The following is a 55,694-nucleotide window of genomic DNA, read 5'->3' on the forward strand; positions in this document are numbered from 1 at the left end:
CGCGCTGGACCTGCTGTTCGAGAAGCACCACCCGCACGACCCGCACTGGCACCTCGCGTTCCTGGCCGTCCACCCCGAACACCAGGAGCACGGCCTGGGCAGCGTGCTGATGGCGCACACCCACGAGGAGCTCGACAAGTCCGGCGTCCCGGCGTACCTCGAGGCGACCAACGCCAACAACGTGCGCCTCTACCGCCGGGTCGGATACGCCGACATGGACCCGTTCGAGATGCTGCTGCCCGACGGCACGCCGTTCTTCCGCATGTGGCGCTCCTGACGGTTCCCTGAGACGAGGGGGCGCGGCCACCGTCCGGCCGCGCCCCCTTTGCTCACCAGTTGAACTCGGGACCGCGCGCGGTGCCGCCGGGCAGCAGCGGCCGCTGCGTGTACTCCCACGTCTGCACCAGCCGCAGCCGGCGCCCGTGCGGGGCGTTGAGGTCGACCGGCCCGCACGAGTGCTTCAGCGCGAAGTCCGTGAACATGACACTGTCGCACCGGTGCGGACCGGCGACCACCTCGTCGCTCGAGGCGTCCCGCAGCGTCAGCACGATGTCGACCTGCACGCCGGGCATCGCCTCCATCTGACCCGCGACCCGGATGGCGCCGCCCAGCGAATGACAGGGGCGCGCCAGCACGGGGTGGCCGAGATCCCAGTCGTACTGGTCGCCGCACTGCCACGGGCCGAACGTCGCCTCCGCCCGCGCACCACCCGGTCCGGCCGAGGCGCCGACCCCGGCGCCGACTCCCACGCCGACTCCGACCCCGGCTCCCGGGCCCGCCTTGCGTGAGGGCGCGGCCGGAGGGTTCGTCACCGCCCCGGGCAGGCCGCCGCCGCCCGGGATCGCCGGAGGACTGGGGGCCAGGCCCGCCATCGCGGGCAACCCGTCCGCCGCCCCGGACGGGCCGGCGCTGCCGCTCGGTCCTGGACCACCCTTGGCGCCGAGCCGGCTCTGACCGCTCGGGAACACCGGCGTCTGCGGGGCCGCCGCGGCCGGATCACCACCCGACCGCAGCAGCTGCCAGGCGTTGAAGCCGCTCACCCCCGACATGGTCAGTACCCCGGCGATCAGCGCCACCATCGCCCACGGGCGCCGCCACATCCACGAGCGGGGGCCGTTGCGGGGGCGCTTGCGAGCCGGGGTGCGGCGTACGGACGGGTGGGCCACCGCGCGGATGCCGAGGTGCGGGGTGGCGGTGCTCGTCTCCTCCGGCTCCTCCTGCGGGGCGGCCAGCGCGGGCACGCCGGCCGTCTGGCGGGCCAGCTCACGCAGGGCGGCACCCAGCTCGGCGGCGGACGGGCGGCGGTCCGGGTCCTTGTCCAGGCACCAGGTGATCAGTTCCCACGCCGGGTGCGGCATGCCTTCGGGGCGTTGCGGAACCTCGTCGAGATGGCCTCGGAGCACCGCGAGGGGCTCTCCCGCGTACGGGGGAAGGCCGGTGATCAGCTCGAAGAGAACGATGCCGGCCGAGTAGACGTCGGAGGCCGGCACCGCCTCGCCCTGGATCGCCTCGGGCGCCATGTAGTGCGGCGTGCCTACGATGGCCTGCGGCGTGGTCAGACCGGCGGTGTCGAGCACCCGGGCGATGCCGAAGTCGGTGAGACGCACCTCGAGGCGGCCCGCGTTGTCCTGCAGCAGGATGTTGTCCGGCTTCACGTCCCGGTGCACCACGCCCAGCTCGTGGGCCTGAGCCAGCGCGGCCGCCACCTGGGCCAGCAGATCGGCGGCGTCGGCCGGGGCCAGGGTGCCCTGGGCGCGCAGATGGTTGCGCAGGCTGCCACCGGCGACGTAGTCCATCACCAGGGCCAGGGAGCCGCCCACGCTGAACAGGTCGCGGACGCCGACGATGTTCTCGTGGCGCATCATCATCAGGATCGTGCGCTCCTGCACGAACCGGATGACCAGCTTCGGCTGGCGCAGCAGGCCCTCGTGCAAGAGCTTGACCGCCACGTCGGCACCCGACGACCGGTCGATGCCGCGCCAGACCGTGCCGGTGGCGCCGTGACCGACCGGGCAGACCAGGACGTACGAGTTGCCGACACAGCGGCCGCTGAGATCCGCGGTGGCCGACTCGCCGGGGATACTGCCGGTCATGGAGGGGAATGACTGCACGTGACGTCGAATCCTTCCGATCGGGGGCGTCGCGACGCCAATCGTCCGGATCGATCCCGATAAGGGCAACGTCCCGACGCCCGATCTCTCACACACGGCCAGTCACGTCGCGCGCCCGTCACCTCGCCGTGAGTGACTCGTTCCTCTCTTACCTCATCTGGAGGCAATGGACGGTCGGTGGCGCGCGCGGAAGTCGGGCGGCGGCTACCGTGGCGGCGGAGTCGGGCGGCGGCGGGGGAGTGGCGTGGGCGGAAGCGATGCGATCTGGCCGGCGGTGGAGGCGGCCCGGAAATGGCTCGACCTGTCCAACGGGACCATGCCGCTCGAGCTGACCTGCCGGATCCTCAAGGTCACCGAGGAGGCGGGCGAGGCGGCCGAGGCCTGGATCGGTCTGCTGGGCCAGAACCCGCGCAAGGGCGTGACCCACACGCGCGAAGACGTGGTCGCCGAGCTGGCCGACGTGGCGTTCACGGCCCTGGTCGCGATCGCCAGCCTCGACATGGACGCGCGCGAGGCCCTGACCGCGTGCGCGTCCAAGGTGCAGGACAGGTTCTCGGACACGACGGCCGACATCCCGGTCCTGCCGTTGTCGTGGCCACCGGCGCAACCGGGGTAGCGGAGCGTGGGGGTGTGGCGCGGAGCGCCACGAGGGTGAGCGGTCACGCAGCATGAAGGGAGCGGACGGCCGGGAGCGGAGCGAGTGGCCGGCCGGGCCCGGCCTCCGCGGGAGCGACGGTCCGTACCCACTGCCCACGTGGGACATCCGGCTCCTGATCTTTATCCGGCGCTTAAGTTGATCTCGAAGCTGTAGCGGCTCGCCCGGTAGAGGTGGCTGCCGTATTCCAGGGCCCGCCCGCCCGCGTCCCAGGCCGTGCGGGTCATCGTCAGCAGCGAGGCGCCGCGCTTCTCCTGCAGCACCTTGGCCTCGGCCGGGGTGGCCGAGCGGGCGCCGATCACCTGGGTGGCGATGCGCGGGGTCAGGCCGTTGCGGCGCAACAGCTCGTAGAGGCCGTGGGTGGCCAGGTCGTCGCGGGTGAGGGGCAGCACGTCGACCGGGATGGCGTTGTGCATGAGGGCCAGCGGCTCGGCGCCGGCGTAGCGCAGGCGCTCGATCCAGGTGACGGGGGTGCCGGGGGCGATCTCGAGCGCGGCGGCGACCGGGTCGGAGGCGGGCATCTCCTCCAGGCGCAGCACCTCGGTGCGCGGGGCGCGGTCGCCGGCGACCAGGTCGTCGTACAGGCTGGACAGCTCGACCGGGCGGCGGACCTTGGGGTGCACGACCTGGGTGCCGACGCCGCGCTTGCGGACGAGCATGCCCCGCTCGACCAGATATTGGATGGCACGGCGGGTCGTCGGGCGCGAGACGCCGAGCCGTTCGGCCAGGTCGACCTCGTTCTCGATGCGGGCGCCGACGCCGATCTCGCCCTTCTCGATCAACTCCTGCAAACGCGACGCGACCTGGAAATACAGCGGCACAGGACTGGTCCGGTCGACCTCGACCGGACGAATACGACCATGCAGATCGGACGGCACCGCGACTCCTCGCTCCCCGAGTTTGTCCTGACAAGCTAGCTGAGTTTGTCAGGACAAAGTATTGACGTACGCGGCTCCAAGTTATTACATCGAAGACGGCCAACCTAGAGTTGCCGGTCGGCTACATCGAGTTTCACCGCGCCGTAACGAGCACGGCATCCGGTGCGCTTCAGCGCGCTCTCATCCTCTTGATTTCTCAATGCAGGGCCGAAGGCCCGGAGGCTGCCGCATGCCCGCCGATGAGGTATTGACAATGGGACGCATAGGCGTCGACCTGTACCCGCAACAGATCGGGATGTCGTTGCGGGAGGTTCGCACCTTTGAGAAGTTCCTCGGCGGCAGCGCGTCCAATGTGGCGGTGGCCGCGGCGCGCTACGGCCGGCGCTCGGCGGTGATCACCCGCACCGGCGACGACCCGTTCGGCGAGTTCCTGCACGACGCGCTGCGCGGCTTCGGTGTGGACGACCGGTTCGTCACCCCGGTGTCCTCGCTGCCGACGCCGGTGACGTTCTGCGAGATCTTCCCGCCGGACGACTTCCCGCTGTACTTCTACCGTTTCCCCAAGGCGCCCGACCTCGAGATTCACGCGTCCGAACTGGACTACGACGCGATCCGCGAGGCCGACATCTTTTGGATCACCGGAACCGGTTTGTCGCAGGAGCCTTCCCGTACGGCCACGCTCGACGCGCTGAAGCACCGCGGCAAGTCCGGCATCACCGTCTTCGACCTGGACTACCGGCCGATGTTCTGGCCGTCCCGCGACGAGGCCCGGCAGTGGTACGCGCGGGCGCTTCCGTACGCCACGGTCGCGGTGGGCAACCTGGACGAGGCCGACACCGCGGTCGGGCAGCGGAAGCCGGCCGACGCGGCCGCGGCGCTGCACGACGCGGGCATCGAGCTCGCGGTGATCAAGCAGGGGCCCGCGGGCGTCCTGGCCTCGACCGGCGGGGCGACGGCCGAGGTCCCCCCGGTGCCGGTCGAGGTGGTCAACGGGCTCGGCGCCGGCGACGCCTTCGGGGGTGCCCTCTGCCACGGCCTGCTGGCCGGATGGGAGCTCAAGGCGACGATGCGCTTCGCCAACGCCGCCGGAGCCATCGTCGCCTCGCGACTGTCCTGCGCCGACGCCATGCCCACCGAAGCCGAAGTCCGCGCCCTTCTCGGAGAGGCCACCGATGCCTGATCTCGACGACCTCCTGGACGTCCGCACCCGTCGCCCGGCCGCGATCGCCGCCGCCGCCTCGGCCCGCCGGAGGCCGTCCTCGCTGTTCGGCCCGCACGGCAAGCTGATGATCATCGCGGCCGATCACCCGGCCCGGGGCGCGCTGCGGGCCGGCGACGACCCGCTGGCCATGGCCAACCGGGTGGACCTGCTCGACCGGATCCGCACGGCGCTGTCCCGCCCGGGCGTCAACGGTGTGCTCGGCACCCCCGACATCCTGGAGGACCTGCTGCTGCTGGGCGCGCTCGACGACAAGGTCGTGATCGGCTCGATGAACCGCGGCGGGCTGGCCGGCACGTCGTTCGAGATCGACGACCGGTTCACCGCGTACGACGCCGAGAGCATCGCCGCGGCCGGGTTCGAGGGCGGCAAGATGCTGCTGCGCATCGACCCGGCCGACCCGGGCACCGTGTCGACGCTGGAGGCGTGCGGCGCAGCGGTCCGCGAGCTGGCCGCCCGGCGGCGCATGGCGATGGTCGAGCCGTTCATCTCGCACCGGGTCGACGGGCGGGTCCGCAACGAGCTGACGGCCGAGGCGATGATGCGCGCGATGACCGTGGCCGCCGGACTGGGCCCGACATCGGCCTACACCTGGCTCAAGGTGCCGGTGGTCCGCGACATGGAACGCGTGATGGCGTCGACGACGCTGCCCGCGCTCATCCTGGGCGGGGAGGGCGAGGCCGCGTACGGGGAATGGCGTAAGGCTCTGGATCTGCCGACCGTGCAGGGGCTGGTGATCGGGCGGTCGCTGCTCTACCCGGCGGCCGGTTCGGTCAGCGACGCCGTCGACCGGGCGGTGAGCTTGCTGTGATGGCCCGAGTGAACCCGCTGATGCCCAGCGGCAGCACCGCCGACCGGCCGTTCGACGTCGTCGTGACGCCCGAGAACGCCGGCTGGAACTACAGCGGGCTGCGTGTGCTCGATCTGCCGGTCGGCGCACGGGCCCGGTTCGAGACCGGCGACCACGAGATGCTGGTGCTGCCGCTCTCCGGCAGCTGCGACGTGACTTGCGACGACGAGCGGATGACACTGACCGGCCGGCGTTCGGTCTTCTCGCGGGTGACCGATTTCGCCTACGTGCCGCGCGATTCCACGGTGACCGTGCGGGCGCCCAGCGGCGGCCGGTTCGCGTTGCCGTCGGCCCGGGCCACAAGACGACTTCCTTTCCGGTACGGATCGGCCGACGACGTCGCTGTCGAGTTGCGCGGCGCGGGGCAGGCCAGCCGGCAGGTCAACAATTTCTGCACGCCGGAGCGGTTCGAGGCCGACCGGCTGATCGCGTGCGAGGTGCTCACCCCCGGCGGCAACTGGTCGTCCTATCCGCCGCACAAGCACGACGAGCCGGGCGAGGGCGAGTCGTCGCTCGAGGAGATCTACTACTTCGAGGTCGCCCCGTCGCCGGCCGGCACCCCGGGCAGCGCCTATCAGCGGGTGTACGGGCACCCCGACCGGCCGATCGACGTGTGCGCCGAGGTGCGCAGCGGCGACGTCGTGCTCATCCCGTACGGGTGGCACGGCCCGTCGATGGCCGCGCCCGGTTACGACCTCTACTACCTCAACGTGATGGCCGGTCCCGGCGCACGTGAGTGGCTCGTGCGCGACGACCCGGCGCACGGCTGGGTGCGGGCCTCCTGGGAGGGCGCCGACATCGATCCGCGCCTGCCCATGACCTCCAGCAAGGAAAGGACGCGCTAGTGAGACTCACCGTAGGGCAGGCCGTGGTGCGGTTCCTGGCCAGCCAGTGGACCGAGCGGGACGGTGTCGAGCGCCGGGCGGTCGCGGGCTGCTTCGGGATCTTCGGGCACGGCAACGTCGCCGGTCTGGGCCAGGCCCTGCTGCAGGCGCAGCGCACCGGCGAGGCCGACCTTCCGTACCGGCTGGCCCGCAACGAGCAGGCCATGGTGCACAGCGCGGCCGGGTTCGCCCGGATGACCAACCGGCTGCAGGCGTACGCGTGCACGGCCTCGATCGGTCCCGGCTCGACCAACATGCTGACCGGCGCGGCCCTGGCCACGATCAACCGGCTGCCCGTGCTGCTGCTGCCGTCCGACATCTTCGCCACCCGGGCCGCCTCGCCGGTGCTGCAGGAGCTCGAGGACCCGACCGGTTACGACGTGTCGGTCAACGACGCCTTCCGCCCGCTGTCGCGCTTCTTCGACCGGGTGTGGCGTCCCGAGCAGCTGCCGTCGGCCCTGCTCGGCGCCATGCGCGTGCTCACCGACCCGGCCGAGACGGGCGCGGTCACCATCTGCCTTCCCCAGGACCTTCAGGCCGAGGCGTACGACTTCCCCGACGCGTTGTTCGCCAAGCGCGTCTGGCACGTCGCCCGCCCGCCGGCCGAGGCGTCCTTCGTGTCCCGGGCGGCCGCCGCGCTCAAGGAGGCGCGGCGCCCGCTGCTCATCGCCGGGGGCGGCGTCATCTATTCGGAGGCGTCGGCCGAACTCGACCAGTTCGCCCGCGAGACCGGCATCCCGGTGGCCGACACCCAAGCCGGCAAGGGCGCCCTGAGCTGGGACCACCCCAACGCGGTGGGCGGGGCCGGCTCGACCGGCACCCCGGTGGCCAACCGCCTGGCCCGCGAAGCCGACGTGATCATCGGCGTCGGCACCCGGTACAGCGACTTCACCACGGCCTCGCGGACGGCGTTCCGGAACCCGGACGTCAAGTTCATCAACATCAACGTGGCCGCGTTCGACGCGGCCAAGGAGTCGGCCTTCCCGATCGTCGCCGACGCCCGGACCGGGCTTTCGGCGCTGCTGGCCGCCCTGGACGGGCGGCGGTTCACCGACGACTACGCCGCCGATGTCGTGTCGTGGCAGGCCACCGTCGAGCACGCCTATCACCTGGGACACGGCCCGCTGCCGGCGCAGACCGAGGTGATCGGCGCGGTCAACGAGGCGTGCGGCGAGCGCGACGTCGTCGTCCAGGCGGCCGGAAGCCTGCCCGGCGACCTGCAGATGCTGTGGCGGGCCCGCGACCCCAAGCAGTACCACGTCGAGTACGGCTACTCGTGCATGGGCTTCGAGATCGCCGGCGCGCTCGGCATCAAGCTGGCCGACCCCAGCCGCGAGGTCTTCGCGATGGTCGGCGACGGCTCCTACCTGATGATGGCCCAGGAGATCGTCACCGCCGTCGCCGAGGGCATCAAGCTGGTCGTCGTCCTCGTGCAGAACCACGGGTTCGCCTCGATCGGCTCGCTGTCGGAGTCGCTCGGCTCCCAGCGGTTCGGCACCAGCTACCGCTACCGCGGGGCGAGCGGCGACTACGACGGCGGGCAGCTGCCGGTCGACCTGGCCGCGAACGCCGAGAGCCTGGGCGCGTACGTCATCCGCTGCCGCACGATCGGCGACCTGGCCGACGGGCTCAAGCGCGCACGGGAGGCCGACCGTCTCACCGTCGTGCACATCGAGACCGACCCGCTGGCCCCGGTGCCGTCCTCCGAATCCTGGTGGGACGTGCCGGTTCCGGCCGTTTCTGTTCTGGACAGCACGCGCGAGGCCCGAGCCGTCTACGACGCCGCCAAGCGCCACCAACGCCCCTATCTGTGAGGACTGTGATGGCAACGATCGAGCACTGGATCGGCGGCGAGCTCACCGCCGGATCCGGCAACCGCCGAGGACCGGTCTTCAACCCGGCCACGGGTCAGCAGCAGCACGAGGTCGTGCTGGCCGCCGCGTCCGATGTGGACGCCGCCGTGGCCGCGGCCCGCGGGGCCTTCGAGGAGTGGAGCCAGGCCTCGCTCAGCAAGCGGACCAAGATCCTGTTCAACTTCCGCGAACTGGTCAACGCGCGGATCAAGCCGCTGGCCGAGATCGTTTCGGACGAGCACGGCAAGGTGCTGTCGGACGCGGCCGGTGAGGTGCAGCGCGGCCTCGAGGTGATCGAGTTCGCGTGCGGCCTCCCGCAGCTGCTCAAGGGCGAATACAGCGACCAGGCCTCGACCGGCGTGGACGTGTTCAGCTTCCGCGAGCCGCTCGGGGTGTGTGCCGGGATCACGCCGTTCAACTTCCCGGCCATGGTGCCGATGTGGATGCACCCGGTGGCGATCGCCTGCGGCAACACGTTCGTGCTCAAGCCCAGCGAGCGTGACCCGTCGGCGTCCAACTTCGTGGCCCAGCTGTGGCGCGAGGCCGGGCTGCCGGACGGCGTCTTCAACGTGCTGCACGGCGACAAGACCGCGGTCGACGGCTTGCTGCAGCACCCGGACGTCGCCGCCGTGTCGTTCGTCGGCTCGACCCCGATCGCCCGCTACATCCACGACGAGGCGAGCAAGCGCGGCAAGCGGGTGCAGGCCCTCGGTGGCGCCAAGAACCACGCGATCGTCCTGCCCGACGCCGACCTGGAGTTCGCCGCCGGGCACCTGGCCGCGGCCGCGTTCGGCTCGGCCGGCGAGCGGTGCATGGCCATCTCGGCCGCGGTGGCCGTCGGCGGCGCCGGGGACGCGCTGGTCGACCTGGTCAACCGCAAGGCGGGCGAGGTGGTGGTCGGCCACGGGCGCGACCCGGCGAGCGAGATGGGTCCGGTGGTGACGGCCGCGGCCAAGCAGCGGATCGAGGGACTCATCGACAGCGGTGAGCGCGAGGGGGCCAAGGTGACGGTCGACGGCCGGGGCCTGCGGGTACCCGGCTTCGAGGACGGCTTCTTCGTCGGGCCGACCGTCATCGACCAGGTGGAGCCGTCGATGGAGGTCTACCGCGAGGAGATCTTCGGTCCGGTGCTGTCGGTCGTGCGGGCCGACACGGTCGACGCCGCCATCGAACTGATCAACAGCAACCCGTACGGGAACGGGACCGCGATTTTCACCTCGAGCGGCGAGGCGGCCCGCCGGTTCCAGCGCGGCGTGCACGTCGGGATGATCGGCATCAACGTGCCGGTCCCGGTGCCGATGGCCTACTACAGCTTCGGCGGCTGGAAGGACTCGCTCTTCGGCGACAAGCACGTCCACGGTCCCGAGGGCGTCTCGTTCTACACCCGCGGCAAGGTCGTCACCTCCCGATGGCCGCACGTCTCCCACGCGTACGACGCCTCCCTGCACTTCCCTACGGCAAGCTGATTCGGAGTTCCTCGATGGAGATTCGTCACCTGCAACTTGGTAGCTGCCCCGATTCGTGGGGAGTGTGGTTCGCCGACGACCCGCGGCAGACTCCGTGGCCGCGTTTCCTCGACGAGATGGCCGCCTCGGGCTATTCCTGGCTGGAGCTGGGACCGTACGGCTATCTGCCCACCGACCCGGCCCAGCTCTCCGACGAGCTCGCGGCCCGGGGCCTGAGTGTCGCGGGCGGAACCGTGGCCGGCGCCGGTGGGCCGCACAAGGACTTCGGGGCGGTCGTCGAGGCGACCCGGGCCGTGGCCGAGCTCACCGCGGCGGTCGGCGGGGAGAACGTCGTGTTCGTTCCCGTGCCGGGCTATCGCGACGACGTGACCAACGCCTATCGGGAGCCGGCCGAGCTCGACCCGGACGCGTGGCGGGCGCTGGTGACCAACTCCAACACGCTCGGGAAGATCCTGCTGGAGGAGTACGGCGTGCACATGCGTTTCCACCCGCATGCCGACTACCAGGTCGAGACCCAGGCCCAGACCGAGCGCTTCCTCGACGACACCGACCCCCGGTACGTCTCGCTGTGCCTGGACACCGGGCATCTGGCGTACCGCAAGGCCGACGTGCCGGGAATCATCCGCAAATACCCGGACCGGATCGGCTACGTGCACATCAAGCAGATGGACCCGGTCATCGCCGAGCGCGCCGTCAAGGAGGATCTCGCGTTCGGCAAGGCCGTGGCCCAGGGCGCCAGCGTCGAACCCCCGGCCGGCGAGCCGAACGTGCCCGCCGTGCTCGACGCGCTCAGCGAACTCGACGCCGAACTGTTCGTCGTCGTCGAGCAGGACATGTACCCGGTCGAGTTCGACGTGCCGCTGCCGATCGCGCAGCGCACCCGCACCTATCTCAACTCCGTCGGTCTCCACTCCCGGGCCGCCGGGCACCCCCGTCCCAACACAGCAGGAGAAACGATATGACCGCTCGGACACGCACCTTCCGGATAGTCGCCGCCGGTGCGGCGGTGATGATCGCGGCCACCGCGTGCAGCGGTGGCGGCCGTGAGAAAACCGAGGACTCCGGCGCCGCCGGCGGCGGCAACGCGGCGGGCAGCTCCGGGTACACCATCGCCTTCATCACGCACGAGACGCCCGGCGACACGTTCTGGGACAAGGTGAAGAACGGGGCCAACCAGGCGGCGAAGGACACCGGCGTCACGCTCAAGTACTCCAACGACCCGGAGGCGCCCAAGCAGGCCGTGCTGATCCAGAACGCGGTCGACTCCAAGGTCAGCGGCATCGCCACCACGCTGGTCACCCCGGACGCGCTGGTCGGTTCGGTCAAGGCGGCGACCGACGCGGGCATCCCGGTCGTCGGCTTCAACTCCGGCATCAACGATTACCAGAAGCTCGGCGCGCTGATGTATTTCGGCTCCGATGAGAACCTGGCCGGCACCACCGCCGGCGAGCGCCTCGCCCAGCAGGGCGCCAAGCACCCCCTCTGCGTCATCCAGCAGACCGGATCGGTCGCTCTCGAGGCGCGCTGCGCGGGCGTCAAGACCTCCGTTCCCGGCACCGAGAACATTCAGGTCAACGGGGCCGACGACGCCGCCGTGACCTCGACGCTGCAGGCCAAGCTGGCCCAGGACAAGTCGATCGACGCGATCGTGACCCTGGGCGCGCCGCAGGCCCTCGACGCGATCAAGGCCAAGGAGCAGGCCGGCAGCGAGGCCAAGCTGGTCACCTTCGACCTCAACGAACAGGCCGCCACCGAGATCAAGAACGGCAACATCCTGTTCTCGATCGACCAGCAGCCGTACGTGCAGGGCTACATGGCCGTCACGTCGCTTTACCTGAACCTCAAGAACGGCAACGACATCGGCGGCGGCAAGGCCGTGCTGACCGGCCCGTCGTTCGTGGACGAGTCGAACATCGACAAGATCATTCCGTTCACCAAGAACAACACACGGTAGGCGGGTGACGTCATGAGCCAGACACTCGAGGCGCCCGCGCCGGCGCCCTCCGAATCCTCCAACCGCGTACGCATGGGGCTGGCCCAGCGGCTGCTCTCGCGTCCCGAGATCGGCGCCCTGGTCGCGGCGATCATCATCTTCATCTTCTTCCTGGCCCTCGCGCCGTCCTTCCGGTCGGCCGAATCGTTCTTCACGGTGCTCTACCAGTCCTCGGTGATCGGCATCGTCGCGGTCGGCGTCGGTCTGCTGATGATCGGTGGCGAGTTCGACCTGTCGGCCGGGGTCATCGTCTACACGGCCGGCCTGTTCACCTCGATGTTCTGCTGGTACTACGGCGTGAACCTGTGGATCGGCGCTGCCCTTTCACTGGTCTTCTGCCTGCTGATCGGTTTCCTGAACGGCTATCTGGTGATGCGGACGGGCATCCCCAGCTTCCTGATCACGCTGGGCACGTTCTTCGTCCTGCAGGGCGCGAACCTCGGCGTCACCAAGCTGGTCACCGAGACCGTGTCCACCCCGGACATCAGCAACATCGACGGCTTCGACTCGCTCGGCAAGGTCTTCTCGTCGAGCTTCAAGATCGGGTCGGTGACGGTCTGGACCTCGGTCCTGTGGTGGATCTTCTTCGTGCTTCTGGCCGCCTGGATCCTGCAACGCGCCCGCATCGGCAACTGGATCTTCGCGGTGGGCGGCAATCCGGACAGCGCCCGTGCGGTCGGTGTGCCGGTGATCCGTACGAAGATCGGGCTCTTCATGGCGGTGTCGTTCCTGGGCTGGTTCGTCGGCATGCACCAGCTCTTCCGGTTCAACACGCTGCAGGCCGGCGGCGGCGTCGGCAACGAGTTCCTCTACATCATCGCCGCGGTGGTGGGCGGCACGCTGCTCACCGGCGGCTTCGGCAACGCGATCGGCGTCGCGATCGGCGCCTTCATCTTCGGCATGACCAGCCTCGGCATCATCTACGCGGGCTGGGACCCCAACTGGTTCAAGGCCTTCCTCGGCGTCATGCTGCTGCTCGCCGTGCTGGTCAACCTCTATGTGAAACGCATGGCCACGGCCAGAAAGGTGGGTTAGGCATGAGCGACTGCACCGGAGTGAGCGAAGCGTCCGTAGGGCCAGGAGGGCATGCCCAGGAGGATCAGCCATGACCGACACTCTCGCCTCGCACGCCGACCAGACGCTGCACAAGGGCGAACCACTCATCGAGATGATCGACGTCGGGAAGTCGTACGGGGCCATCCGGGCTCTTCGCGGCATCAATCTGAGCGTCGGCGCCGGCGAGGTCACCTGCGTGCTCGGCGACAACGGCGCGGGCAAGTCCACGCTCATCAAAATCATGTCCGGCCTGCACCCGCACAACGAGGGCAGCCTGCGCGTCGACGGCAAGGAGGTCTCCTTCTCGTCGCCGCGCGAGGCGCTCGCCCACGGCATCGCCACCGTCTATCAGGACCTGGCGGTGGTGTCGCTGATGGAGGTCTGGCGCAACTTCTTCCTCGGCTCCGAGCTCACCGCGGGCAAGTACCCGCTGGCCGGGCTCAAGATCAGGCAGATGCGGGAGATCGCCGATCAGGAACTGCGCAAGATGGGCATCGTCGTCAAGGACATCAACCAGTCCATCGGTACGCTCTCCGGCGGCCAGCGGCAGTGTGTGGCGATCGCCCGCGCGGTCTACTTCGGCGCGCGCGTGCTGATCCTCGACGAGCCGACCGCGGCCCTCGGCGTGAAGCAGTCCGGGGTGGTGCTCAAATACGTGGCCGCGGCCCGTGAGGCGGGGCTGGGCGTCGTCTTCATCACGCACAACCCGCACCACGCCTACATGGTCGGCGACCACTTCGTGATCCTGAAGCTGGGCCGGATGGCGCTCGACAAGACCCGCAAGGAGGTCGGGCTGGACGAGCTGACCCAGCAGATGGCGGGCGGGGACGAGCTGGCCGAGCTGTCGCACGAGCTGAAGCGGTGAGACGCATGCTCAGGGTCGGCGTGATCGGCACCGGCATGATCGGGCAGGACCACATCCGGCGGATGACCTCGGTTCTGGCCGGCGTGCGGGTCACGGCCGTGACCGACGTCAACGCGGAGGTGGCCGCCTCGACCGGCGCCCGGGTCGGCGCCGCCGTCTTCGAAACCGGTGAGGACCTGATCGCCTCGCCGGAGGTCGACGCCGTGGTCGTCTGCTCGTGGGGGCCGACCCACGAGCAGTACGTGCTGGCCGCGATCGCCGCGGGTAAGCCCGTCTTCTGCGAGAAGCCGCTGGCGACGACCCAGGAGGCGTGCCTGCGGATCCTCGAGGCGGAGGCCGCGCACGGCAGCAGGCTCGTGCAGGTGGGCTACATGCGGCGCTACGACGCGTCGTACCGGGCGCTCAAGGCGGTGCTCGGAACCGGCCGGATCGGCACACCGCTGATGATGCACTGCGCGCACCGCAACGCTAGCGTGCCCGGCTTCTACGAGAAGGAAATGGCGATCACCGACACGGCCGTCCACGAGATCGACATGGTCCGCTGGATGTTCGACGACGAGATCACGGCCACGCGGGTGCTTACCCCACGCCGGAGCGCCAACGGCGGCGCCCTGCAGGACCCGCTGATGCTTCTGCTCGAACTGTCGTCCGGCGTGCTGGTCGACGTCGAGATCTCGGTGAACATCCGGTACGGCTACGACATCCGCGGCGAGATCGTGGGGGAGAACGGCACCGCGGCCCTGGGTTCGCTCAGCCCCGTGCACGTGCGCGCGGCCGGGGAGGCGGCCGATCCGGTGCCGGCCGACTGGCGGGAACGCTTCCTGACCGCGTACGACGTGGAGTTCCAGGAGTGGATCGACAGCCTGCACACCGTCGGCCGCCCCATCGGCCCGAGCGCCTGGGACGGTTACGCGGCCGCCGTGGTCTCCGATGCCGGGGTGGCGGCCCTGCGCACAGGCGAACGGGTCCCGGTCGTCCTGACCGAACGCCCCAAGCTGTACGCCACGGAGGTCACCGCATGAAGATTGCGCTTGATCCCTACATGCTGCGGCGCGTGCCGCTGCTCGAACTGCCGCGCGTGGTGGCCGACCTCGGCTATCACCACATCGAGCTGTCCCCGCGCGACGACTTCCTGCCGTTCTTCCTCCACCCCCGGGTCGACAAATCGGGCGTGGCCGCGTTCCGGGCTGCCCTGGCCGACGCCGAGGTGTCGGTGGCTTCGGTGCTGCCGCTCTACAAGTGGTCCGGGCCGGACGAGGACGAACGGCAGGCGGCCGTCCGCTACTGGAAGCGAGCCATCGAGATCACCGTCGACCTCGGTGTGGACGTGATGAACTCCGAGTTCAACGGCCGCCCCGAACGGGCCGCGGAGTCGGAGGCCCAGTTCTGGCGCTCGATGGAGGAGTTGCTGCCCGTCTTCGAGCGCGAGGGTGTGCGGCTCGTCCTGGAACCCCACCCCGACGACTTTCTCGAGGACGGCCTGGGCGCGGTCAACCTGATCCGGGGCATCAACTCGGAGCTGGTCAGCTTCCTCTACTGCTGCCCCCACACGTTCCACCAGGGCGGCAACATGGCCGAGATCATCCGGTACGCCGGTCCGCTGCTGACTCAAGTGCATATAGCGGACTCGTTCGACTTCCGGGCCTCCTCCGGGCTGCGCTACATCGTCAACCCGCCCGGCTCGGCGGCCCGCATCCACCAGCACCTGGACATGGGGCAGGGCGAGGTCGACTGGGATCTGTTCTTCGCGTCGCTCAACGAGGCCGGCTTCGACGGCATCGCCACGGTCTGCGTGTTCGCGTGGGAAGAAAGGGCCGAGGACAGTGCCCGCTACAACCTGAGCCAGATCAACCAGTACATGCAGAAGCACGCGTAAACCGAACGGGGGCCGCCCTAGTGGCGGCCCCCGTCCCTGTTCAGCCCGCCTCGACCACGTCGGCGAAGCGCTGCAGGTACAGCGGCCACCCGTTCTCGTCGGCAATGCCGTCACGCAGCGACTCCCAGCCCGGCCCGTGCCGGTCGAGATGGCGGTGCTCGAGCTCCACGCGCGTCCGGTCCGGGGTCTCGGCGATGAAGCGAACCTCGACCTCGCTGGTGTTCCCGAGGTCGCTCTCGAGGCTCCACTGAACCCCGATGTCCCAGCTGAAGACCACCCGATCCGGCGGCTCGTAGACCAGCACCCGCGCCCACGCGCACACGCTGCCGTCCTCCGCACGGTCATAGATGCGCCCGCCGACGTGCCGCTCGAACACCGTCTCGGCAATCGGCGAACTCATCAGGTTGTGATCCCGCGGCTTGATATCCGCAAACCGCGACGTGAACACCTCGAACGCCCGCGCGAGCGGCGCCTTCACGACGACCTGCCGCAGCACTATCTGGTCGGTTGCCTCGGTCATGACTTCCCCTCGTCCTCGACGATCTCTTCGAAGCCCTGCAGGGTCCGCTTCCAGAACATGTCAAGCTGGTCGCGAAGCGCGGAAACCCCCGCGGGATTGAGCCGATAGACACGGCGGGTGCCCGCAGCCTCGTCCTCGACGAGCCCCGCATCCTTGAGCACACGCAGATGCTGCGACACCGCCGGCCGGCTGATCGGAAGCTCCTCCGCCAGCTCACCAACGGCACGTGGCCGCACCGCCAGGCATTCCACAATCGCGCGCCGGCTCGGATCCCCCAGAATCTCCCACCCATCAGCTTCTTGGTAAGTGGCCACGAACGGTAAGCTACGACTTACCGACCAGCCCGTCAACCCCGAACGCGCACACCTACCTGATTGCGTGCTCCCGCCCGCTCCGCAGCGCCGGGCCTGCCGGTTCGCGACTGACCGTGCTTCGCCGCCGGGCCGACGAGCGGCGGGATCGACAGGGGTCGCCGTGTCCGGCAGCATGCCGTGCATGGCGGGAGAAGCATGGACGGCGCTGACGTCGCTGGGCGGAGTCGCGCTGGGTGGCGGCTTGTCATTTCTGGTGCAGCGCAACACCCAGCAGACCGCGGCGCGAATCGAGGAGTCCAAACAGGAACGCCTGCAGATCGAGGCCCGACGCACCGAACGCCTGACACTCGTCGAGCGCTTCATCACCGTAGCCGCCGACGCGGAACGATGCGCCTTCACCCGCCCCGAAACCTGGACCGAGGGCGACGACTGGCACGCCCCGACCCAGACCGTGATGAACCGCTTCTGGGTCGAGGAACGCATGATCCGCGTCCTGTTCCCCACCGCGGTCCACGACGCCGCCCGCGCCTACTTCCTGGTGCTCAACGGCGCGGTGTGGGAGGGCGTCCCCGAAGGCCGCACCGTCGCCGACCTCATAGCCGAGCCCCACCTGGCCTTCCTCGACGCCGCCCGGGCCGCCCTCTGACAACGGACCGCCCGCCCGCCCCAGCCGAACCTTGCTTGTGCGGGCAGTCGAGCCTCGCCAGGACCGACTCCAACGTCCATGTAACCCCCGCCGTCCCTCGTCGCCCGTCGATCGCGCGCCGTGGCACCCTCCGATCCGGCCCTGGCGCAATCGCCCGATGTTCCGCGCGCTGCCGCGTCCCGGCTGGGGCCGCGTCCCGCCTGCGGCCGCATCTGGCGCAGCCGCGTCCCCCGGGCAGCGGCATCCCGCGCAGCCGCGTCCCCCGCGCGGCGGCATCTCCCGCGCGGCGGCATCTCCCGCGCGGCGGCATCTCCCGCGCGGCGGCATCTCCAGCGCGGCGGCATCTCCAGCGCGGCGGCATCTCCCGCGCGGCGGCATCTCCCGCGCGGCGGCATCTCCCGCGCGGCGGCATCTCCCGCGCGGCGGCATCTCCCGCGCGGCGGCATCTCGCGCGGCCGCGTCTGCCGCGCGGTGGCATCTCCCGCGCTGTGGCATCTCCCGCGCCGTGGCATCTCCCGTGCGGCGGCATCCCGCGCAGCCACGTCTCCCGCGCAGCCACGTCTCCCGCGCAGCCACGTCTCCCGCGCGGCGGCTTCTCCCGCGCGGCCGCTTCTCCCGCGCGGTTGCGTCCCGCGCGGTTGCGTCCCGCGCGGTTGCGTCCCGCGCGGTTGCGTCCCGCGCGGTTGCGTCTCACGGGTGGTCGCGTCCCGTGCGGGCGTCTCGCGCGGTCGCGGCCCGTGCGGCCGCGGGCTGAGCGGAGCGGCGGTCAGACGCCTGCCTTTCTGGCCGCGGCGAGCAGGTTTTCGGCGGCCTGGCGCAGGCCTTCGATTTGGTCGAGTTCGGTGTCCTCGTGTTCGATGTTGACGGCCATGTCGGGGTCGATGCGGTGCAGGGCCTGCAAGAACGGCACCCAGAATTCGTCGCCGTGGCCGCGGCCGACGGCGACGAACTGCCACGCCGGCTCGGACGGCCACTGGTTGAGGGTGTTGCGGCCGCCCAGGCTGAGCGGGTTCTGGTCGGACGGCGTACGGGAGAAGCGGTCGTCGAGGACCCCGAAGCGGCGCGCGTTGGCCTCGTTGATGCGGGTGTCCTTGGCCGCGGCGTGGAAGACGCGGTCGCCCAGATATTCGATCGCGGCCACCGGATCCATGCCCTGCCAGAACAGGTGGCTCGGGTCCATCTCGGCGCCGACGTGCGTGGCGTTCGTCTGCTCGATCAGGCGCAGGAGCGTGGGCGGGTTGAAGACGATGTTGTGCGGGTGCATCTCGATGCACACCTTGACGTCGGCGTCGGCCGCCCGGGCCTGGATGTCACGCCAGAACGGAACGGCGACCTCTTGCCACTGATAATCGAGCACGTCGAGCCACTGGCTGTCCCACGGGTTGACCACCCAGTTGGCCACAGTGGCGCCGGGATGACCGCCGGGCAGGCCCGACATCGTGACCACGCGCTTGACCCCGAGCAGCGCGGCCAGCTCGATGCTGCGGCGCAGGTCTTCGGCGTGTCGGGGGCCGACCAGAGGGTCGGGGTTGAGCGGGTTGCCGTTGCAGTTGAGCCCGGTCAGCGCGATGCCGGCCTGGGCGTAGCGACCCAGATAGTCTTCGCGGGCGCCGGCGCTGGCGAGCAGGTCGTCGATCGGGATGTGCGGGGCGGCGATGAAGCCGCCAGTGTTGATCTCGGCGCTGGTCAGTCCCATCTCAGCGAGGATCTTGAGGGTTTCGTCGAGGGGGCGGTCGTGCAGGCAGGCGGTGTACGCACCGAGGCGCATGGCGGATCTCCTCAGGGATGGACGGGGCGGGCGGGCGAGGCGGCCGACACGACTGCGTCGAGGACTCGCAGGTTGTGGAGACCGTGGGCGAGATCGGGGCACGGCGGCAGGCCCTTGACGTCGGCGATCTGGTCGAGGAACGCGCGGGCCTGGTAGACGAAGAAGTCGTTCTGCCCGTGGCCGACGGTGGGAAAGTCCATGGGCATGCCGCGCGCAACATACGGATGCCAGGGCCCGATGTGGACCGTGCGCGCGCCGTTGACCGGGACCTCGGGGCCGCCGTCGATGATGCCGAACTCGGCCGGACGGGTCATGTCGAACGAGGCCGTGCCGTTTTCGCAGAACAGGTCGACCCGGAGCGTGTTGGCGTGGCCGAACGCGACCCGTGACAGCGAGAACGTGCCGACCGCGCCGCTCGCGTAGCCGGTGGTGAAGGTGCAGACGTCTTCGTTCTCGACGGGCACGAGTTCGTCGCTGACCTGCACCCCGCCGGCGTGGCCGACCGCAATGCCCAGCGGTTTGGGCCTCTCCTTGATCAGGGTGGCCAGCGTCGTGCCGTGAACCCCGGCGGTGGGGCCGCAGAAGAACTCGGCCAGGTCGGTCAGGTGGCTGCCGATGTCGGCCAGCACGCCCGAACCGGGACCGCCCTCGTAGCGCCAGCTCATCGGTCGCCGCGGGTCGAAACCGTAGTCGCACCAGTAGTTGCCGACGAAGTGGCGGACCGGGCCGAGGGCGGTCTCGACCTGCTCCTTGAGGGCGTTGAGCGCGGGGGAGCGGCGGAACGTGAACCCGACCGCGCCGACCTGGCCCGGAGCGGCGGCGGCCGCGGCCACCATGGCCTCGCCGTCGGCGACGCTCGGGGCCAGCGGCTTCTCGCAGAGCACGTGCTTGCCGGCGGCCAGCGCGGCCACGACGATCTCGCGATGCAGGTTGTTGGCCACGGCCACGCTGACCGCGTCGACGTCGGGCGCGTCGATGACGGCGCGCCAGTCGGTCTCGGCGCGTTCGTAGCCGTAGCGGGCGGCGGCGTCGGTGGCGAACGGCTCGTGCAGGTCGGCGATCGCGACCAGCCGGGGCGCGGGCTGATCGAGGGCGAAAACGGTGGCGGCCTGGCGGTACGCGTTGGCGTGAGCACGGCCGACCATGCCCGCGCCGATGACGGCGACTCCGAGTGTCATGACCACCTCTTTAAAGCGCTTTAAGGACCCATGTAATATCGATGTTGATCTCGCTGGGTGTCAACCCGTGTGCAAGGAGTAATAAAGTGGATCAGCGACCGCGGCTGTCCGACGTGGCCGCGCGCGTCGGCGTCTCGCCCGCCTCGGTCTCGCTCGTGCTGCGGGGCGCCCCGGGGCCGAGCGCCGAGACCCGCGAGCGGGTGCTGGCCGCCGCGGCCGAGCTGGGCTATCGCGCCGATCGCACGGCCAGCCTGCTCGCCCGCCGCCGGCGTCACCTGCTCGGCGTGCTGCTCGACGTGCGCAACCCGTTCCACGCCGAGCTGGTCGAGGAGATCCAGGTCGAGGCCGATCTGGCGGGCTACGAGGTGGTGCTGTCCACGCTCACCCGCGCCCGCGACGAGGCGCGCGCCGTCGAGACCCTGCTCGATTTCCGGTGCGAGGCGCTGATCCTGCTCGGCCCCGACGCGTCCGACCCCGAGCTGGTCCGGCTGGCCGGCCAGGTGCCCTGCGTGGTGGTCGGGCGCACGGCCCGCGGCGTCGGCGTCGACGTGGTGCGCACGGCCGACGACGTGGGCGTCGATGCCGCGCTCGACCATCTGATCGCTCTCGGACACGTACGCATAGCGTTCGTCGACGGCGGCCGGGGTGCGGTGGCTTCGGCCCGGCGGCGCGGCTATCGGCGGGCCATGCGCCGGGCCGGGCTCGAGGCGACCGTGCTGGCCGGCGATCACACCGAGGAGGGCGGCGTACGGGCCGGTCGTCTGCTCGCCGCCGACCCCGACCGGCCGACCGCGGTCGTCACCTCCAACGACCGTCTCGCCGTGGGCCTGATGGACGCGCTCGTCCGCGCCGGCATCGACGTTCCCGGCCAGATCTCGGTGGTGGGCTATGACGACAGCACCCTCGCCCGTCTGGCCCACATCGATCTGACCTCGGTCAACCAGGACGCCCCGGGCCAGGCGCGCAACGCGGTGCTGGCCGCCGTCTCGCGCCTCGACGGCGGCCGGACGAGGGCGAGCGAGATGGTGCTGGTGCCGCACCTGGTGGTCCGGGGAAGCACAGCACAGCCGAAAACTGAGGAAAACCACATGGCAGCCCCCGATCCGGGGCCGGTACCATCATCGGCGCAGGGCACTGATGGGGACGAGTAGGACCGCACGCAGCCAGGAGAGACCCGGGGATGGTGGAAGCCCGGGGGTGTGCGCGGCCCGAAGATCACCCCGGAGCCGCCGGAGGAAAGACCGCGTGAGTGGTCGAGTAGAACCGGCTGCAACCCACTTCGAGTGGGCCGCGGGCATTTCTGCCGCGGTCAAAGAGGGTGGTACCGCGGGGTAAGCCTCGTCCCTCTGTCGCGAGAACGTCCGACGGAGGAGTAAGCCTTGTATCGCCAGATACCCGCGCAGGTGGACCTGCCCGCTCTCGACCACGACGTCCTGCGTTTCTGGCAGGACAACAAGATCTTCGCGCGCAGCCTCGAGCAGTCCGCGGGCCGCCCGGAGTGGGTCTTCTACGAGGGCCCGCCCACCGCCAACGGCATGCCCGGCGCGCACCACATCGAGGCGCGCGTCTTCAAGGACGTCTTCCCGCGCTACCGCACGATGAAGGGCTACCACGTCGCCCGCAAGGCCGGGTGGGACTGCCACGGGCTCCCGGTCGAGCTCGCGGTCGAAAAGGAGCTCGGGTTCAGCGGCAAGCAGGACATCGAGGCGTACGGGGTCGCGGAGTTCAACGACCGTTGCCGCGCCTCCGTCACCCGGCACACCGACGCGTTCGCCGAGCTCACCGAGCGCATGGGCTACTGGGTCGACATGGCCGACGCGTACCGGACGATGGATCCGGATTACATCGAGTCGGTCTGGTGGTCGCTGAAGCAGATCTTCGACAAGGGCCTGCTGGTCGAGGACTTCCGCGTCGCCCCGTGGTGCCCGCGCGACCAGACGACGCTGTCCGACCACGAGCTCGCCCAGGGCTACGAGACCGACGTCGATCCGGCGGTTTATGTCCGGTTCCCGCTGACCTCAGGCCCGCTCGCCGGTCAGGCGTCACTGCTCGTCTGGACCACCACGCCGTGGACCCTGGTCTCCAACACGGCCGTCGCGGTCAACCCCACCGTCCCGTACGTGGTGATGACCGACGGAACCGAGCGCCTGGTGCTCGCCGAGCCGCTCACGAGCCAGGTGCTGGGTGAGGGCTGGACGGCCACCGGCGAGACGTTCACCGGCACGGAGCTCGAGCGGTGGACCTACAAGCCGCCGTTCGAACTGGTCGACGTGCCGGACGCGCACATCGTGATCCTCGCTGACTACGTGACCACCGACAGCGGCACCGGCCTCGTGCACCAGTCCCCGGCGTTCGGCGCCGACGACCTCGCGAGTTGCCGGGCGTACGGGCTGCCGATGGTCAATCCCGTGCTGCGGGACGGCACGTTCGACCCAGACGTGCCGATGGTCGGCGGCCTTTTCTTCCGGACGGCGAACGAGCCGCTGGTCGAGGAGCTGCGGCGCACCGGCCTGCTGTTCCGCCTCGACCCGTACGAGCACCAGTATCCGCACTGCTGGCGCTGCCACACCGCGCTGATCTACTACGCCCAGCCGTCGTGGTACGTGAAGACCACGGCCGTACGGGATGCGCTGTTGCGGGAGAACGAGAAGACGACCTGGCAGCCCGAGACGGTCAAGCACGGCCGCTACGGCGACTGGCTCAACAACAACGTCGACTGGGCGCTGTCCCGCAACCGCTACTGGGGCACGCCGCTGCCCATCTGGCGTTGCGAGGAGGGCCATCTGACCTGCATCGGGTCGCTCGCCGAGCTGGGCGAGCGGGCCGGCCGCGACCTGTCCGGGCTCGATCCGCACCGGCCCCACATCGACGAGGTGACCTTCGCCTGCCCGCAGTGCGCGGCCACGGCGACCCGGGTGCCCGAGGTTATCGACGCCTGGTACGACTCCGGCTCGATGCCGTTCGCGCAGTTCGGATACCCGTACAAGAACAAGGAGCTCTTCGAGCAGCGCTTCCCGGCGCAGTTCATCTCCGAGGCGATCGACCAGACCCGCGGCTGGTTCTACACGCTGATGGCGGTGAACACGCTGGTGTTCGACCGGTCGTCCTACGAGACCGTCGTCTGCCTCGGCCACATCCTCGCCGAGGACGGCCGCAAGATGTCCAAGCACCTTGGCAACATCCTCGAGCCGATCCCGCTGATGGACACGCACGGCGCCGACGCGGTCCGCTGGTTCATGGCGTGCGTCGGCTCGCCCTGGTCGGCCCGCCGGGTCGGGCCCAACACGCTGCAGGAGGTCGTGCGCAAGACGCTGCTGACGTATTGGAACACCGTCGCGTTCCAGGCTCTCTACGGCCGGTCCTCGGGCTGGACGCCGTCGGCCGCCGATCCCGCGCCGAAAGATCGCCCGCTGCTCGACCGCTGGGTGCTGTCCGAGGTCAACGACCTCGTGCGCAAGGTCGACGCGGCCTACGCGGGCTTCGACACCCAGGAGGCGGGCCGGCTGCTCGCCGCGTTCGTCGACGACCTGTCCAACTGGTACGTGCGCCGCAGCCGCCGCCGTTTCTGGCGCGGCGACCCGGCGGCGCTGGCCACGCTGCATGAGGCCCTGCGCACGGTGACGCTGCTGATGGCGCCGCTGACCCCGTTCGTCACCGAGCGGGTGTGGCGCGACCTGGTGGTCGAGGTCGACCCGCAGGCGGCCGACTCAGTGCACCTCGCCGCGTTCCCGTCGCCCGACGAGTCACTGATCGATTCCGGTCTGTCGGCGCAGATGGGGCTGGTCCGGCGGCTGGTCGAGCTGGGCCGGGCGGCGCGCGCCGAGTCCGGCATGAAGGTGCGCCAGCCGCTGTCCCGGGCCCTCGCCTCGGCCTCCGGCTTCGAGAAGCTGCCGGCCGGCCTGCTCGCCGAGATCGCGTCCGAGCTCAACGTGGGCGAGGTCGTCTCGGTCGCCGGCTCCTTCGTCGACACCACCGCCAAGGCCAATTTCCGTACGCTGGGCCGGCGGTTCGGCAAGAAGGTGCAGCTGGTCGCCCAGGCCATCGCCGCGGCCGACGCCGCCGAGCTGAAGGACGCCCTGCGTGCCTCGGGAGAGGCGTCGCTCGAGGTCGACGGCGAGCAGGTCACGCTGAGTCCTGACGAGGTCGTCATCACCGAGACCCCGCGCGCCGGCTGGGCCGTGGCCTCCGACTCGGGCGCCACAGTGGCGCTCGACCTGGCGCTCACCCCCGAGCTGCGCCGGGCCGGCATCGCCCGCGACGCCGTCCGCCAGATCCAGGAGGCCCGCAAGACGAGCGGCCTGGAGGTTTCCGACCGCATCGAACTGCGCTGGTCGGCCACCGGCGAGACCGCCCAGGCCCTGACCGAGCACGCCTCGCTGGTCGCCGACGAGGTCCTGGCCACGTCCTACGCGGAGGGCGAGCCCACCTGGGCCGGCGCCGAGCAGTTCACGGATGAGTCGATCGGCCTGACCTTCGGGCTGCGGAAGGCGTAGGCCCGATCAGTCGACGTCGTTCGCCGGCCGGAGCGGCGGCTCCCACCGATCCTCGAGATCGTTGTCGCCGCCCGGCCGGTGCCCGGCGTTGTATTGGCCTTTAGCGGGGCCACGTCACCGGCCGAGCGGCGTCTCGCGCAGCGACGGGGCCGGTCAGCCGCAGCGCAGCAGGCCGGCCTTTTCCTTGGCTTGCAGGACGTGGCGGGCGGCGTCGTCCACGCGGGAGCGGAACGACTGATCGGATTCGGCCTTGGCGATCAGCGCGCCGGCCATCGGGGCGGCGTCCGAGGGGACGATGGTCAACACCAGATCGCCGCCGGCGGCCACGAAACGGGTGGCTCGCTGGGCCGGCGAGACGTCGGTGACCGCCCGGGCCGCGCCCAGGTCGTCCGAGACGACCAGGCCGTCGAAGCCGATGGTGTCGCGCAGCAGGCCGGTGATGATCGGCTTGGAGAAGGCGGCGACCGCGTTCGGGTCGAGGCGCGGGTAGCGGGCGGACGAGATCATCACCGCGGCCGAGCCCGACTCGATGCCGGCCTTGAACGGGGTCAGATACGGGTCGGCCGCCGTGGCCGTGTCGTCGGTGGCGCCTCGCGAGGTGTCGGTGTTGACCCGCACCCGGCCCAGACCGGGGAAGTGCTTCAACGTGGTGAGAACGCCCGCGTCCTGTGAGGCGGCCACGACCGTGCGGATGGCGGCAGCGACCTTGGCCGGGTCGGAGCCGAACTGGCGCCGGAACGCGCCGATCGGCGGGTTGTCCTCGCCCAGGCTGGCCGGAACGGTGTCGGCGACCGGGGCCAGGTTGAGGTTCACGCCGATGTCGGCGAGGCGTCGGGCGCTTTCGCGGGTGGTGTTGCGCAGGGCCGTGGCCGATCCGCTGCCCAGGCGGTACGCGGAGGGCAGTCTCGGGAAGTCGGGGCCCTTGAGGGTCTGGACGCTGCCGCCCTCCTGGTCGACCGCCACGAGCATCGGCAGGGCGGCGCTCTTCTGCAGACCCGCGATGTCCCGCCGGAGTTCGGCGGCGGTGTGTGTGCTGCGGCCGCGCAGGAAGACGCCGCCGACGTGGTAGCGGCGGAGGGTGTCGCCCGCGCCGCTGGGCGCGTTGACGGCGACGCCGATCATGAGCAGCTGGCCGACGCGCTGGGCCAGGCCGAGACCGTCGAGCGTCGTGGTGACGCAGTCGGCCGGCGGTGGCGCCGCCGATGACGGGGACGCCGGCGAGGGGGAGGGCGACGGCGACGACGCTGCCGGGGACGGCGGCGGTGACGCGGCCCCGGGTGCGCCCTCGGACGTGCAGGCGCTCAGCAGACCCACGAGCAGAACGGTGGCCAGGCTTCGTTTCATCGGCGCTCACGCTAGCCAATCGGCGCGCCGGCGCAACCGGACGTGAGCCGATCGTGGACGAGTCGGGGAGATCGTGTGTGGATCAGGCGCGCAGGCCGTCGAAGGCCAGCGTGGTCACGGCATCGGCGATCGACTCGGCGCCACCGGGACGGGGGCGATACCACTCGGTGAGCGAGTTGACCATGCCGAGGAGCAGGCGCGCCGCGGTCCGAGGGTCCAGATCCGGCCGTACGCCCCCCTCGGCCTGGGCCTGCTTGACCAGCTCGGTGACCAGGCCGTCGAACTCGCGCCGCCGGGCCAGGGCGTGCTGCTCGACCTCGGTGTTGCCGCGCACGCGCAGCAGGACGGTCACGTATTCGAAGCGTTCGGACAGCACCAGCACGCTGCGCCGGATCAGCTGCTCGAGCCGTTCCAGGGCGGAGACGTCGAGCGCGCGGACCTCGTCGGCCGCCTCGAACAGGCCGTCGAGCGCCCGGTCCATCGCCATCTGAAGCAGTTGCTCCTTGCCGCTGATGTGGTGATAGACGCTCGACTTGGTGATGCCTAGCGCCACGGCGATGTCGTACATGCTCGTGAAGTCGTAACCGCGCTCGTTGAACAGCCGCACCGCGGCGGCCAGCACGGCATCCAGGTCGTGCCCCGGGCGTCCGCGGCGACGGGGCGCAGGAGTTGATGCCATTGTCGCTCCCGGGGGTTGATTACCTACCGAACGGACGGTAGATAATTAGGCACGCGAGCGCAAGGGAGCGCAGGATGACCACCCCCGCCGAGTTCTACGAGAAGCACGCCGAGCTGCTCGACCAGGCCGTCCGGGCGACCACCGTCCGTGACTACTGGTCGGCCTTCCCCGAGTCGCCGAGCAAGTCGGTCTACGGCGAGGCCGCCGCCCCCGACGGGGAGCGCGCCTTCCGGGCCCTGCTCGGCCGGCCGTTTCCGATCGAGGTCCCCGGCGCCGCGGGCAGCGTCTCCACCGAGCGTTCGCCGTGGGGTCTCGAGCTGGGCATCAGCTATCCCAAGGCCGACCCGCTGGCCCTCATCGCCGCGGCCCGCGCCGCCACCCCGGCCTGGCGTGGCGCCGGGCCACAGGGCCGCGCCGGGGTCGCCGCCGAGATCATCAAGAGGATCAACGCGCGCAGCTTCGAGCTGGCCCACGCCGTGCAGCACACCACCGGCCAGGCCTTCGTCATGGCGTTCCAGGCCGGCGGCCCGCACGCTCAGGATCGCGCGCTCGAGGCGGTGGCCTACGCGCTGGCCGCGACCACCCGCATCCCGGCCCGGTCCGAGTGGAGCAAGCCACAGCGCGGTGGCGACCCGCTGCGCCTGGCCAAGACCAGCACGGTCGTCGGCCGGGGCGTCTCGGTCGTGATCGGCTGCAACACCTTCCCCACCTGGAACAGCTATCCCGGCCTGTTCGCCAGCCTGGTCACCGGCAACCCGGTGATCGTCAAGCCGCATCCGGGCGCCGTGCTCCCGCTGGCCATCACCGTGCAGATCTGCCGCGAGGTGCTCGCCGAGGCCGGTCAGAGCCCCGACCTGGTCATCCTGGCGGCCGAGGAGCCCGGCGAGGGCATCGCGGCCACGCTGGCCACCCACCCCGACGTCGGCATCGTCGACTTCACCGGCTCGAGCGAGTTCGGCAACTGGCTCGAGGCCAACGCCCGCCAGGCCGTGGTCTACACCGAAAAGGCCGGGCTCAACACGGTCGTCGTCGACTCCACCGACAACTACAAGGGCCTGCTGCGCAACCTGTCCTTCTCGCTCTCGCTCTACAGCGGCCAGATGTGCACGACCCCGCAAAACATCCTGGTCCCGGCATCCGGCATCGAGACCGACGCCGGGCACCGCAGCGTCGAGGAGTTCGGCGCCGACCTGGCCGGCGCGCTCGACAAGCTGCTGGGCGACCCGGCGCGCGCGGCCGGCACGCTCGGCGCGATCGTCAACGACGGCGTGCTGGCCCGGCTCACCGAGGCCGGCGGCGCGAGCGGCGTCATCCATCCCTCGGCCGAGGTCGCCGACGAGCAGAACCCCGGGGCCACCATCCGGACGCCCGTGGTCGTCCGCCTCGACGCCTCCGACGAGAAGGCGTACACGCGGGAATGGTTCGGCCCGGTGTCCTTCGTGATCACCACCGAGTCGACCGAGCACAGCCTGCGCATCCTGGTCGAGACGGTGCGGGCGCACGGGGCGCTCACCGCGCTGGTCCACTCCAGCAATCCCGAGGTCCTTTCCGCTGCGCGGGAGGCGGCGCTCGACGCCGGGGTGCACCTCGCCGAAAATCTCACGGGTGGGGTGTTCGTGAACCAGACCGCCGCGTTCAGCGACCTGCACGGCACCGGCGCCAACCCGGCCGCCACGGCCTCGCTGAGCGACGACCATTTCGTCACCGGCCGGTTCTTCACCCTCCAGTCCCGTCACCACATCTGAGCACCGGAGGATTCACCATGGCCGAGGCCTACCTCGTCGGCGGCGTCCGCACCCCCCAGGGCAAGTACGGCGGAGCGCTCGCCGGCTTCCGCCCCGACGACCTCGCCGGGCTGGTTGTCCGCGACGCGGTGGCTCGTGCGGGCGTGCCCGCCGACGAGATCGACGAGGTGGTGCTCGGCGCGGCCAACCAGGCCGGGGAGGACAACCGCAACGTGGCCCGCATGGCGGCGCTGCTGGCCGGGCTGCCCGACACCGTGCCGGGTTACACGGTCAACCGGCTGTGCGCCAGCGGCCTGACCGCGATCGTGTCGGCGGCCAACCAGATCCGCGCGGGCGAGGCCGACCTGATCGTGGCCGGCGGCGCCGAGTCGATGACCCGCGCGCCGTGGGTGATGGAGAAGCCCGGCACCCCGTGGGCGCGCCCCGGCAAGGTCTTCGACACCTCGCTGGGCTGGCGCTTCACCAACATGGCGTTCATCGAGCACGACCACGACCAGGCCGGCACCTTCCCCGGGGCCCGCCGCGTCACGCTCAGCATGGGTGAGACGGCCGAAGAGGTCGCCACGCTCGACGGCATCAGCCGTGCCGACAGCGACGCCTTCTCGCTGCGCAGCCACGAACGGGCGATCGCCGCGATCGACGCGGGCCGGTTCGACGGCGAGATCGTCGCGGTCGGCGACGTGACGACCGACGAGATCCCGCGACGCGGCTCCACGCTGGAAAAGCTCGCCAAGCTGCGACCCGTCTTCCGGGACGGCGGCGTCGTCACGGCGGCCTCGTCGTCGCCGCTCAGCGACGGCGCCGCGGCGCTGGTCGTGGCGAGCGGAGAAGCGGTCGAGCGGTACGGCCTGACCCCGCGCGCCCGCATCGTCACCGCCGCCAGCGCCGGCGTCGCCCCGCAGTTCATGGGTCTCGGCCCGGTTCCGGCCACGGAAAAGGCGCTGGCCCGGGCCGGCTGGGGAGCCGGCGACCTCGACGCGGTGGAGCTCAACGAGGCGTTCGCGGTGCAGTCGCTCGCGGTGATCCGGCGGCTCAAGCTGGACGAGGACCGGGTGAACGCCGACGGTGGCGCGATCGCGCTGGGCCACCCGCTGGGTTGCTCGGGCGCCCGCCTCACGGTGACCCTGCTCGGCCGCATGGAGCGCGAAAACGCCCGCCGCGGCCTCGCCACCCTCTGCGTCGGCGTCGGTCAGGGCGTCGCGATGCTGCTGGAACGGCCGTGACGACCCTCGCCGTCGAGGAGCTCGACGACCGCGTGGTGGTGACGTTGCGCCGGCCCGAGGCCCGCAACGCCATCAACGCGGCCATGATCGGCGAGCTGCACGACGTGTGCGCGGCCCTCGAACAGAGTCCGCGGTTGCTGCTGATCACCGGCGACGGGGGCACGTTCGCCGCCGGGGCCGACATCGGCGAGCTCCGCGAACGCGGTCGCGACCAGGCGTTGCAGGGCATCAACCGCGGGCTGTTCGATCGCCTCGCCAAGCTGCCGCTGCCGACCGTGGCCGCCGTGGACGGCTATGCGCTGGGCGGCGGCGCCGAGCTGGCGTACGCGTGCGACGTGCGCCTGGCCTCGCCCGCCGCCGTGTTCGGCAACCCGGAACCGGGGCTGGGCATCCTCGCCGCGGCCGGCGCGTGCTGGCGGCTGCGCGAGCTGGTCGGCGCCTCGGTCGCCAAGCAGGTGCTGCTCGCGGGCCGCCGGCTCGACGCCGACGACGCGCTCCGGTTCGGGCTGGTCGCCGAGGTCGTACCGGCGGGCGAGCTGCTCAAGCGGGCCCACGCGCTGCTCGACCGCATGTCCCGCTCGGGCACGCTCGCGCTGCGCCTGACGAAGCTGGTCGCCGACGGCGGCGGTCATCCGCTCACCGACGACCTGGCCCAGGCGATCCTTTTCGAGTCGGAGGACAAGCGCGTGCGCATGGACGCCTTCCTGGCCGGAGGCCGCTCATGACCGGGCGGCGACCGGCGGCGTGCACCTGGTCCGGCGCGGTGCCCGAGCAGCCGACTCGCGCGGCGTGCCCCCGGTCCGGCGCGGTGCCCGAGCAGCCGGCTCGCGCGGCGTGCGCTGAGAACGGTGGACGGCCGTGAACGCGCCCGGGCCCGTGGTGCCCAAGCGGGTGGCGGTCATCGGCGGCGGCCGGATGGGAGCCGGCATAGCCCAGGTCTTCGCCGTCGCCGGGTCGATGGTCAGCCTGGTCGAACGTGATCCGGCTGCGGCCGAGGCGGCCCGGGACAGGGTGGCCATGGGGCTGCTGCGGGCGGCGGAAAAGGGCGTGCTCGAGGAGCCTTCCGACGTCGTGCTCGAGCGGCTGCGGCTCGTCGATGACGTGAACGGGCTGGACGGCGACACCGAACTCGTCGTCGAGGCCGTCCCCGAGGACGCGGCGCTCAAGATTCGCGTTCTGGCGGCGGCCGAGCGAGTGGTTGGCGACCAAGCGGTGCTGGCCAGCAACACCAGTTCGCTGTCCATCACGGGGCTGGCCGACGGGCTGAGGCGGCCCGAGCGGTTCCTGGGACTGCACTTCTTCAACCCGGTGCCGGCCAGCAAGCTCGTCGAGATCGTCACCAGTTCGCTGACCACGGATTCCACCCGTGACGCGGCCCGCTCCTGGGTGGCCGGTCTGGGCAAGAGCGAGGTGGTGGTCCGGGATTCACCCGGCTTCGCGACCAGCCGGCTCGGGGTCCTGCTCGGGCTCGAGGCCATCCGCATGCTCGAGGAGGGCGTGGCCGACGCCGCCTCGATCGACCGGGCCATGGAGCTGGGCTACCGCCATCCGATGGGCCCGCTGCGCTCGACCGACCTCGTCGGTCTCGACGTGCGGCTGGCCATCGCCGAACACTTGCACCGCGAGCTGGGGGAGCGCTTCGCCCCGCCGGCACTGCTGCGCGACAAGGTGGCCCGCGGCGAACTGGGTCGTAAGGCCGGGCAGGGCTTCTTCAGCTGGGAGGCGTCATGAGCGAGCAGGTTTTTGCCGAGACGATCGAGAAGGACCAGCGGGTCGAGCCCCGGGACTGGATGCCGGACGGGTACCGCAAGACGATGATCCGGCAGATCGCGCAGCACGCGCACTCCGAGATCATCGGCATGCAGCCGGAAGGAGCCTGGATCACCCGGGCCCCGTCGCTGCGGCGCAAGGCGATCCTGCTGGCCAAGGTCCAGGACGAGGCCGGGCACGGCCTTTACCTGTACTCCGCGGCCGAGACGCTGGGCGCCGACCGGGGCGACCTGACCCGGCGGCTCATCGAGGGCCGGCAGAAGTACTCGTCGATCTTCAACTATCCGACGCTCACGTTCGCCGACGTCGGAGTGATCGGGTGGCTCGTCGACGGGGCCGCCATCTGCAACCAGGTGCCGCTCTGCCGCAGCTCGTACGGGCCGTACGCGCGGGCGATGATCCGGATCTGCAAGGAGGAGTCGTTCCATCAGCGGCAGGGTTACGAGCTGCTGATGACGATGATGCGCGGCACCGACGCGCAGCGCGAGATGGTGCAGGACGCGGTGAACCGCTGGTGGTGGCCGTCGCTGATGATGTTCGGGCCGCCCGACGGCGAATCGCCGAACACGGCCCAGTCCATGGCCTGGAAGATCAAGCGGCACACCAACGACGAGTTGCGGCAGCGGTTCGTCGACATGAGCGTGCCGCAGGCCGAGGCGCTCGGCGTCACGCTGCCCGACCCCGACCTGCGCTGGAATGCCGAACGCGAGCACCACGACTTCGGCGAGATCGACTGGTCTGAACTCAAGCGGGTGATCTCGGGCCAGGGACCGATGAACGCGGAGCGGATCGCGCACCGGCGCCGCGCCGACGAGGACGGCGCCTGGGTGCGCGAGGCGGCCGCGGCCCACGCGGCGAAGAAGCGGGAGGTGCGGGCATGAGCGGCGAGATCCGGCACGAGTGGCCGCTGTTCGAGGTGTTCGTGCGGTCCAAGCGCGGCCTCAACCACGTGCACGTCGGCTCGCTGCGGGCCGCCGACCACGAGATGGCCCTGCATCACGCGCGCGATCTCTACACGCGTCGCAACGAGGGCGTGAGCATCTGGGTGGTGCGCTCCGACGACGTGGTGGCGTCCGGTCCCGACGAGAAGGACGCGTTCTTCGCGCCCAGCGGCGACAAGGTCTACCGCCACCCCACGTATTACGCCATTCCCGACTCGGTCCCGCACATCTGAGGCCGCCATGTCCTTCGACGATGCCTACCAGGCCCTCACCGACCACGACGACGACGCGCGCTGGGCGTACGGGACAGGGTTCGCCGACCCGCTCGCCGGGGTGCCGGCCGACCTGCCCGACGGCGTGGACCCGGCCGACCTGGCCGCCTACTGCCTGATGATCGGCGACGACGCGCTGATCATGTCGCACCGGCTCCAGCAGTGGGTGACCCGCGCGCCCGAGCTCGAGGACGAGATGGCGCTGGCCAACATCGGCCTCGACCTGCTCGGTCAGGCCCGGCTGCTCCTGACCCGTGCGGGCCACGCCGAGGGCGGCGAAGCCGGGAACGGCCGCCGCGACGAGGACGATCTGGCCTACCTCCGCGACCCGGCGGAGTTCCGCAACGTACGCCTCGCCGAGCGCACCGACGCCGACTTCGCGCACCTGATCGCCCGTTTGCTGGTGTTCGCGACGTGGCGTCTGGCCATGCTCGACCGGCTGGCCGCAAGCCGTGACCCGGTGCTGGCGGCGATCGGGGCCAAGGGCGTCAAGGAGGTCGCCTACCATCGCGACTACGCGGCCGGCTGGGCTGTACGGCTCGGCGACGGCACCGATCTGTCGCACCAGCGCATGCAGGCCGCGGTCGACGAAGTGTGGCCGCTGGCGGGGGAGCTGTTCGAGCCGCACGAGGTCGAGCTGCGTCTGGCGTCCGCCGGGGTCGCGGTCGACCCGGCATCACTGCGGGCGGAGTGCGACGCCGTGTTCGCCGAGGTCCTGCGCGCGGCGACGCTTCGCGTCCCCGCCGACGGAGAAGCGGGCGGCGGTGTGGGGGAGCGGGGGCGCGACGGCGTTCACGGGCCCGAGCTGGCGGAGATCCTCGGGGAGCTGCAAAGCCTCGCCCGTGCGACACCCGGCGGTGTGTGGTGAACGCGGCCACTCAGCCGCGCGGCTCGGCCCAGCGGCGCGAGGAGGTCCAGCGGCGCGAGGCGGCACAGCCGCGCGAGGCGGTCACGGCGGCCGAGGTGGCGGCGACCGTTACCGATCCCGAGCTGCCGTTCCTGACGCTTGCGGATCTGGGGATTCTGCGGGAGGTGCGAGAGACCGCGGAGGGCGTCGAAGTGACGATCACCCCTACCTACTCGGGCTGCCCGGCCATGGGGGCGATCCGGGCCGACCTGCTCCGGGCTCTGCATGCGGCGGGATACGAGCAGGCCGAGGTGCGTACGGCGCTCGCGCCGGCCTGGAGCACCGACTGGATCTCGGAGGACGGCAAGGCCAAGCTGGCCGCGGCCGGCATTGCCCCGCCCGGCCCGGCACCTCAGCGGAAGAGTGGACCGGTGCCGCTTCTGCTCGGTGTGCGGGACGAGCAGGTGGCCTGTCCCCGGTGCGGGGAGGAGCACACCGAGCGGCTCGCCGCGTTCGGCGCGACCGCCTGCCGTGAGCTGCGGCGATGCCCGGCCTGCCGGGAACCCTTCGAGCACGTGAAGGAGATCTGACGTGCGGGACTTCCACGCGCTGCGGGTCGCCGACGTCGAGCGGCTGTGCGCCGACGCTGTCGCGGTGACCTTCGAGGTGCCGGACGACCTGGCCGGCGTCTACGCGTTCCGGCCGGGGCAGTCGCTCACCGTGCGACGGCCCGGCGACGATCGGGACGAGCGCCGGTCCTATTCGATCTGTGCCCCGGCCGGTGCCCGCCCGCGGATCGGCGTGCGCGAGGTTCCGGGCGGTCTCGTCTCGGGCTGGCTCGTGCACGACGTGCGGGTCGGTGACGCGGTCGAGGTGGCCCCGCCGTCCGGCACGTTCACGCCCGACCTCGAAGTCGGCGGGCGACACGTGATGATCGCGGCCGGTTCGGGGATCACGCCCGTGCTGTCGATCGCGGCCTCACTGCTGCGCAATCCCGGTGCGCAGGTCGCCGTGCTTTACGGCAACCGCCGCGCCGACACCGTGATGTTCGCCGAGGAACTGGCCGACCTGAAGGACCGTCATCCGTCCCGGGTCGAGCTGGTGCACCTGCTGTCCCGGGAGGCCCGCGAGGTCGATCTGCTCAGCGGCCGGCTCGACGGGCCCAAGCTGCGCGCGCTGCTGCCCGTGCTGCTCGACGTGCCGGCCGTCGATCACTGGTGGCTGTGCGGCCCGTACGGGATGGTCGTCGACGCGACCGAGGTGCTGACCGAAGCCGGGGTGGCGCCCGAACGGATTCACCGCGAGCTGTTCTGGGTGGACGAGGCGCCACCCGAGCCCGTACGGGAGGAGCTCGAAAACCGGGAGGGCAGCGAGGTGACCGTGCTGCTCGACGGCCGCTCGACGACCGTGACGATCACGACCGGCGAGACCGTGCTCGACGTCGCCCAGCGCACCCGGCCCGACCTGCCGTTCGCCTGCAAGGGCGGGGTGTGCGGCACGTGCCGGGCCCGGGTGGTCGAGGGCGAGGTGACCATGCGGCGCAACTTCGCCCTCGAACGCGCCGAACTCGACGCCGGGTTCGTGCTGACCTGCCAGTCGACGCCGGTGTCGGAGAAGGTGACCGTCAGCTTCGACGACTGACCCGACGCGAGGAGATCAGGCTGAGCTGACGAAAGGGAGATCAGGCTGGGCCGGCGAAAGGGGATCAGGCTGGGCCGGCGAGAGCGGATCAGGCTGGGCCGGCGAGACGGGATCAACGCAGGATCTTGGTGATGCGTTCGGCGGCCACGCGGTCGTCGAGGCGGGACGGGTCGAGGTGGGCGCACAGGACGATCGACGCGCCGGCCGAGAGGGGGCCGAGCAGCCAGATCAGGGGCTGTTCCTGGGCGGCGGTGTCGACCAGCACCCGGTCGCCCGGGCCGATGCCGTGGTGCGCGGCGATCTCGGCTGCGGCCTGCGCGTACTCCCGATAGGTGGTGCCGTCGGCCACCGCGGGCAGATGCTCCTGAAACGCGTGCCTCGGCGGGTGCACTCCCAGGTAGGGGCGCAGCGAGCTGATGTAGTCCCGGTAGCCCCCGGGCACGTCACCGGTCGCCGAGCCGTGCGGGGCCAGGCCGAGCACGAACTGGTGCCGGCCGGCGGGCACCTCGTCGAGCCAGTGCCCGATTCGGCGGCGCTCGACGAACGTGACATCGAGCGAATCACCCGCCGGGGTGAGGCCGGCGGTCGCCCAGTCCCGGATCGACAGCTCTATCCCGGCCGACCAGGCGCCGAGCAGCACGGCCGCGGTCTGCCAGTGCGGCGGCAACAGCACCGCCGCGGTGGTGCCCGGACCGAGCCCGCAACCCTCGGTGAGCAGTGCCGACGTCGCCGCCGTCCAGTTGCCGAGCTCGCCCGCGGTGAGGCCGAAACGCTCACCGGTTCCGTCGTCGTAGAAGGTGATGAGGTCACCGGACGTCATCCGGCACAGGCTACGCCGCCAGACGCAGCCGTTGTTGCGTGGCGTAGCGGGACAGGAAGTGCACCGTGCGCGGTCCCGCGACACCGTCGTCGACGAGACCGAGGCGAGCTTGGAAGAGGCGTACGGTCGCGGTCAGTTCCTCGTCGGTCTCGCCCGGGATCATGCCGATGGCGGCGAGCAACTCGCGCACACAGTCGGGGTCGGGCGGCGGGGGAGCGTTCCAGCCGATCACGCCGCCGACGGCGGTGCCGACCACTGAGAGCATTCCTCGTGCGGACATCTCGTGCCTCCTGCCGATTGGGGTGACTCCAGCATCGGGCGGAAGCTTGTGCATAACATCGGACCGGCGTCTCGGAACCCTGTGCCCGGTCCGACTTTCGGCCGACCCCGCGCTAAGCCCCAGGTCAGGCCGGGCCGCGAAGAGCCGAGCCGCGAAGACCCGGGCAGGCTGAGCTTCGCGCCAGCTCCAGCAGTTTCCGCGCGTCGGGTGTCGTCAACCCCTGCTCGCGCATGTCCGCGACGACCGCCGCGTCCTTGTGCCCCCGGTTCAGTTCGGCGCAGGTCTGCTCACCGAGCATGGCGACCTCCTCGTCACGCCGATCGATCGCGACCTGCGGCAACTGCTCTCGCACGAGCATGACAAACCGGTCGATCCCGGCCGTGTCGCCCGGCGGCGGCGGTGCCTGAGTGGTCCGGGTGGGTGCCTTCGCTTGCGGTTCCTCTTCCCGTACGGCGGTATCCGGCGATTCGCGTACGGCGGTATCCGGCGATTCGCCTACGGCGGTGCCCGGCGATGGCGGCAGTGACGGCGACGACGGCGCCGGTGCCATCGGGGTGGAAGGCGCCGGATCCGAGCAGCCGCTCAGCGCCCCGACCAAAGCCGCAGCGGCGAATACGAGCGGTACGAAGCCGGTCCGGGACGCGGAGAAAACAGGACAGATGCGCACGGGACGACCGTAGGGCGACCGCCCGGACGACGACCCCGGCACGCCCACCGACGAGTGGCGACCCGACCCGGACGAGTGAGCCGGCCACCCGCCGGCGCAGCCCCAAAAGACCCGGCGACCGCGTACAGCCAACCCACAGACGGCTCACCGGTTGCCGACAAGGTTCGGGGTCACTGTTGGGCCCATCAGCCAACGAAGCGAGGCGTCGCCATGACCGACCTGATGACCCGGCCCGACCACTCCCACGGCGACGGCCGCACCGACGACGGGTACTACGACTTCGTGAGCCCGCCGCCACCGCCCGGCCCCCCGTTCGTGCCGTCGCCGTCGTCACCCGGCGACCGCCGGTGGCCGCGCCGAGTGGCCGGTGGGGCCGCCGTGCTCGCGTTGATCGCCGCGGGCGGCACCGCCGGTGGCGTGGCCGCCGAGCGCTACTTGATCGACCACGGGACCGCCGCCACCGCTACCGCCGCAGGCTCGACCACCGGAGGCGCCACCGTCACCGAGGGCGACGACCTGGCCGCCATCGTCAAGCAGGTGCAGCCGAGCGTAGTCACCGTTCTCGTGGACAGCGGCCAGTCGTCGTCGCTCGGCTCCGGCGTGGTGCTCAGCTCGGACGGGCTGATCCTGACCAACAACCACGTCATCGAAAGCGACGGAACCGTGAGCGTGCGCCTGTCGACCGGCCAGACTGTGCCGGCCCGGGTCGTCGCCACCGACACCGGTCACGACCTGGCCCTCGTACGGGCAAACGGTCTGTCGGGTTTGACGCCGGTGACGTTCGGCAACGATGACAGCGTCGCAGTCGGTGACACCGTGCTGGCCTTCGGCGCGCCGCTGGGCCTCGAGAACACGGTCACGTCGGGCATCGTCTCGGCGCTCGACCGCAGCATCAGCACGGCCACCGAGTCGGCCACCGGCTCCGGCAGCGAGCAACTGACCGGCCTGCTGCAGACCGACGCCGCCATCAACCAGGGCAACTCGGGTGGCGCGCTGGTCGACCTGTCCGGCCACGTGGTCGGCATCAACGTGGCGATCGCCACCGCGAGCGAGTCCTCGACGGGCAGCATCGGCGTCGGCTTCGCCATCCCGGCCGGCACCGTCACCGCCGCCGTCCAGCAGATGCGATCTCAGATCAACTGATTGATCCAATTGTGGCCGTCCGGGGCTGCCGGGCCCGGTCCGGGAACCGTAGCGTGCGCTCGTGACTTCGGCTCCCGTACCCGACATCGCCCCGCCGGCCGCGGATCGGCCCACGGTGGTCTCCGTCGCCTACTGGCTTCAGGTGGCCCTGATCGTGGTCCTGCTGCTCGTGGTCGGTGTGTCGATCGCCGACGCGATCCACTACGACGGGCTGATCAACGAGGCGGTCCGGACCACGACGTCGCCCGACACGACGGCGGTGAGCTGGGAGCGCGAGGACAACATCGCCGGGCTGCTGTTCGTGGCCGTGCCGCTGTTCGTGCTGGCCGTCTGGCTCGGCGTCACCTCGATCTTCGTGCGCCGGGGCACCAACGTCGGCCGCGTTCTCACCTGGGTCGGCCTCGGCGCACCGGCGGCGCTGCTCTTGCTGTCGTGCTTGCTGGGCCTCTTCGGCCTGTTCGCGTTCGCCCTGGTCGCGATGCCTTTTGGGGTCGAGGACGACCCGTCCGCCTACGAGGACCCGTCCTTCTACGAGGACGACCCGTCGTTCAGCGGTGACGGTTTCACCGACAGCGTCTACAACCTCGACAGCGGCGGCTGGTCTCTGGCTTTCGACATCATCACGGCCACGGGCTTGATGCTGGCCTTGCTGCTGGCCGTCGCCGTGGTGGTGCTGCTCGCGACGGGTCCGGCGGGCCGCTATTTCCGGCGCGGCGAGCCCATGCGTCGCCGCCCGATTCCCCCACCATTCGTTTTCCCGTACGCCGCCACGCCCGCCCCGTACTACCCGGCCCCCGCCGCGGGCCCTTACGCTCCCGGCCCGGCTTATCCGCCCGCGGGCCCCTACCCGTACGGACCGCCGCCTTGGGGAGCCTCGTTGCCGACGGCCGCTCCCTACTGGCCGACCGCAGCGCCCCCACCGCCGACCGTGCCCCCGCAGCCGGCCGGGCTGTCCCCAGCACCCCCACAGCCGACCCCCACGTCCCCGCAGCCGACCGCGCCGACCCCGGTCACCCCGCAGCCGGGCGAGCCGGCCGTGCCCCCGCAGCCCACCCCGTCGACCGTGCCCCCGCAGCCCGCCCCGTCGACCGTGCCCCAAGACTCGGACCCGGGCGCACCCGCCGGCACGCCTCAGCCGTCGGGATCGCCGGCCGCAGAGTCAGGCCCCGGCACTCCGCCCGACGCCGAACCAGGCCCCGGCACACCGCCCGACGCCGAACCAGGCCCCGGCACCCCGCCCGACGCCGAACCAGGCCCCGGCACCCCGCCGGTCGGGCAGCGCTAGCCAACCGGGGCACCAGGAGCAAAGTCGCGCGGCCCGCCAGCCGCGCGACTTTCCCGGTAATCCTCAGCCCGCCAGGTGCCCCCAGCGGTCTTCGAGTTCCGGCCACGTGCCCTGGTCCTCGACCTTGCCGGCGATCAGCACGACCACCCGATCGGCCTGGCTCAGCGCCGCCCGCTTCGAGGTCGACCCGACCACCGTCACGCCGTGCGCGCGCAGTGCCCGCCACAGCTCCAGCTCGGTCGTCACGTCGAGCGCCGAGGAGACGTCGTCGGCGATCAGCAACTCCGTCCGGGGAGCCAGCGCCCGCGCCAGGGCGAGACGCTGCAACTGACCGCCCGACAACCGCGTCCCCTTGTGCCCGATCAGCAGCTGGAGGCCCCCGCCCGCCGCCGCCAGGTCGTGTTCGAGCTGGGCCGTCGTGACCGCGTCGGCCGCGTCCACCTCGTGCCCGAGCTGGATGTTGTCGGCCACCGTCCCGGAGAGCACCCGCGGCAGCTGGGCCACGTATCCGACCTGGTTCGGCCGCAGGAACACCTCGGGCTCGTCCACCGGTTGGCCGTTCCAGCGCAGCTCGCCCGCGTGATGCACGATGCCGGCCAGCGCGCGCAGCAGCGAGGACTTGCCCGCGCCGACCGGCCCGACCACCAGCACCAGCTGGCCCCGCTCGACGGTCAGGTCGACGTCCTGCGCTCCGACCGTGCCGTTCTCGTGCACCGCGCTGAAGCCGCGGAGCTCCAGCGTGCGCAGCGGGTTGCGGGGAGCGGTCGGCGGTGCGGGCGCCGTGCCGGCCGAGAGGTCGACGCCGGCCACGTCGGACGAGTAATCCGACACCCCGGTCATCGCCACCGTGCGGCGGGTCCAGACCCGGGCCGACGGCAGCTGGCTGACCAGCGACGCCGTGGTCCAGGCAAACCAGCGCGCGGCGCCCAGCGTCGCCACCGCGATGAGGGTGGCGGCGGCCGACAGCGACCCCGACAGGTACATGCCCCAGGCGGCGATCGGCAGCAGGCCACTGGCGATCGACGGCGTCGAGCGCGCCCACACCTGGATGGCGATCTCGTGGCGCTGCAGCTCGCTGCGGGCGCCGTCGAGACGGGCCAGGTGGGCCAGCACCGGCCCGGTCGCGCCGGCCAGCTTCACCGTGCGGGCCGCCGACAGCGACGACACCAGCGCCGTGGCGAACGCCGCGCGGGCGGCCACCGTACGGCGGGCGGCCTTTTCCAAGCGGGGACCGAAGAGCGTCGCCGCGAGGCCGGACACCACCATCGTGCCCATGAAGAACAGCGCCGGCACGAACGACTGGGAGGCGAGCGTCATCGCGACGATCATGACCAGGCTGGTGGCGTTGTCGATCAGGTTGTCGGCCAGCATGACCACCCGCTCGGTGTCCCCGCCCTGGGCCACGACCTCGGCCGGCGTGTGCTTGCTGACCCGGCGCGGGCCGATCTGGCCGTGCACCAGACGCAGGCTGATCCGCAGCATCTGCCGGACCCACCACTCCGGGAACCAGGCGCCCGTGTAGTAGAGCGTCGGGATGGCCAGCAGCAGGCCGGCCGCGATGCCGATGGCCGGATAGAGCGGGCTGCCCAGGCCGTCGACCACGTGGGCCCAGAGCAGCGGCAGGATCGCGCCGTCCAGGCCGAGCAGCACGAGCACGATGAACAGGGAGACCGCGCCCAGGCCGTACCGCTTGTCGTTGAGGGCCAGGCGGACGATCTCGCGCATCGTGCGCGCGGGCGGTTGCTCGGGCAGCGGCGGCGGGTCGACCGGCGGCAGCTTGTTGGCCAGGGCCTCCGCTCCCAGTTCGACCTGGGCCGCCTTGTCCCAGTCGCGTTCCTCCTCGACCAGCGCCACGCCGCCGCCCGACGTCGTGGCCGGCACCGAGAGGGAGCTGCTGGCCATCAGCTCGGCGAAGCGCCGCGACTCGCGCAGCGGGCCCGACTCGAGCACCTCGCCGTCGGAGAGCACGACCACCTCGTCGCAGCGCTGCACGGACGACAGCCGGTGCGCGACGATCACGCCGATGCGGCCGGCCAGCAGGCGGTCGGTGGCGCGCTGCACCCACGACTCGGTGACCGGGTCCATCCGCGCGGTGGCCTCGTCGAGGATCACCACGTGGGGGTCGCGGACCAGGATGCGGGCGAACGCGACCAGCTGCTCCTGCCCGGCCGACAGCTTGTAGCCGCCCTCGCCGAGCTTGGTGTCGATGCCGTCGGGCAGCCCGGCCGCCCACGGGCTCAGGCCCAGCTCGTCGAGCGCGCCCTGTGCCTTGGGGAGCAGGGCGGGGTCGAACAGCGCGATGTTCTCGGCCAGGGTGCCGGAGAGGATCTCCGTACGCTGAGGGACGATAGCCGTCCAGCGGCGCAGGCCCTCGACCGCCATGTCGTTGAGGTCGACCCCGCCCAGGAACACCGTGCCGCGGGGCACGTCGACCGCGCGGGTCAGCACCTTGGCCAGCGTCGACTTGCCCGATCCGGTCCGGCCGATCAGCGCGTACGAGCGTCCGCGTTCGAAGGTCAGGCTGACGTCCTTGAGCGCCGGCGGCCGTCCGCTGTCCGACTCGCCGTACCGGAAGGTCAGGTCGCGGACGACCAGGTCACCGTCGACCGGCGGCTGCCCGTCGGCCGGCTCCTGCGGCACGTCCTGCAGCAGCTGCACACGGCTCCACGCGCCCAGGGCGTTCTGCAGCTCGGGCACCATGCGGGTGACGTGCTCGAGGGTGCCGCCGAAGCCGAGCGCGAGCAGCCACACCGCGGTCAGGCGGGCGCCGTCGATGTGCCCGCCGATCAGGGCCCAGGCGCCGATGACGACCAGAACCGCGATCAGCGTACGGGTGATGGTGCCGGCGCCCAGGGTGATGCGCGCCGACGAGTGCCAGACCAGCCGCCCGCGCCGCAGCACCTCGGCCGCGCGCTCGGCATAGAGCCGTCGCACGTAGGGCGCGGCCAGGCTGGTGCGGACGTCGTCCTGCCCGTGGATGGATTCCTCCATCACGGCGGCGAGGTCGGACCAGGCCTCTTCCTCGGCGATGCGGCGCGGCGAGATGCGCTGGATCGGCTTGTTCATCGTGACGTAGAGCAGGATCGACACGAGCACCATGCCGATGCCGGCGGGCCACCAGACGAAGAACGCCGTCACGATCGAGAAGGCCGCGACGGCGATGGACTGGGCGATCCGCACGCCGCTGCCGCGCAGCTGCGAGCCGACCTCGTAGACGTCGGAGTCGATGCGGTCGAGCAGCTCACCGACCGGCGTGTTCTCGAGCGTGGGCAGATCTTGACCGAAGGCCACCCGGTTGAGGCCGCGGCGGATGCGGGCCGCCCAGTCGGCGGTCAGCCGCGCGGCGACCAGCCCGACGAAGACGTCGCTGAGCACGGACACGACGAGCGCGGCCGCGAGGATGCCGAACAGCGGCATGGATCGGTTGACGAGAACCTGGCCCGACAGTGCCAGCGCGCCCGCCGATCCCGCTGCCCCGAGCAGGATGAGGGTCGCCGCGAGGGCCGCGCGGCTCCTCGAGGTGGCCCACAGATCGCGAAGCAGGCGCATGGATGCATTCCTCTGGTTGGGTGGGATGGCGGTCCCACCATCCTCATCCGTGAGCAGGAGGTCTTCAACGTAATTACGTCGCCGGCAGGCATGGCGCCTGTCACCATTGGCGGCTGTGCAAGATCTTCCTGCCCCCGTACGGACGAGGTTTGCCCGGCTGTCCGGGAGCGGCGCGGGGTCTCAGGCGGCTTTCAGGGTCAGCAGGGTGATCTCGCTCGGGGCGAAGATTCGGAACGGCGGGCCCCAGAAGCCGGTGCCCCGGCTGGTGTAGAGCTGGGTGCGGTCCGAGTGGCGGGACAGGCCCTGCAGGACCGGCTGGTCGAGGCGGACCAGATAGTGGAAGGGCCACATCTGGCCGCCGTGGGTGTGACCGGAGATCTGCAGGTCGACGTGGTGGGCGACCGCCCCGGCGATCTGGGCCGGCTGGTGGGCCAGGAGCAGGACGGGCAGGGACGGGTCGGCGCCGGCCAGGGCGGCCTCGTGGTCGGCGTGGTGGCCGGGGACGCCGGAGCCCGCGGCCGTGCGGTCGTCGACACCGGCGATCACCAGGGAGGCGCCGTCGCGGGTGACCACCAGGTGGCGGTTGTGCAGGGCTTCCCAGCCGAGCGAGGCCATGTGCTCGACCCAGCGCTGGGCGCCGCTGAAGTATTCGTGGTTGCCGGTCACGTAGACCCGGGCCATCGACGCCCGGATGTCGGCCAGCGGCGCGGCCTGGCTGCGGCGCTCGGCGACCTCGCCGTCGGCGATGTCGCCGGTGTGGGCGACCACGTCGGCGTCGAGCGTGTTGACCACCTCGGTGACGCCGCGCGACCAGCGGGACCGCTCGATCGGGCCGTAATGCGTGTCGGTCAGCAGCACCAGCCGCAAGCCGTCGAGGCCCGCGCCCAGCCGGGGCAGCACGACCTCGACCCGGCGGACCCGCGGCACGCGCCGGGCTTCCGCATAGCCCCAGACGAGCAGGACCAGCGAGATCACCAAGACCGCCGCGGTGGCGATGCGGGAGCGGGCCGGGGCGTCGACACCGGCGGCCCAGAGCACGGCGGTGAAGAGCTGACCGATGATCGACCAGACGAACAGGACCCAGATCACGCCGAGCGTCGTGTCGGCCACGATCGAAGCGCCGTCGCGGTGATGGCGGCCGTGGCCCAGGAACATCAGCGCCGGGAACGCCGCCACGGCGACCGCGAAGACGATCGTGCCGGCGACGAACACGCCGGTGGGCCAGGCGTTGCCCGAGCCGACCAGGGTCCACCAGGGGACGCCGAACAACAACAGCAGGACCCCGCCGATGGTCAGCGCGAACCGGATCACGCGGCCCGGCCGGCGACGGCGCGGCTCGGTCTCGATTGCTTCACCCACGGACACGAGTTGAACTATGACACCTCAGGCCGGTGGGTTGCCGACCCTGTGGATAAGTGCGGCCGGCACGATCAGGTCGGCCCGGTCCCGGGTGGCCTCGATCGTGACGGCGTTGCGCTCGTCGGTGCCGGTGGCCCACTCGATCGCGGTGGTCTCGTCCTTGCCGAACCGCATGTGCCGGTCGATCAGCCGGCGCAGGCGTTCCGGGTGGTCGAGGGCGGCGTACCAGACCTCGGCCAGCAGTTCGCGCACCGGCCGCCAGTGCGGATCGTCGAGCAGCAGGTAGTTGCCCTCGCTGACGATCAGCCGGGCCTCGCGGGCAATGGGGATGGCCCCGGCGATCGGCTGTTCGATGACCCGCTCGAAACCGGGCGCGTAGATCATGTCGTCGCGATCCTCGAGCAGCCGCCGCAGCAGGGCCGCATAGCCGAGCGAATCGAACGTGTCCGGCGCGCCCTTGCGCTTGCGGCGGCCCAGCCGCTCCAGCTCGACGTCGGCCAGGTGGAAGCCGTCCATCGGCACGTGCGCCACCCAGGCGCCCGCCGTCAGCCCCTCCGGTGGCGCCGCCGCCAGCGCGGCGACGAGTTCCTCGGCCAGCGTGGTCTTGCCGGCGGCGGGCGGCCCGGCGATGCCGAGCACCGCACGCCGGCCGTCGCCGGCCAGGGCGCGGGCGCGTTCCACCAGCGCGGCGAACGTGAGGGTCATGACGATCACCGTAACCGGTCGGATCGGCGACTCAGAGGGTCCGCCGGCCCCGGGAAAGCCCTATATAAGTCCCGGGGGAAGCAACGGGGGAAATAAATGATCATTGGATCGATCGTGGCCGGGGTGCTGGCCGCCACGCTGGTGAGCGCGCCGGTCGAGCCGGTCGACGCGGGTTTCTCGGCGGGGCCGTTCGACTCCGCGGTGGATCGCCGGGGCCGGGTCTACGTGACCGAGGGGGACGCGTTGATCCGGCTGATGCCGCGCGGCCGGCGCGCGACCGTGGCATCGTTCCCGAGCCGGGTCGTGCCGGCGCCGGCCCGGCTGCCCGACGGCACACCGCGGGGCGGGCCGGTGCGGATGCCGGCGGTGCCGAGCGCGGTCGCGAGGGGGCCGGACGGCGCCTTCTACGTGGGCGAGCTGACCGGCTTCCCGTTTCCGCCGGGCCGGGCCCGGATCTGGCGGGTCGTGCCGGGCCGGCCGCCGGAGGTGTACGCGGGTGGCTTCACCGCCGTCGTCGACCTCGACTGGGGGCCGGGCGGGCTCTACGTCCTCGAGATCGCCAAGAACGGACTGCTCAGCGGCGACCGGACGGGCGCGCTGATCCGCGTCGTCGGGCACGGCCGACACTTCACGGTCGCCTCGGCCGGGCTGCACGCGCCGTCGGGGCTGTCCATCCGCAACGGGGTGGCCTACGTGACCACGTGCGGCGACTGCCCGGGCAACGGCACCGTGCGGAGTTTCCCGCTAGCGAGAGCCTAGGCCGAGACGCAGCCCGGCCACACCGGCGGGGGACAGCGGCCGTGCGGTCGCCCGGGCCAACTCCTCCCGTACGGAAGCCGGAAGCTCGTCGGCCAGGGAACGCAGGCGTGGATAGAGGTCGAGCACGTCGCGGTGGGTCAGCGCGCCCACCCCGATCAGCAGGCCGTTGACCGCGCCGGGCGTGTGCACCAGCTCGGCGCAGAGCTCGCGGCGCCAGTGCGGGTCGTCGACCCGGGTGGCGAACTCGCGGGCGATCCGGTTGCCGGCGGGCGACGGCTCCTCGGGCGCGGCGTGACGCCCGGCCCGGGCCGGCACCGGGGCGAGACGGCAGGCGATGCCGAGCAGCCTCGCCAGCTCGGGCACGGTCAGCACGTCGAGCCCGGCCGCACAGGTCTCACAGAGCCGGTAATAGGTCGCCGCGTGCACGAGGGTGGCCGGCCGCGGGCAGTCGCCCAGCGGCCCGCACAGCCGGTCGAGGATGATCTCGGCCAGGGTGCCCTCGTGGTCGAAACGGCCCACCCCGAAATAGGCAGCGGGGGCGCTGCGATATCGGGTGAGCGCGGTCCGGGCGCTGGCGTAACCGTCCGAAGCCACGCTGATGTGCGGAAGCCCGCTTTCGGCCTGCATCTGGATCAATCGGAACATATCGCGTCGCCCCCGGGTGATGAAGGACCGTCGTCGACCGGGGGTACGGGCCAGGCCATCGCGCGGTTCACTCCTCACGGGCGCCGGTGGAGAAAATCTGCCGATCCCGGTGGCCGGTGAGCCGGAACGAGTCGAACGTGACCGCGTGCAGGGCATAGATCGCGGCCGAGATGATCACGAACATCACGGCCAGGACCGCGGCCAGGCTGCCGTCGAGGGTCTGCCAGGCGGCCGGAACGAGAGTTGCCCCTAGCACGACGGCCGCCTGACAAGTAGCCTCCGCGCAACGCAACGGATCGAATGTCATAGCCTTCACCCTTCCGGGTGGAGATCCTGCGCGCCTCTGCCCGGAGCGGGACTTCGAGTACGACTTTCGGCAGAGGACGAAAGAGAAGAAACCGCAACCCTGCGCAAGGGTTCCGCCTAGCGTGGAACCTCAGACCACAAGGCGTACGAGGACGACCGCGTGACCGTGACCACGAGGCCGGGCTGGGACACTCTGCCGGCGCTCATGTACCACTCCGTGTCCGCCGTGGGTGGCCCCATGCGCGATCTCGCGGTGCCGCCCGCCCTGCTCCGGGAGCAGCTGCAGGCGCTCACTGCCGCGGGCTACCGCCTGGTCGGGCTGACCGAGGCGCTCGACCTGCTGGCCGCCGGCAGCACCGAGAAGCTGCTCGCCGTCACGTTCGACGACGGCTACCGCGACTTCCTCACCGAGGGCGTGCCGATCCTGAAGGAGACCGGAGCGGGCGCGACCCTGTACGCCTCGGTCGGCCATCTGGGCGGCACGGCGGGCTGGCTGGGTCAGTGGGCCCCCGACTTCGGGCCGATGCTCACCTGGGACGAACTCGGCGAGGTGGCCGCGTCCGGCGTCGAGATCGGCAACCACAGCCTGATCCACCACCCGCTCGACGTGCTCCCGGCCGGCCAGCTGCGCACCGAGATCGCCGACAGCCACGACGAGCTCGAGCAGCGGCTGCAGATCAAGGTGCGGTCATTCGCCTACCCGCACGGATACAACAGCCGGCGGGTACGTGACATCGTCGCGGCCACCGGGCACGAGAACGCCACCGAGGTGGGTCGCCGGCTGCACACGCCGGGGGAGAAGAAGCTCGCCGTCCCGCGGCTGCAGCCCACCCCCGACCACAGCGGCGCCGACCTGGTCGAGCTGGTCCGGCACGGTGAGGCCGGTCTGATTCCCAAGGCCAAGCAGCTCGCCCAGCCGGGCTGGCGCGCGGTCCGCAAGGTGGCTCGCACGTTCGGGCGCAACCTCACATGAGGCGCCGGAGCCTGCTGGGCCTGTCCGCGCTGGCCGCCGTCCCGCTCGCCGGCTGCGAGACGTACCGGTCGGACGACGCCGTGCCGCCGGTCCCGTCCCGCCCGCCCGCCTCGGCCGGCGCTCCGGCCGCCAAGGCCCCCGTCACCCAGGGCGGCGGAGCGGTGCCCCTCAAGCACGGCGAGGTCATGCTCGGGGCGTACGTGGATCTCAAGGGTCTGGGCGCCGGCGCCGGGATCGATCTGCGCCGCCGCCAGCTCGGCCGGGCCGAGCGGGTCGTCCACCGTTACTACTCGTGGACCGACCCGCTGCCGGTCTCGCTGGGCTACGTGTCGTCGAAGAGCACGCTGATGATCTCGTGGCGCGGTCCGGAGTACAAAGAAGTCAACGGCGGCGGATCGGACAAACTTATCGCGCGCGCCGCAAAGCGCATGGCTGATCGCAAAAGGCCCACTTTCATACGCTGGGCGTGGGACATGAACCGCGACTTCTACAAATGGGGCGGACCGGCCAACAACAAGGACACCAAGGGCTACATCCAGGCGTTTCGCCGCATCCACCGGATCTTCAAGGAGGAGGGCGCGGACAACGTCGCGTGGGTCTGGAGCCCGAACTGGAATTCGCGCCCCGGCGAGGACTGGAATACCTACACGAACTATTATCCGGGGGATGAATACGTCGACTGGGCCGGTGTTTCCGGCTTCGCCCAGGCGCAGTCGCCGGGCGACATGTTCGACGCTTTCTACGAGACCTACTCGCCCCGGAAGCCCATCATGATCTCCGAGGTGTCGGTGGTCGACCGCGGCGGCAGCACCAAGCCCGACTGGATCGCCTCGCTCCGCGAATGGATCAAGGCACATCCCGCGGTCGGTGCGGCGGTGTGGTTCGACACCGACACGCACCCGTCCTCCCGGGAGAACTGGCGGATCGACTCGACGGCCGGGTCCCTGGCGGCCTACAAGGCGATGTCGAACGACCCGGTCTTCCACGGGTGACCGCAGGAGCACATCGGACGGGCAAGCCAAGTCATCGGGCCCCGGCCGGTACCCGCCGCCGCTGGCTGGGGCTGCTCGTGGTGCTGCTGCTCGGCGGCACCACGGCCGCCGGCTACCGGGCCTACTTCTACGAGGGCCCGCCCGACGTCGAGGCGGCCGGGCCCGGCCTCTGGGTGTCCACGCGCGGCTCCGACGACGCCGACGGCAGCCCCGGCAAGCCCTGGAAGTCGATCTCGCACGCGGTCGAGGTGGCGCCGGCCGGTTCCAAGATCTTCGTGCGGGAGGGCACGTACGCCCCCTTCACGGTGTCGCGTCCCGACCTGACCGTGCGCAGCGCCCCGGGCGAGGAGGCGACGGTCGAGGGTGTGTCCGGCGTCCGCGACGGCATCCTGGTCGCGGCCACCGGCACCACGATCGCCGACGTGACCGTGCAGGGCTGCGTGCCCAAGCCGAACGCCGACGTCAACATCAACGGCGACCACGGCAGCGGCATCCGCGTGCACAAGACGAGCAACGTGACGATCCAGGGCGTGACCGTGCGCGAGAGCCACGGCGAGAACGCCGCCGGCTTGCCGGTCGGGTGCTACGGCATCCTGGTCACCGACTCCAACGACGTCCGGGTCACCGCCAACGACGTCCACCACAACGGGGCCGGCATCGGCGTGACCGGCGGCGGCCGGGGCGTGCTGGTCGACGGCAACGACGTGCACGACCAGGACCGGATCATCCAGAACAGCAAGCAGGACGGCGACGACTTCGGCGGCTACGGGCTGTCGGCCACCTTCCTCACGGCCAAGCCGGGCCCGGTCTTCCGCAACAACACCGTGCGCCGCAACCACGGCCCGTCCGAGGACTACGGCATCGACGGCGGCGGCATGGAGATCTACGACGCCGCGAACGTCACCATCACCGGCAACACGTTCGAGGCCAACGACGGCGTGATGGAGACCGGCACCGGCAACGGCGGCGGCTGCGCCAACAACGTCTTCAGCAACAACAAGGCGATCGGCGGCACCCAGTCCGGGTTCGAGAACGACACCGGCATGGTGCTGCGCTGCGCGGCCGGCTTGACGGTCAGCGGCAACACCTTCGCCGACATGAAGAAGTTCACGTTCCTGCTGGCCACCGGCAGCGACTTCGCGGGCAGCATCGAGGGCCTGCGGATCACCGGCAACACGGTGACCCGCAACGACAGCGTCCCGATCTTCCGCCTGCAGATCGACGGCGGCGCCTCGCCCAACATGACGATCGACAAGAACAACTACGAGACCGGCGACAACAACTTCTCGATCCTCAACGGCAGCTTCACCGAGGCCTCCGTCCCCTACGACCAGTGGGTTTCCCGTACGGGCTTTGACAAGGCCTCGACCCTCAAGCGTTAGGGCGCTCGCCAGCCCGCATCCGTGCACGCCCGGGTCAAAGCGTTCGACGCCGTACGCCAGGCCGCGTTGCCCTCGTCGGCGTTGCGGCCGAGCTCCATGGCCCGCGTACGGATGGGATCGTTGTCGCTCTTGGCCGCCGACCCGGTGACCTTGTCAGCCAGAGCAAGCCGGGCCGACTGGCTGCGCGCGCCCGACTGCCCCGCGGCGAAGTCGTCGCAGGCCCGCACGGCCGGGTTGTCGAGCGTGCCCGGCCCTTCGTCGCCGGCGCCTCCGCCCCGGCTCGCGACCAGCGCGAAGACGGCCAGCGCAGCCACCACCAGCAGGGCGATCTGCACCTTGCCCATCTTGAACTTCAGTTTCACACCCAGAGGCTATCGGGACACGGGGAACGAGCGTCGCGTTCACTCACGGATGGGCGGAAACCGGCGGACGCTACACGACCTTGGTACGGGGGCCGAGCTTGCCGCGCCAGCGGGAACGGGCCTTCGGGTTCGAGATTCCGATCGTGAGCGGCAGCCCGGCCAGCGGCGACAGGTCTGGGTCGGTCCAAGCCGGGCCGATCGACAGCCCCCGTAGCTTCGGAAGCCGCGCGAGCGGTTCCAGATCGCGAACAGCGGGGCAGTCCAGCCACATCGTCTCCAGGCCGGTGGCAGCGGCGAGCGGCGTCAGGGAGGTGATCCCGGTGCTGTCGAGATGAAGCTGGTTGAGGCGTCCGAAGCGCACGAGTTCGTCCGCGCTGGTCAGCCAGTCACATCCGATCAGCTCCAGCGTCTCCAGCTCGGGTTGTGCCGTCGCGATCCGGCTCAGACCATCCGGTGGCCGCATCTGGCTCAGGCCGAACGTCGTCAGGCGGGGAAGATCGGCGAGCAGGTCGATGAGGCGGTGGTCGAGCGGCGGGTAGAGCCGCAACTGTTCGAGGCGTGGGAGGGAGAGCAGGGGCGCCGGGTCCCGTAGACCCTCGATGGAGGGCAGCCACAACATGCGCAGGCCGGAAAGCTTCCGCAGGAACTCGAGGCTCGCGGTCGGTCCGGTATGACTGAGGCACAGCTCGGCCAGGTGGCCGAGGTCGCCGACGGCGGGAAGATCCAGAATCGGCGACTGGGACCACACCGTAAGCCCGGTCAAGCTGTCGGCGAAGGCGACGAGCGGGCTCAGCCGGGCGATTTCCCCGGAGAACCAGCCTTCCTCGATCGGCGGCGCACCCGTCAGGTGATCAGCCAGGTCGGTGACGTCGCTGAGACCCAGCCATCGGATCGGCGGCTTCTGGTCGACGTGCCGCCAGGCGGCGAGCTCGTCGGGGTCTTGGATGATGAGATCGTTGTGGCCCAGACGGCGCAGCACCCGGTCGGCGTACACCTGAGGATCGAAGTACTTGGCCATCCGGCCGAGCTCCCGGTGCACCTGATAGCGGGCGTCGTCCGCATAGCCCGACAGGAGTTCGAGGGCCTCGGCGCCACCTACTAGCGCAGCGGCCCGGACCACGGCCGAGGCGGCCTGTTCCGACAGGTTTCCAAGAGTTCTGGGCAGGATCGGCAGCAGCGCCGGCCCGGCCGTCGCCAGCGACCGTCCCTCCTCGGCCCGGCGCGGGGGCAGCAGCGCGCCCAGCTGCGCCTCGACCTCGGCTCGCACGGCCGGATCGACGGATCTGGCCGTGGCGAGCGACGCGGCCGCGACGAGCCGCAGCACCCGGCCCCGCCGTGGCTCCTCGCCGATGCGCCGGAGCAGGCCCTCGAAGAGTTGCCGCCCGGTCGGCCGGTTGGCGTGGCCGGCCGCCATCACCACGATCTCGCGCCAGCCGTCGAGGTGCGCGCGGTCCACGAGGAAACCGACATCGCCCTGGTCGGCGCACTCGCGCGCGGTCAGATACTCCTGGAACGTCCGATGGACGAAATCCACGTGATCGACGGCCGGTTCCCGGAGCACCCCGCTGCGCTGGATCAGATCATCCAGCAGCATCTCCGGGTCGTGACCGGGCAGCCCGATGACGGCCAGGCGGTGCGTGATCTGCTTGATGGCGTCGGCCCGCGGCATCTCGCTCCGCGCGTTCAGCGACAGGCGCCAGGCCACCGCTTGCAGCAGCTCCTGTTTCTGGTCGAGGCCCAGCATCGAAGGCGCCACCGCGGGAACAGCCCGTTCGATGTCGCGGCGCACCAGCAGCATGCCGAGGGCGGCTTCGTAGACGGCCATCCGGTTCGGAGGCAGCGCCGTCCGGCGGTCCAGGTTGAGCATGCAGAGGAGCGCACAGAGCAGGGGATTCGGTTGCGATCGCCCGCAGGTGGGGTGTCGCGTCGAGCTGCGCCAGAAGCGATCCCTCGTAGCGGGGCAGTTCCTCGGCCGGGCTCGGCAACCAGGTCGAGGACAGCATCGCCCGGTGCCAGTGCGCGATGAGCCGACGGATGTCCGCCGGGCTCATCGGGTCGACGACCAGCGATCGGAAGCCCTCGTTCAGCAGCCACCGGGCCGAGGCCGCCGCCGGACGTGAGGTCACCACGATCTCGGTTCCCGGATAGGCGTGCAGCAGGCCTCTGATCCACTCCCGGACGGCGGGCCGGTCGCGGGCCGGGACCTCGTCGACGCCGTCGATCAGAAGCAGAGCAGTGCCCGCTTCCAGCTGGCGGTGCGCCCAGCCCGGCGGCATCAGCCCGGCGATCGGCTGGGCCGTCGTGGCGACGAGACTCTCGGGCGAGGGAAAGGTGGCATCCTCGTACCGGCGAAGGCTCACCAGGAACGGGGTGCGGCCGTTCCACCGGTCCAGGTCGGCGGCGAAGGTTCCCCGTGCCGCCTGAATGGCGAGCCACCGCAGCAGGGTCGTCTTACCCGCGCCGGCCTCACCCCGCACCAGGGTCAGCGCTTGAGCACCCAGCGCCTGCTCGACCCGGCGGGACGCCTCGCCGCCCTCCGGCCGCTCCATGATCGAGGTGCCGATCCTCAGCCGCACGGGATTGTCCGGCACGGCGTCACCCGAAACGGTGAGGCTCACGTACGCCACACTGAGCGTGGTGCGCGGGTCGAAGGAGCGCACGTCGACACCGAACAGCTCCACATGGTCGAGGGCCGCACTGACATGGTCGAGATACCGGCGGCGGAACTCGGCGTCCAGGGCGGTGCCGGCCGGCGCGTCGAGCGAAGGGGCGGGCAGCCGGGCCAGCAAGTGGGCCACTTGCTCACTGAGCGAGGTCGTCCGGCTGAGAAGTTCCGCAACGCCCCGCGGTGTGAACGCGTTGAGATGGACGGCCAGCTTGACGTACAGATGGCAGCACTCGTCCAGCGTCTGCCGATAGAGGCGCTGGCCGGCGTCGGAAAGGCCGGCTCGGGCGACCACGCCGGAGGCCCCGGCCCGGAGGTCCCGGCTCAGACGTGCGGGGTCGGCGTCGGCCTCGAAGAAGTGCTCGTCGTCAAGGTCTCCCACGCGGAACGTCTCGGCCACGGCATCGAGGGCAGCGCGTCTCTCGCCCTCGTCGAGACGACCCTCTTCGCGCTCCCACACGCGATCGAGGCGCTTGGCCACGCTGTCGACGATGGCCGCGATCTCGCGTTCCTGGTTGCGTCGCTGATAGTCGTCCAAAGGGGTGAGGTTGATTTGGTCGCCGAGCTGTTTGGAGCGTTCGCCGGTGCGGCGCTGCTCGTCCGCTACCCGCTTGATCAGCGGTGCCACCAGTGCCTTGGCGATCGCTAGCGGTTCCGGCATGCGCTCAGCATAGGGTGATCGGCGCTGGTCTAGTGTGGTCCGGATCGACGAGGACAGGGGAACCGGATGGTCGCTCCGACCGGGCAGGCGACCCGCAGAGTCGCCCTTGTTCATTTTGTGCTCGACGAGTCCGATCCGTCGGTGGCGAGCTTGGTCGAACCGGTGTTGCGGACCGCTGACGAGCTATCGGCGATTCGGCGTATGCGAAACACTGTCTGGTTCGGCGCGTCGGTGCTGGGCCGGATCCCGAGGGTCCTGACCGCCGCGGTTCCGGCTGGAAGCGCGATCCCGCGTCCCTCATTGACCTGGGGACCGAGCGCTGGTTACTCAGCTCTGTTCCAGTTCCTGCCCGAGCAGCTCGAGGCGGACAAGCGCCGCATCCGGGCCGACCAGCTCGCGCACGGTGTCCAGGCGGTGGTGGCCCGGCCCTGGGTCCTCTTTCTCACCTCAGGGCGCTCGCAGGACGGCGCACGCCCTCAGCCGATGAGCGAATGGGCTGCGGAGCGTGAGGCCTTGACCGGCGACCGGAAGGGACCGCAGATGGCGACGATCGGGCCGCCCACCGCGGACCACACCGTTCTGTGGAACATGTCAACGGGCGAGCCCCACGGCGCGCGGAACGCCTTCGTCTGGTCCGGTCGCCCGGATCCGGAGACCTTCGCCGAGAGCCTTTACCACGATTTCACGGTGTCGCACGTGGCCGGCCTCGAGTCGGTGCTCGACCAACCTTCGGGCTGGCACCGGGTCGGCGGGAACAGCGGTGGATGACCTGCAGTGGGACGATCTGCACCCGACTCCGGACCGGCGTCTGGCCCGCCATGCCCGGCTGGCCCCGGTACGCCTGGCCGACGCGTTTTTCCTGGTCAAACGGTACGACCGCCCGATGAACGAGGCCGCGCTCAGAGCCATGGTGTCGTGGCGGAGGGAGCTACCCGAGACTGATCGGCAGCGGCTCGACGGCATCAGTGCCTGGCCCGCCGGCGTCGTCGGGGACGGCGACCACGTGGTCGGACCGCTGATTCCGCTGGCGGGCGAGGAGTTCTTCGAGGGAGAACGACCGAGGACCCTGTCCGTCATGAGTGCACCACCCGAGTCGACCCGCGGGGCAGCCGCCGGCCTCGTCGATGCCGTGCTGTGGCTGCATGAGCGTGGGGTCGTCGTCAACGATCTTCAGCCCGACAACGTCCTCTGCACGGCGAGCGGCGACCGGGTCCTGCTTGTCGACTGCGACGCGATGGTGGGCCCCTGGGGAGCGGTCTCGGAGGTCGCCGCGCCGGCGGCCATGTGGGACGTCGTTCCCGGCCTGGGCACCCCGGACGTACAGACCGACCGGGCGCGGCTGGCCTGGACGTTGATCTGGCTCATTCTTGGCGACTTCGCGCTGGTGCAACTGGGTGAGCCCGACTATCGCCGGCTGGCCGCATCGATCGGGATGGAAGGTGCGGACCTGCTGCTCGAGGCCGGCCGGGGGACGCCGACCACCAGCGCCGACTGGAGCCGGTTCTCCGCCGCACTTCGGGCGTAGAACAAAATTGTCCGCCCCGAGAAGCTCTCGGGGCGGACAACCTGACCTTGACCCTTACTGAGCGGCCGGGGCGCCGACCAGCTTGAAGATCGCTACGCCGGGGCCCTGGTAGAAGACCTGCCAGTTGGACGAAGCGCGCAGGGCGGCGTCGAGCGACTGCATCGCGTTGTCGTCGGCCGTGCCGAAGTAGTCGGCGTAGTCGTCCATCGCGTCGTTGACCACCAGGTAGTTGGTGGGGTAGTTCATCGAGCGGATGTACGTCTCGATGTCGGGCAGCCGGCCGCCGTTGAGGTTGCCGGTGAACAGCGGGTCGCCGATCAGCGAGATGTCGACCGACACGTGGCCCTTGTTGAAGTCGCCGTAGTTGGCCTCGAGCTTCGTCGGGAAGTTCGGGGCCACCAGCACCAGGCCCGAGCCGGGCTCGGCGTTGGCGTAGAAGTACTGCGCGGCCTCGATGTCGGTTGCCCGCACCTGGTGGACCATCAGCTGGCCCTGCAGGCCCTGCAGACCGGCCAGCAGCAGCACGGCC

The 55,694-nt window shown here is 71.0% G+C and carries 53 protein-coding genes (2 of these 53 only partly in view); 33 read left to right on the forward strand and 20 right to left on the reverse strand.

Translation table 11 applies throughout. The annotated features are described in order from the left end of the window. Positions 1-277 carry the 3' end of a GNAT family N-acetyltransferase gene (locus tag ACZ3I4_RS34575; RefSeq protein WP_465386287.1) on the forward strand. Its footprint begins 323 nt before the window's first position, so 277 of the gene's 600 nt are visible here — the last part of the coding sequence; its start codon lies off the left edge, out of view; the stop codon is at positions 275-277. A gap of 52 nt (positions 278-329) precedes the next feature. Here ACZ3I4_RS34575 and ACZ3I4_RS34580 read toward each other — a convergent pair whose 3' ends face one another. Then, a complete protein-coding gene (locus ACZ3I4_RS34580) occupies positions 330-2,093 on the reverse strand; it encodes a serine/threonine-protein kinase (RefSeq protein ID WP_465386288.1) in 1,764 nt (587 codons plus the stop codon). A gap of 262 nt (positions 2,094-2,355) precedes the next feature. Between ACZ3I4_RS34580 and ACZ3I4_RS34585 the strand changes: the two genes are divergently transcribed. Next, positions 2,356-2,727 carry a nucleoside triphosphate pyrophosphohydrolase family protein gene (locus tag ACZ3I4_RS34585; protein WP_465386289.1) on the forward strand — a complete coding sequence of 124 codons (372 nt, stop codon included), beginning with the start codon at positions 2,356-2,358 and terminating at the stop codon, positions 2,725-2,727. 161 nt (positions 2,728-2,888) lie between these two features. Here the strand turns inward: ACZ3I4_RS34585 and ACZ3I4_RS34590 are convergent, their stop codons facing one another. Continuing rightward, positions 2,889-3,644, reverse strand: a complete 756-nt coding sequence (locus tag ACZ3I4_RS34590; protein WP_465386290.1) for a GntR family transcriptional regulator — start codon at positions 3,642-3,644, stop codon at positions 2,889-2,891. 253 nt (positions 3,645-3,897) lie between these two features. On the opposite strand from ACZ3I4_RS34590, the gene iolC reads away from it, so the two are divergent. The 11 genes from iolC to ACZ3I4_RS34645 all read left to right on the forward strand — a co-directional run bounded on the left by iolC (position 3,898) and on the right by ACZ3I4_RS34645 (position 15,706). Further along, on the forward strand, positions 3,898-4,824 hold the full coding sequence (gene iolC / locus ACZ3I4_RS34595) for a 5-dehydro-2-deoxygluconokinase (RefSeq protein ID WP_465386291.1): 927 nt from the start codon (positions 3,898-3,900) through the stop codon (positions 4,822-4,824). Then, complete coding sequence (locus ACZ3I4_RS34600) at positions 4,817-5,674, forward strand: Cgl0159 family (beta/alpha)8-fold protein (RefSeq protein ID WP_465386292.1); 858 nt, start codon at positions 4,817-4,819, stop codon at positions 5,672-5,674. Before iolC ends, ACZ3I4_RS34600 begins: the two co-directional genes overlap by 8 nt. Further along, positions 5,674-6,558: a 5-deoxy-glucuronate isomerase gene (gene iolB / locus ACZ3I4_RS34605; protein WP_465386293.1), complete on the forward strand. Its 885-nt coding sequence runs from the start codon at positions 5,674-5,676 to the stop codon at positions 6,556-6,558. Before ACZ3I4_RS34600 ends, iolB begins: the two co-directional genes overlap by 1 nt. Then, positions 6,558-8,411: a 3D-(3,5/4)-trihydroxycyclohexane-1,2-dione acylhydrolase (decyclizing) gene (gene iolD / locus ACZ3I4_RS34610; protein ID WP_465386294.1), complete on the forward strand. Its 1,854-nt coding sequence runs from the start codon at positions 6,558-6,560 to the stop codon at positions 8,409-8,411. The genes iolB and iolD overlap by 1 nt, the downstream gene beginning before the upstream one ends. Positions 8,412-8,419: 8 nt before the next feature. Beyond that, positions 8,420-9,916, forward strand: coding sequence for a CoA-acylating methylmalonate-semialdehyde dehydrogenase (locus ACZ3I4_RS34615; protein ID WP_465386295.1), 1,497 nt, complete (start codon positions 8,420-8,422; stop codon positions 9,914-9,916). A 14-nt stretch (positions 9,917-9,930) separates the two neighbouring features. Next, positions 9,931-10,878 (forward strand): TIM barrel protein, encoded by a 948-nt coding sequence (locus ACZ3I4_RS34620; protein WP_465386296.1) that lies wholly within the window; start codon positions 9,931-9,933, stop codon positions 10,876-10,878. Further along, on the forward strand, positions 10,875-11,870 hold the full coding sequence (locus ACZ3I4_RS34625) for a sugar ABC transporter substrate-binding protein (protein ID WP_465386297.1): 996 nt from the start codon (positions 10,875-10,877) through the stop codon (positions 11,868-11,870). The genes ACZ3I4_RS34620 and ACZ3I4_RS34625 overlap by 4 nt, the downstream gene beginning before the upstream one ends. Positions 11,871-11,882: 12 nt before the next feature. Beyond that, positions 11,883-12,944 carry an ABC transporter permease gene (locus ACZ3I4_RS34630; RefSeq protein ID WP_465386298.1) on the forward strand — a complete coding sequence of 354 codons (1,062 nt, stop codon included), beginning with the start codon at positions 11,883-11,885 and terminating at the stop codon, positions 12,942-12,944. Between the two features lie 70 nt (positions 12,945-13,014). Continuing rightward, on the forward strand, positions 13,015-13,830 hold the full coding sequence (locus ACZ3I4_RS34635; protein ID WP_465386299.1) for an ATP-binding cassette domain-containing protein: 816 nt from the start codon (positions 13,015-13,017) through the stop codon (positions 13,828-13,830). A 5-nt stretch (positions 13,831-13,835) separates the two neighbouring features. Continuing rightward, a complete protein-coding gene (locus ACZ3I4_RS34640) occupies positions 13,836-14,852 on the forward strand; it encodes a Gfo/Idh/MocA family oxidoreductase (RefSeq protein WP_465386300.1) in 1,017 nt (338 codons plus the stop codon). Continuing rightward, positions 14,849-15,706 carry a sugar phosphate isomerase/epimerase family protein gene (locus ACZ3I4_RS34645; RefSeq protein ID WP_465386301.1) on the forward strand — a complete coding sequence of 286 codons (858 nt, stop codon included), beginning with the start codon at positions 14,849-14,851 and terminating at the stop codon, positions 15,704-15,706. Before ACZ3I4_RS34640 ends, ACZ3I4_RS34645 begins: the two co-directional genes overlap by 4 nt. 40 nt (positions 15,707-15,746) lie before the next feature. On the opposite strand, the gene ACZ3I4_RS34650 is transcribed toward ACZ3I4_RS34645, so the two are convergent. Together ACZ3I4_RS34650 and ACZ3I4_RS34655 are read right to left on the reverse strand one after the other, a co-directional pair. After that, positions 15,747-16,226 (reverse strand): SRPBCC family protein, encoded by a 480-nt coding sequence (locus ACZ3I4_RS34650; protein ID WP_465386302.1) that lies wholly within the window; start codon positions 16,224-16,226, stop codon positions 15,747-15,749. Continuing rightward, entirely contained in the window at positions 16,223-16,540 is a 318-nt protein-coding gene (locus ACZ3I4_RS34655) for an ArsR/SmtB family transcription factor (RefSeq protein ID WP_465386303.1), read from the reverse strand. Before ACZ3I4_RS34655 ends, ACZ3I4_RS34650 begins: the two co-directional genes overlap by 4 nt. Before the next feature lie 181 nt (positions 16,541-16,721). Here ACZ3I4_RS34655 and ACZ3I4_RS34660 point away from each other — a divergent pair, with 181 nt between their 5' ends. Next, entirely contained in the window at positions 16,722-17,186 is a 465-nt protein-coding gene (locus ACZ3I4_RS34660) for a hypothetical protein (RefSeq protein WP_465386304.1), read from the forward strand. Between the two features lie 766 nt (positions 17,187-17,952). Here ACZ3I4_RS34660 and ACZ3I4_RS34665 read toward each other — a convergent pair. Both ACZ3I4_RS34665 and ACZ3I4_RS34670 read right to left on the reverse strand, forming a co-directional pair. Next, positions 17,953-18,954 (reverse strand): sugar phosphate isomerase/epimerase family protein, encoded by a 1,002-nt coding sequence (locus ACZ3I4_RS34665; protein WP_465386305.1) that lies wholly within the window; start codon positions 18,952-18,954, stop codon positions 17,953-17,955. Positions 18,955-18,965: 11 nt separating this feature from the next. Then, on the reverse strand, positions 18,966-20,132 hold the full coding sequence (locus tag ACZ3I4_RS34670) for a Gfo/Idh/MocA family protein (RefSeq protein ID WP_465386306.1): 1,167 nt from the start codon (positions 20,130-20,132) through the stop codon (positions 18,966-18,968). 86 nt (positions 20,133-20,218) lie between these two features. On the opposite strand from ACZ3I4_RS34670, the gene ACZ3I4_RS34675 reads away from it, so the two are divergent. Together ACZ3I4_RS34675 and ileS are read left to right on the forward strand one after the other, a co-directional pair. Further along, a complete protein-coding gene (locus ACZ3I4_RS34675; RefSeq protein WP_465386307.1) occupies positions 20,219-21,283 on the forward strand; it encodes a LacI family DNA-binding transcriptional regulator in 1,065 nt (354 codons plus the stop codon). Between the two features lie 228 nt (positions 21,284-21,511). After that, positions 21,512-24,625, forward strand: coding sequence for an isoleucine--tRNA ligase (gene ileS / locus ACZ3I4_RS34680; protein ID WP_465386308.1), 3,114 nt, complete (start codon positions 21,512-21,514; stop codon positions 24,623-24,625). A gap of 153 nt (positions 24,626-24,778) precedes the next feature. Here ileS and ACZ3I4_RS34685 read toward each other — a convergent pair whose 3' ends face one another. Both ACZ3I4_RS34685 and ACZ3I4_RS34690 read right to left on the reverse strand, forming a co-directional pair. After that, positions 24,779-25,969 (reverse strand): glycoside hydrolase family 3 N-terminal domain-containing protein, encoded by a 1,191-nt coding sequence (locus ACZ3I4_RS34685; protein WP_465386309.1) that lies wholly within the window; start codon positions 25,967-25,969, stop codon positions 24,779-24,781. Between the two features lie 82 nt (positions 25,970-26,051). Further along, entirely contained in the window at positions 26,052-26,648 is a 597-nt protein-coding gene (locus ACZ3I4_RS34690) for a TetR/AcrR family transcriptional regulator (RefSeq protein ID WP_465386310.1), read from the reverse strand. A 74-nt stretch (positions 26,649-26,722) separates the two neighbouring features. Here ACZ3I4_RS34690 and paaN point away from each other — a divergent pair, with 74 nt between their 5' ends. The 9 genes from paaN (at position 26,723) to paaE (ending at position 35,087) form a co-directional block, all read left to right on the forward strand. Beyond that, entirely contained in the window at positions 26,723-28,393 is a 1,671-nt protein-coding gene (gene paaN, locus ACZ3I4_RS34695; protein WP_465386311.1) for a phenylacetic acid degradation protein PaaN, read from the forward strand. 17 nt (positions 28,394-28,410) lie between these two features. Further along, entirely contained in the window at positions 28,411-29,616 is a 1,206-nt protein-coding gene (locus ACZ3I4_RS34700; RefSeq protein WP_465386312.1) for a thiolase family protein, read from the forward strand. Beyond that, a complete protein-coding gene (locus tag ACZ3I4_RS34705) occupies positions 29,613-30,341 on the forward strand; it encodes an enoyl-CoA hydratase/isomerase family protein (RefSeq protein WP_465386313.1) in 729 nt (242 codons plus the stop codon). Before ACZ3I4_RS34700 ends, ACZ3I4_RS34705 begins: the two co-directional genes overlap by 4 nt. A gap of 154 nt (positions 30,342-30,495) precedes the next feature. Continuing rightward, complete coding sequence (locus tag ACZ3I4_RS34710; protein ID WP_465386371.1) at positions 30,496-31,347, forward strand: 3-hydroxyacyl-CoA dehydrogenase family protein; 852 nt, start codon at positions 30,496-30,498, stop codon at positions 31,345-31,347. Continuing rightward, positions 31,344-32,267: a 1,2-phenylacetyl-CoA epoxidase subunit PaaA gene (gene paaA, locus ACZ3I4_RS34715; protein WP_465386314.1), complete on the forward strand. Its 924-nt coding sequence runs from the start codon at positions 31,344-31,346 to the stop codon at positions 32,265-32,267. Before ACZ3I4_RS34710 ends, paaA begins: the two co-directional genes overlap by 4 nt. After that, complete coding sequence (gene paaB, locus ACZ3I4_RS34720) at positions 32,264-32,560, forward strand: 1,2-phenylacetyl-CoA epoxidase subunit PaaB (protein WP_465386315.1); 297 nt, start codon at positions 32,264-32,266, stop codon at positions 32,558-32,560. Before paaA ends, paaB begins: the two co-directional genes overlap by 4 nt. A gap of 7 nt (positions 32,561-32,567) precedes the next feature. Next, positions 32,568-33,467 (forward strand): 1,2-phenylacetyl-CoA epoxidase subunit PaaC, encoded by a 900-nt coding sequence (gene paaC, locus ACZ3I4_RS34725; RefSeq protein ID WP_465386316.1) that lies wholly within the window; start codon positions 32,568-32,570, stop codon positions 33,465-33,467. 95 nt (positions 33,468-33,562) lie between these two features. Further along, positions 33,563-34,036, forward strand: a complete 474-nt coding sequence (paaD, locus tag ACZ3I4_RS34730; RefSeq protein WP_465386372.1) for a 1,2-phenylacetyl-CoA epoxidase subunit PaaD — start codon at positions 33,563-33,565, stop codon at positions 34,034-34,036. Between the two features lies 1 nt (position 34,037). Continuing rightward, a complete protein-coding gene (gene paaE, locus ACZ3I4_RS34735) occupies positions 34,038-35,087 on the forward strand; it encodes a 1,2-phenylacetyl-CoA epoxidase subunit PaaE (protein ID WP_465386317.1) in 1,050 nt (349 codons plus the stop codon). 112 nt (positions 35,088-35,199) lie between these two features. On the opposite strand, the gene ACZ3I4_RS34740 is transcribed toward paaE, so the two are convergent. The 3 genes from ACZ3I4_RS34740 to ACZ3I4_RS34750 form a co-directional block, all read right to left on the reverse strand. Beyond that, complete coding sequence (locus ACZ3I4_RS34740; RefSeq protein WP_465386318.1) at positions 35,200-35,907, reverse strand: TIGR03089 family protein; 708 nt, start codon at positions 35,905-35,907, stop codon at positions 35,200-35,202. A 10-nt stretch (positions 35,908-35,917) separates the two neighbouring features. Beyond that, positions 35,918-36,187 carry a peptidoglycan-binding protein gene (locus ACZ3I4_RS34745; RefSeq protein ID WP_465386319.1) on the reverse strand — a complete coding sequence of 90 codons (270 nt, stop codon included), beginning with the start codon at positions 36,185-36,187 and terminating at the stop codon, positions 35,918-35,920. Positions 36,188-36,311: 124 nt separating this feature from the next. Continuing rightward, positions 36,312-36,737, reverse strand: a complete 426-nt coding sequence (locus ACZ3I4_RS34750) for a DUF732 domain-containing protein (RefSeq protein WP_465386320.1) — start codon at positions 36,735-36,737, stop codon at positions 36,312-36,314. 327 nt (positions 36,738-37,064) lie between these two features. Between ACZ3I4_RS34750 and ACZ3I4_RS34755 the strand changes: the two genes are divergently transcribed. Both ACZ3I4_RS34755 and ACZ3I4_RS34760 read left to right on the forward strand, forming a co-directional pair. Continuing rightward, on the forward strand, positions 37,065-37,997 hold the full coding sequence (locus ACZ3I4_RS34755) for a S1C family serine protease (protein WP_465386321.1): 933 nt from the start codon (positions 37,065-37,067) through the stop codon (positions 37,995-37,997). A gap of 61 nt (positions 37,998-38,058) precedes the next feature. After that, positions 38,059-39,282 carry a hypothetical protein gene (locus tag ACZ3I4_RS34760; protein ID WP_465386322.1) on the forward strand — a complete coding sequence of 408 codons (1,224 nt, stop codon included), beginning with the start codon at positions 38,059-38,061 and terminating at the stop codon, positions 39,280-39,282. A 63-nt stretch (positions 39,283-39,345) separates the two neighbouring features. On the opposite strand, the gene ACZ3I4_RS34765 is transcribed toward ACZ3I4_RS34760, so the two are convergent. The 3 genes from ACZ3I4_RS34765 to ACZ3I4_RS34775 form a co-directional block, all read right to left on the reverse strand. Then, positions 39,346-42,831, reverse strand: a complete 3,486-nt coding sequence (locus tag ACZ3I4_RS34765; protein WP_465386323.1) for an ATP-binding cassette domain-containing protein — start codon at positions 42,829-42,831, stop codon at positions 39,346-39,348. 180 nt (positions 42,832-43,011) lie between these two features. Then, a complete protein-coding gene (locus ACZ3I4_RS34770) occupies positions 43,012-44,196 on the reverse strand; it encodes a metallophosphoesterase (RefSeq protein ID WP_465386324.1) in 1,185 nt (394 codons plus the stop codon). An 18-nt stretch (positions 44,197-44,214) separates the two neighbouring features. Then, positions 44,215-44,895: a nucleoside/nucleotide kinase family protein gene (locus ACZ3I4_RS34775; protein WP_465386325.1), complete on the reverse strand. Its 681-nt coding sequence runs from the start codon at positions 44,893-44,895 to the stop codon at positions 44,215-44,217. A gap of 96 nt (positions 44,896-44,991) precedes the next feature. Here ACZ3I4_RS34775 and ACZ3I4_RS34780 point away from each other — a divergent pair, with 96 nt between their 5' ends. Further along, positions 44,992-45,654, forward strand: a complete 663-nt coding sequence (locus ACZ3I4_RS34780) for a ScyD/ScyE family protein (RefSeq protein WP_465386326.1) — start codon at positions 44,992-44,994, stop codon at positions 45,652-45,654. On the opposite strand, the gene ACZ3I4_RS34785 is transcribed toward ACZ3I4_RS34780, so the two are convergent. Both ACZ3I4_RS34785 and ACZ3I4_RS34790 read right to left on the reverse strand, forming a co-directional pair. Next, the gene (locus ACZ3I4_RS34785; protein ID WP_465386327.1) at positions 45,640-46,299 is read right to left on the reverse strand and encodes a hypothetical protein; all 660 of its coding nucleotides are present in this window, start codon (positions 46,297-46,299) and stop codon (positions 45,640-45,642) included. The genes ACZ3I4_RS34780 and ACZ3I4_RS34785 overlap by 15 nt on opposite strands. A gap of 67 nt (positions 46,300-46,366) precedes the next feature. Continuing rightward, positions 46,367-46,606, reverse strand: coding sequence for a hypothetical protein (locus tag ACZ3I4_RS34790; RefSeq protein ID WP_465386328.1), 240 nt, complete (start codon positions 46,604-46,606; stop codon positions 46,367-46,369). Between the two features lie 159 nt (positions 46,607-46,765). Here ACZ3I4_RS34790 and ACZ3I4_RS34795 point away from each other — a divergent pair, with 159 nt between their 5' ends. Genes ACZ3I4_RS34795 through ACZ3I4_RS34805 form a run of 3 tightly spaced genes read left to right on the forward strand, consistent with a single transcriptional unit; the run spans position 46,766 to position 49,952 of the window. Beyond that, positions 46,766-47,578: a polysaccharide deacetylase family protein gene (locus ACZ3I4_RS34795; protein ID WP_465386329.1), complete on the forward strand. Its 813-nt coding sequence runs from the start codon at positions 46,766-46,768 to the stop codon at positions 47,576-47,578. Then, entirely contained in the window at positions 47,575-48,570 is a 996-nt protein-coding gene (locus ACZ3I4_RS34800; protein ID WP_465386330.1) for a glycoside hydrolase family 26 protein, read from the forward strand. The genes ACZ3I4_RS34795 and ACZ3I4_RS34800 overlap by 4 nt, the downstream gene beginning before the upstream one ends. Then, positions 48,567-49,952 (forward strand): right-handed parallel beta-helix repeat-containing protein, encoded by a 1,386-nt coding sequence (locus ACZ3I4_RS34805; protein ID WP_465386331.1) that lies wholly within the window; start codon positions 48,567-48,569, stop codon positions 49,950-49,952. The genes ACZ3I4_RS34800 and ACZ3I4_RS34805 overlap by 4 nt, the downstream gene beginning before the upstream one ends. Here the strand turns inward: ACZ3I4_RS34805 and ACZ3I4_RS34810 are convergent. The 3 genes from ACZ3I4_RS34810 to ACZ3I4_RS34820 all read right to left on the reverse strand — a co-directional run bounded on the left by ACZ3I4_RS34810 (position 49,949) and on the right by ACZ3I4_RS34820 (position 53,640). Then, positions 49,949-50,314: a hypothetical protein gene (locus ACZ3I4_RS34810; protein WP_465386332.1), complete on the reverse strand. Its 366-nt coding sequence runs from the start codon at positions 50,312-50,314 to the stop codon at positions 49,949-49,951. The genes ACZ3I4_RS34805 and ACZ3I4_RS34810 overlap by 4 nt on opposite strands. Before the next feature lie 70 nt (positions 50,315-50,384). Continuing rightward, positions 50,385-51,983: an NACHT domain-containing protein gene (locus ACZ3I4_RS34815; protein WP_465386333.1), complete on the reverse strand. Its 1,599-nt coding sequence runs from the start codon at positions 51,981-51,983 to the stop codon at positions 50,385-50,387. Further along, positions 51,895-53,640, reverse strand: a complete 1,746-nt coding sequence (locus ACZ3I4_RS34820; protein ID WP_465386334.1) for an NACHT domain-containing protein — start codon at positions 53,638-53,640, stop codon at positions 51,895-51,897. Before ACZ3I4_RS34820 ends, ACZ3I4_RS34815 begins: the two co-directional genes overlap by 89 nt. A 66-nt stretch (positions 53,641-53,706) precedes the next feature. Between ACZ3I4_RS34820 and ACZ3I4_RS34825 the strand changes: the two genes are divergently transcribed. Together ACZ3I4_RS34825 and ACZ3I4_RS34830 are read left to right on the forward strand one after the other, a co-directional pair. Beyond that, positions 53,707-54,408 carry a vWA domain-containing protein gene (locus tag ACZ3I4_RS34825; RefSeq protein WP_465386335.1) on the forward strand — a complete coding sequence of 234 codons (702 nt, stop codon included), beginning with the start codon at positions 53,707-53,709 and terminating at the stop codon, positions 54,406-54,408. Further along, positions 54,401-55,165 (forward strand): hypothetical protein, encoded by a 765-nt coding sequence (locus ACZ3I4_RS34830; protein WP_465386336.1) that lies wholly within the window; start codon positions 54,401-54,403, stop codon positions 55,163-55,165. Before ACZ3I4_RS34825 ends, ACZ3I4_RS34830 begins: the two co-directional genes overlap by 8 nt. 54 nt (positions 55,166-55,219) lie before the next feature. Here the strand turns inward: ACZ3I4_RS34830 and ACZ3I4_RS34835 are convergent, their stop codons facing one another. Continuing rightward, a protein-coding gene (locus ACZ3I4_RS34835) for a hypothetical protein (protein WP_465386337.1) crosses the window boundary here: on the reverse strand, positions 55,220-55,694 show its 3' end. It continues 1,958 nt past the right edge of the window; 475 of the gene's 2,433 nt are visible here — the last part of the coding sequence; its start codon lies beyond the right edge, outside the window; its stop codon occupies positions 55,220-55,222.

The sequence above is a fragment of the Actinoplanes sp. NPDC021490 genome (assembly GCF_055562135.1).

What these genes read in the sequence shown, in the direction of transcription:
- ACZ3I4_RS34765 (WP_465386323.1), bottom strand. Translation starts at nt 42,831, where the DNA reads ATGCGCCTGCTTCGCGATCTGTGGGCCACCTCGAGGAGCCGCGCGGCC.
- ACZ3I4_RS34755 (WP_465386321.1), top strand. Translation starts at nt 37,065, where the DNA reads ATGACCGACCTGATGACCCGGCCCGACCACTCCCACGGCGACGGCCGC.
- ACZ3I4_RS34820 (WP_465386334.1), bottom strand. Translation starts at nt 53,640, where the DNA reads ATGCCGGAACCGCTAGCGATCGCCAAGGCACTGGTGGCACCGCTGATC.
- ACZ3I4_RS34790 (WP_465386328.1), bottom strand. Translation starts at nt 46,606, where the DNA reads ATGACATTCGATCCGTTGCGTTGCGCGGAGGCTACTTGTCAGGCGGCC.
- ACZ3I4_RS34580 (WP_465386288.1), bottom strand. Translation starts at nt 2,093, where the DNA reads ATGACCGGCAGTATCCCCGGCGAGTCGGCCACCGCGGATCTCAGCGGC.
- ACZ3I4_RS34825 (WP_465386335.1), top strand. Translation starts at nt 53,707, where the DNA reads ATGGTCGCTCCGACCGGGCAGGCGACCCGCAGAGTCGCCCTTGTTCAT.
- ACZ3I4_RS34625 (WP_465386297.1), top strand. Translation starts at nt 10,875, where the DNA reads ATGACCGCTCGGACACGCACCTTCCGGATAGTCGCCGCCGGTGCGGCG.
- ACZ3I4_RS34745 (WP_465386319.1), bottom strand. Translation starts at nt 36,187, where the DNA reads ATGTCCGCACGAGGAATGCTCTCAGTGGTCGGCACCGCCGTCGGCGGC.
- ACZ3I4_RS34785 (WP_465386327.1), bottom strand. Translation starts at nt 46,299, where the DNA reads ATGTTCCGATTGATCCAGATGCAGGCCGAAAGCGGGCTTCCGCACATC.
- ACZ3I4_RS34640 (WP_465386300.1), top strand. Translation starts at nt 13,836, where the DNA reads ATGCTCAGGGTCGGCGTGATCGGCACCGGCATGATCGGGCAGGACCAC.
- ACZ3I4_RS34740 (WP_465386318.1), bottom strand. Translation starts at nt 35,907, where the DNA reads ATGACGTCCGGTGACCTCATCACCTTCTACGACGACGGAACCGGTGAG.
- ACZ3I4_RS34650 (WP_465386302.1), bottom strand. Translation starts at nt 16,226, where the DNA reads ATGACCGAGGCAACCGACCAGATAGTGCTGCGGCAGGTCGTCGTGAAG.
- ACZ3I4_RS34645 (WP_465386301.1), top strand. Translation starts at nt 14,849, where the DNA reads ATGAAGATTGCGCTTGATCCCTACATGCTGCGGCGCGTGCCGCTGCTC.
- ACZ3I4_RS34665 (WP_465386305.1), bottom strand. Translation starts at nt 18,954, where the DNA reads ATGCGCCTCGGTGCGTACACCGCCTGCCTGCACGACCGCCCCCTCGAC.
- iolC (WP_465386291.1), top strand. Translation starts at nt 3,898, where the DNA reads ATGGGACGCATAGGCGTCGACCTGTACCCGCAACAGATCGGGATGTCG.
- paaA (WP_465386314.1), top strand. Translation starts at nt 31,344, where the DNA reads ATGAGCGAGCAGGTTTTTGCCGAGACGATCGAGAAGGACCAGCGGGTC.
- ACZ3I4_RS34700 (WP_465386312.1), top strand. Translation starts at nt 28,411, where the DNA reads ATGGCCGAGGCCTACCTCGTCGGCGGCGTCCGCACCCCCCAGGGCAAG.
- ACZ3I4_RS34780 (WP_465386326.1), top strand. Translation starts at nt 44,992, where the DNA reads ATGATCATTGGATCGATCGTGGCCGGGGTGCTGGCCGCCACGCTGGTG.
- iolB (WP_465386293.1), top strand. Translation starts at nt 5,674, where the DNA reads ATGGCCCGAGTGAACCCGCTGATGCCCAGCGGCAGCACCGCCGACCGG.
- paaC (WP_465386316.1), top strand. Translation starts at nt 32,568, where the DNA reads ATGTCCTTCGACGATGCCTACCAGGCCCTCACCGACCACGACGACGAC.
- ACZ3I4_RS34685 (WP_465386309.1), bottom strand. Translation starts at nt 25,969, where the DNA reads ATGAAACGAAGCCTGGCCACCGTTCTGCTCGTGGGTCTGCTGAGCGCC.
- ACZ3I4_RS34800 (WP_465386330.1), top strand. Translation starts at nt 47,575, where the DNA reads ATGAGGCGCCGGAGCCTGCTGGGCCTGTCCGCGCTGGCCGCCGTCCCG.
- ACZ3I4_RS34600 (WP_465386292.1), top strand. Translation starts at nt 4,817, where the DNA reads ATGCCTGATCTCGACGACCTCCTGGACGTCCGCACCCGTCGCCCGGCC.
- ACZ3I4_RS34815 (WP_465386333.1), bottom strand. Translation starts at nt 51,983, where the DNA reads ATGCCGCGGGCCGACGCCATCAAGCAGATCACGCACCGCCTGGCCGTC.
- ACZ3I4_RS34660 (WP_465386304.1), top strand. Translation starts at nt 16,722, where the DNA reads ATGGCGGGAGAAGCATGGACGGCGCTGACGTCGCTGGGCGGAGTCGCG.
- ACZ3I4_RS34670 (WP_465386306.1), bottom strand. Translation starts at nt 20,132, where the DNA reads ATGACACTCGGAGTCGCCGTCATCGGCGCGGGCATGGTCGGCCGTGCT.
- paaN (WP_465386311.1), top strand. Translation starts at nt 26,723, where the DNA reads ATGACCACCCCCGCCGAGTTCTACGAGAAGCACGCCGAGCTGCTCGAC.
- ACZ3I4_RS34690 (WP_465386310.1), bottom strand. Translation starts at nt 26,648, where the DNA reads ATGGCATCAACTCCTGCGCCCCGTCGCCGCGGACGCCCGGGGCACGAC.
- ACZ3I4_RS34635 (WP_465386299.1), top strand. Translation starts at nt 13,015, where the DNA reads ATGACCGACACTCTCGCCTCGCACGCCGACCAGACGCTGCACAAGGGC.
- ACZ3I4_RS34615 (WP_465386295.1), top strand. Translation starts at nt 8,420, where the DNA reads ATGGCAACGATCGAGCACTGGATCGGCGGCGAGCTCACCGCCGGATCC.
- ACZ3I4_RS34750 (WP_465386320.1), bottom strand. Translation starts at nt 36,737, where the DNA reads ATGGCACCGGCGCCGTCGTCGCCGTCACTGCCGCCATCGCCGGGCACC.
- ACZ3I4_RS34630 (WP_465386298.1), top strand. Translation starts at nt 11,883, where the DNA reads ATGAGCCAGACACTCGAGGCGCCCGCGCCGGCGCCCTCCGAATCCTCC.
- ACZ3I4_RS34620 (WP_465386296.1), top strand. Translation starts at nt 9,931, where the DNA reads ATGGAGATTCGTCACCTGCAACTTGGTAGCTGCCCCGATTCGTGGGGA.
- paaB (WP_465386315.1), top strand. Translation starts at nt 32,264, where the DNA reads ATGAGCGGCGAGATCCGGCACGAGTGGCCGCTGTTCGAGGTGTTCGTG.
- ACZ3I4_RS34775 (WP_465386325.1), bottom strand. Translation starts at nt 44,895, where the DNA reads ATGACCCTCACGTTCGCCGCGCTGGTGGAACGCGCCCGCGCCCTGGCC.